The 56,275-nt window shown below is 64.7% G+C and carries 51 protein-coding genes (1 of these 51 cut by a window edge); 29 read left to right on the top strand and 22 right to left on the bottom strand.

Annotated features, from left to right (window positions below):
• The 5 genes from AC1Y2B_RS16600 to AC1Y2B_RS16580 all read right to left on the bottom strand — a co-directional run.
• Positions 1–507, bottom strand: the 5' portion of a protein-coding gene (locus tag AC1Y2B_RS16600) for a sigma-70 family RNA polymerase sigma factor (RefSeq protein WP_482254226.1). It extends 33 nt beyond the left edge of the window; 507 of the gene's 540 nt are visible here — the first part of the coding sequence; the start codon lies at positions 505–507; its stop codon lies off the left edge, out of view.
• 236 nt (positions 508–743) lie between these two features.
• Positions 744–2,798 (bottom strand): ASKHA domain-containing protein, encoded by a 2,055-nt coding sequence (locus AC1Y2B_RS16595; protein ID WP_482254225.1) that lies wholly within the window; start codon positions 2,796–2,798, stop codon positions 744–746.
• A gap of 141 nt (positions 2,799–2,939) precedes the next feature.
• Positions 2,940–3,587 carry a hypothetical protein gene (locus AC1Y2B_RS16590; RefSeq protein ID WP_482254224.1) on the bottom strand — a complete coding sequence of 216 codons (648 nt, stop codon included), beginning with the start codon at positions 3,585–3,587 and terminating at the stop codon, positions 2,940–2,942.
• Positions 3,587–4,966 (bottom strand): pyridoxal phosphate-dependent decarboxylase family protein, encoded by a 1,380-nt coding sequence (locus AC1Y2B_RS16585; protein WP_482254223.1) that lies wholly within the window; start codon positions 4,964–4,966, stop codon positions 3,587–3,589. The genes AC1Y2B_RS16590 and AC1Y2B_RS16585 overlap by 1 nt, the downstream gene beginning before the upstream one ends.
• A 59-nt stretch (positions 4,967–5,025) precedes the next feature.
• Entirely contained in the window at positions 5,026–5,385 is a 360-nt protein-coding gene (locus AC1Y2B_RS16580) for an MmcQ/YjbR family DNA-binding protein (protein ID WP_482254222.1), read from the bottom strand.
• Between the two features lie 160 nt (positions 5,386–5,545).
• On the opposite strand from AC1Y2B_RS16580, the gene AC1Y2B_RS16575 reads away from it, so the two are divergent.
• The 5 genes from AC1Y2B_RS16575 (at position 5,546) to AC1Y2B_RS16555 (ending at position 10,643) form a co-directional block, all read left to right on the top strand.
• The gene (locus AC1Y2B_RS16575; RefSeq protein ID WP_482254221.1) at positions 5,546–6,163 is read left to right on the top strand and encodes a DUF6778 family protein; all 618 of its coding nucleotides are present in this window, start codon (positions 5,546–5,548) and stop codon (positions 6,161–6,163) included.
• Positions 6,164–6,369: 206 nt separating this feature from the next.
• A complete protein-coding gene (gene cysS / locus AC1Y2B_RS16570) occupies positions 6,370–7,761 on the top strand; it encodes a cysteine--tRNA ligase (protein ID WP_482254220.1) in 1,392 nt (463 codons plus the stop codon).
• Between the two features lie 97 nt (positions 7,762–7,858).
• The gene (gene cimA / locus AC1Y2B_RS16565; protein ID WP_482254219.1) at positions 7,859–9,478 is read left to right on the top strand and encodes a citramalate synthase; all 1,620 of its coding nucleotides are present in this window, start codon (positions 7,859–7,861) and stop codon (positions 9,476–9,478) included.
• Positions 9,475–9,885, top strand: coding sequence for a hypothetical protein (locus AC1Y2B_RS16560; RefSeq protein ID WP_482254218.1), 411 nt, complete (start codon positions 9,475–9,477; stop codon positions 9,883–9,885). The genes cimA and AC1Y2B_RS16560 overlap by 4 nt, the downstream gene beginning before the upstream one ends.
• A complete protein-coding gene (locus AC1Y2B_RS16555; RefSeq protein ID WP_482254217.1) occupies positions 9,882–10,643 on the top strand; it encodes a squalene/phytoene synthase family protein in 762 nt (253 codons plus the stop codon). The genes AC1Y2B_RS16560 and AC1Y2B_RS16555 overlap by 4 nt, the downstream gene beginning before the upstream one ends.
• 11 nt (positions 10,644–10,654) lie before the next feature.
• On the opposite strand, the gene AC1Y2B_RS16550 is transcribed toward AC1Y2B_RS16555, so the two are convergent.
• Together AC1Y2B_RS16550 and AC1Y2B_RS16545 are read right to left on the bottom strand one after the other, a co-directional pair.
• Positions 10,655–11,113 carry a GNAT family N-acetyltransferase gene (locus AC1Y2B_RS16550; RefSeq protein ID WP_482254216.1) on the bottom strand — a complete coding sequence of 153 codons (459 nt, stop codon included), beginning with the start codon at positions 11,111–11,113 and terminating at the stop codon, positions 10,655–10,657.
• A 132-nt stretch (positions 11,114–11,245) separates the two neighbouring features.
• Entirely contained in the window at positions 11,246–12,436 is a 1,191-nt protein-coding gene (locus AC1Y2B_RS16545; protein ID WP_482254215.1) for a phosphoglycerate kinase, read from the bottom strand.
• Positions 12,437–12,558: 122 nt separating this feature from the next.
• Between AC1Y2B_RS16545 and AC1Y2B_RS16540 the strand changes: the two genes are divergently transcribed.
• From AC1Y2B_RS16540 to AC1Y2B_RS16530, 3 genes are all read left to right on the top strand, one after another.
• Positions 12,559–13,068, top strand: coding sequence for a peptidylprolyl isomerase (locus tag AC1Y2B_RS16540; RefSeq protein WP_482254214.1), 510 nt, complete (start codon positions 12,559–12,561; stop codon positions 13,066–13,068).
• Positions 13,058–13,630, top strand: a complete 573-nt coding sequence (locus tag AC1Y2B_RS16535) for a peptidylprolyl isomerase (protein WP_482254213.1) — start codon at positions 13,058–13,060, stop codon at positions 13,628–13,630. The genes AC1Y2B_RS16540 and AC1Y2B_RS16535 overlap by 11 nt, the downstream gene beginning before the upstream one ends.
• A 90-nt stretch (positions 13,631–13,720) precedes the next feature.
• Positions 13,721–14,743 carry an aldo/keto reductase gene (locus AC1Y2B_RS16530; RefSeq protein WP_482254212.1) on the top strand — a complete coding sequence of 341 codons (1,023 nt, stop codon included), beginning with the start codon at positions 13,721–13,723 and terminating at the stop codon, positions 14,741–14,743.
• Between the two features lie 89 nt (positions 14,744–14,832).
• Here the strand turns inward: AC1Y2B_RS16530 and tyrS are convergent, their stop codons facing one another.
• On the bottom strand, positions 14,833–16,083 hold the full coding sequence (gene tyrS / locus AC1Y2B_RS16525) for a tyrosine--tRNA ligase (protein ID WP_482254211.1): 1,251 nt from the start codon (positions 16,081–16,083) through the stop codon (positions 14,833–14,835).
• A gap of 69 nt (positions 16,084–16,152) precedes the next feature.
• On the opposite strand from tyrS, the gene AC1Y2B_RS16520 reads away from it, so the two are divergent.
• Together AC1Y2B_RS16520 and AC1Y2B_RS16515 are read left to right on the top strand one after the other, a co-directional pair.
• On the top strand, positions 16,153–17,235 hold the full coding sequence (locus AC1Y2B_RS16520) for an anhydro-N-acetylmuramic acid kinase (RefSeq protein WP_482254210.1): 1,083 nt from the start codon (positions 16,153–16,155) through the stop codon (positions 17,233–17,235).
• A gap of 189 nt (positions 17,236–17,424) precedes the next feature.
• A complete protein-coding gene (locus AC1Y2B_RS16515) occupies positions 17,425–18,642 on the top strand; it encodes a hypothetical protein (protein ID WP_482254209.1) in 1,218 nt (405 codons plus the stop codon).
• Between the two features lie 135 nt (positions 18,643–18,777).
• On the opposite strand, the gene AC1Y2B_RS16510 is transcribed toward AC1Y2B_RS16515, so the two are convergent.
• From AC1Y2B_RS16510 to AC1Y2B_RS16475, 8 genes are all read right to left on the bottom strand, one after another.
• Positions 18,778–20,217, bottom strand: a complete 1,440-nt coding sequence (locus tag AC1Y2B_RS16510; protein WP_482254208.1) for a mannitol dehydrogenase family protein — start codon at positions 20,215–20,217, stop codon at positions 18,778–18,780.
• On the bottom strand, positions 20,214–20,984 hold the full coding sequence (locus tag AC1Y2B_RS16505) for an L-iditol 2-dehydrogenase (RefSeq protein WP_482254207.1): 771 nt from the start codon (positions 20,982–20,984) through the stop codon (positions 20,214–20,216). Before AC1Y2B_RS16505 ends, AC1Y2B_RS16510 begins: the two co-directional genes overlap by 4 nt.
• The gene (locus tag AC1Y2B_RS16500) at positions 20,981–21,979 is read right to left on the bottom strand and encodes an ABC transporter ATP-binding protein (protein ID WP_482254206.1); all 999 of its coding nucleotides are present in this window, start codon (positions 21,977–21,979) and stop codon (positions 20,981–20,983) included. Before AC1Y2B_RS16500 ends, AC1Y2B_RS16505 begins: the two co-directional genes overlap by 4 nt.
• 7 nt (positions 21,980–21,986) lie before the next feature.
• Complete coding sequence (locus AC1Y2B_RS16495; RefSeq protein WP_482254205.1) at positions 21,987–22,817, bottom strand: carbohydrate ABC transporter permease; 831 nt, start codon at positions 22,815–22,817, stop codon at positions 21,987–21,989.
• Between the two features lie 9 nt (positions 22,818–22,826).
• On the bottom strand, positions 22,827–23,699 hold the full coding sequence (locus AC1Y2B_RS16490) for a carbohydrate ABC transporter permease (protein ID WP_482254204.1): 873 nt from the start codon (positions 23,697–23,699) through the stop codon (positions 22,827–22,829).
• Between the two features lie 83 nt (positions 23,700–23,782).
• Positions 23,783–25,096, bottom strand: coding sequence for an ABC transporter substrate-binding protein (locus tag AC1Y2B_RS16485; RefSeq protein WP_482254203.1), 1,314 nt, complete (start codon positions 25,094–25,096; stop codon positions 23,783–23,785).
• Positions 25,097–25,202: 106 nt separating this feature from the next.
• Positions 25,203–26,159: a sugar-binding transcriptional regulator gene (locus AC1Y2B_RS16480; protein ID WP_482254236.1), complete on the bottom strand. Its 957-nt coding sequence runs from the start codon at positions 26,157–26,159 to the stop codon at positions 25,203–25,205.
• Positions 26,160–26,167: 8 nt separating this feature from the next.
• Positions 26,168–26,836, bottom strand: a complete 669-nt coding sequence (locus tag AC1Y2B_RS16475; RefSeq protein WP_482254202.1) for an HAD family hydrolase — start codon at positions 26,834–26,836, stop codon at positions 26,168–26,170.
• 93 nt (positions 26,837–26,929) lie between these two features.
• On the opposite strand from AC1Y2B_RS16475, the gene AC1Y2B_RS16470 reads away from it, so the two are divergent.
• The 4 genes from AC1Y2B_RS16470 to AC1Y2B_RS16455 all read left to right on the top strand — a co-directional run bounded on the left by AC1Y2B_RS16470 (position 26,930) and on the right by AC1Y2B_RS16455 (position 31,043).
• On the top strand, positions 26,930–27,886 hold the full coding sequence (locus AC1Y2B_RS16470; RefSeq protein ID WP_482254201.1) for a magnesium transporter CorA family protein: 957 nt from the start codon (positions 26,930–26,932) through the stop codon (positions 27,884–27,886).
• 12 nt (positions 27,887–27,898) lie between these two features.
• Entirely contained in the window at positions 27,899–28,999 is a 1,101-nt protein-coding gene (locus tag AC1Y2B_RS16465) for a mandelate racemase/muconate lactonizing enzyme family protein (RefSeq protein WP_482254200.1), read from the top strand.
• Positions 28,996–29,733, top strand: coding sequence for an SDR family oxidoreductase (locus tag AC1Y2B_RS16460; protein ID WP_482254199.1), 738 nt, complete (start codon positions 28,996–28,998; stop codon positions 29,731–29,733). Before AC1Y2B_RS16465 ends, AC1Y2B_RS16460 begins: the two co-directional genes overlap by 4 nt.
• A 359-nt stretch (positions 29,734–30,092) precedes the next feature.
• On the top strand, positions 30,093–31,043 hold the full coding sequence (locus tag AC1Y2B_RS16455) for a PHP domain-containing protein (protein WP_482254235.1): 951 nt from the start codon (positions 30,093–30,095) through the stop codon (positions 31,041–31,043).
• Positions 31,044–31,201: 158 nt separating this feature from the next.
• Here AC1Y2B_RS16455 and AC1Y2B_RS16450 read toward each other — a convergent pair whose 3' ends face one another.
• The 3 genes from AC1Y2B_RS16450 to AC1Y2B_RS16440 all read right to left on the bottom strand — a co-directional run bounded on the left by AC1Y2B_RS16450 (position 31,202) and on the right by AC1Y2B_RS16440 (position 33,943).
• The gene (locus AC1Y2B_RS16450) at positions 31,202–31,855 is read right to left on the bottom strand and encodes a flavin reductase family protein (RefSeq protein ID WP_482254198.1); all 654 of its coding nucleotides are present in this window, start codon (positions 31,853–31,855) and stop codon (positions 31,202–31,204) included.
• Between the two features lie 67 nt (positions 31,856–31,922).
• On the bottom strand, positions 31,923–32,603 hold the full coding sequence (locus AC1Y2B_RS16445) for a GntR family transcriptional regulator (protein WP_482254197.1): 681 nt from the start codon (positions 32,601–32,603) through the stop codon (positions 31,923–31,925).
• Complete coding sequence (locus AC1Y2B_RS16440) at positions 32,603–33,943, bottom strand: formimidoylglutamate deiminase (RefSeq protein ID WP_482254196.1); 1,341 nt, start codon at positions 33,941–33,943, stop codon at positions 32,603–32,605. Before AC1Y2B_RS16440 ends, AC1Y2B_RS16445 begins: the two co-directional genes overlap by 1 nt.
• Positions 33,944–34,010: 67 nt before the next feature.
• Here AC1Y2B_RS16440 and hutI point away from each other — a divergent pair, with 67 nt between their 5' ends.
• From hutI to hutU, 5 genes are read left to right on the top strand one after another with little or no spacing between them, the layout of a single operon-like run.
• Positions 34,011–35,210 carry an imidazolonepropionase gene (gene hutI / locus AC1Y2B_RS16435; RefSeq protein ID WP_482254195.1) on the top strand — a complete coding sequence of 400 codons (1,200 nt, stop codon included), beginning with the start codon at positions 34,011–34,013 and terminating at the stop codon, positions 35,208–35,210.
• A complete protein-coding gene (hutH, locus tag AC1Y2B_RS16430) occupies positions 35,200–36,729 on the top strand; it encodes a histidine ammonia-lyase (RefSeq protein ID WP_482254194.1) in 1,530 nt (509 codons plus the stop codon). Before hutI ends, hutH begins: the two co-directional genes overlap by 11 nt.
• A complete protein-coding gene (locus AC1Y2B_RS16425) occupies positions 36,726–37,844 on the top strand; it encodes a CaiB/BaiF CoA transferase family protein (protein ID WP_482254193.1) in 1,119 nt (372 codons plus the stop codon). The genes hutH and AC1Y2B_RS16425 overlap by 4 nt, the downstream gene beginning before the upstream one ends.
• Positions 37,841–38,956, top strand: coding sequence for an acyl-CoA dehydrogenase family protein (locus AC1Y2B_RS16420; RefSeq protein ID WP_482254192.1), 1,116 nt, complete (start codon positions 37,841–37,843; stop codon positions 38,954–38,956). Before AC1Y2B_RS16425 ends, AC1Y2B_RS16420 begins: the two co-directional genes overlap by 4 nt.
• A gap of 7 nt (positions 38,957–38,963) precedes the next feature.
• The gene (gene hutU, locus AC1Y2B_RS16415) at positions 38,964–40,643 is read left to right on the top strand and encodes a urocanate hydratase (RefSeq protein WP_482254191.1); all 1,680 of its coding nucleotides are present in this window, start codon (positions 38,964–38,966) and stop codon (positions 40,641–40,643) included.
• An 84-nt stretch (positions 40,644–40,727) separates the two neighbouring features.
• Here hutU and AC1Y2B_RS16410 read toward each other — a convergent pair whose 3' ends face one another.
• A complete protein-coding gene (locus AC1Y2B_RS16410) occupies positions 40,728–41,579 on the bottom strand; it encodes a LysR family transcriptional regulator (protein WP_482254190.1) in 852 nt (283 codons plus the stop codon).
• 102 nt (positions 41,580–41,681) lie between these two features.
• On the opposite strand from AC1Y2B_RS16410, the gene AC1Y2B_RS16405 reads away from it, so the two are divergent.
• From AC1Y2B_RS16405 to AC1Y2B_RS16360, 10 genes are all read left to right on the top strand, one after another.
• Entirely contained in the window at positions 41,682–44,123 is a 2,442-nt protein-coding gene (locus tag AC1Y2B_RS16405) for a GcvT family protein (protein WP_482254189.1), read from the top strand.
• Between the two features lie 72 nt (positions 44,124–44,195).
• A complete protein-coding gene (locus AC1Y2B_RS16400) occupies positions 44,196–46,637 on the top strand; it encodes a GcvT family protein (protein WP_482254188.1) in 2,442 nt (813 codons plus the stop codon).
• Positions 46,638–46,711: 74 nt separating this feature from the next.
• The gene (locus AC1Y2B_RS16395; protein ID WP_482254187.1) at positions 46,712–47,533 is read left to right on the top strand and encodes an isocitrate lyase/PEP mutase family protein; all 822 of its coding nucleotides are present in this window, start codon (positions 46,712–46,714) and stop codon (positions 47,531–47,533) included.
• 22 nt (positions 47,534–47,555) lie between these two features.
• The gene (locus AC1Y2B_RS16390; protein WP_482254186.1) at positions 47,556–49,151 is read left to right on the top strand and encodes a trimethylamine methyltransferase family protein; all 1,596 of its coding nucleotides are present in this window, start codon (positions 47,556–47,558) and stop codon (positions 49,149–49,151) included.
• A gap of 7 nt (positions 49,152–49,158) precedes the next feature.
• Complete coding sequence (locus AC1Y2B_RS16385) at positions 49,159–50,589, top strand: aldehyde dehydrogenase family protein (protein WP_482254185.1); 1,431 nt, start codon at positions 49,159–49,161, stop codon at positions 50,587–50,589.
• Positions 50,586–51,485, top strand: a complete 900-nt coding sequence (locus tag AC1Y2B_RS16380; RefSeq protein ID WP_482254184.1) for an NAD(P)-dependent oxidoreductase — start codon at positions 50,586–50,588, stop codon at positions 51,483–51,485. The genes AC1Y2B_RS16385 and AC1Y2B_RS16380 overlap by 4 nt, the downstream gene beginning before the upstream one ends.
• Positions 51,486–51,566: 81 nt before the next feature.
• Positions 51,567–52,667 (top strand): cystathionine gamma-lyase, encoded by a 1,101-nt coding sequence (locus AC1Y2B_RS16375; protein ID WP_482254183.1) that lies wholly within the window; start codon positions 51,567–51,569, stop codon positions 52,665–52,667.
• Positions 52,668–52,882: 215 nt separating this feature from the next.
• Positions 52,883–53,257 (top strand): NADH:ubiquinone oxidoreductase subunit NDUFA12, encoded by a 375-nt coding sequence (locus AC1Y2B_RS16370; protein WP_482254182.1) that lies wholly within the window; start codon positions 52,883–52,885, stop codon positions 53,255–53,257.
• Between the two features lie 12 nt (positions 53,258–53,269).
• Positions 53,270–53,734: an outer membrane lipid asymmetry maintenance protein MlaD gene (gene mlaD / locus AC1Y2B_RS16365; RefSeq protein ID WP_482254181.1), complete on the top strand. Its 465-nt coding sequence runs from the start codon at positions 53,270–53,272 to the stop codon at positions 53,732–53,734.
• Positions 53,731–54,141, top strand: coding sequence for a DUF2155 domain-containing protein (locus AC1Y2B_RS16360; RefSeq protein WP_482254180.1), 411 nt, complete (start codon positions 53,731–53,733; stop codon positions 54,139–54,141). The genes mlaD and AC1Y2B_RS16360 overlap by 4 nt, the downstream gene beginning before the upstream one ends.
• Here the strand turns inward: AC1Y2B_RS16360 and aat are convergent.
• Together aat and accC are read right to left on the bottom strand one after the other, a co-directional pair.
• On the bottom strand, positions 54,048–54,725 hold the full coding sequence (aat, locus tag AC1Y2B_RS16355) for a leucyl/phenylalanyl-tRNA--protein transferase (RefSeq protein WP_482254179.1): 678 nt from the start codon (positions 54,723–54,725) through the stop codon (positions 54,048–54,050). The genes AC1Y2B_RS16360 and aat overlap by 94 nt on opposite strands.
• A 130-nt stretch (positions 54,726–54,855) precedes the next feature.
• Positions 54,856–56,208 (bottom strand): acetyl-CoA carboxylase biotin carboxylase subunit, encoded by a 1,353-nt coding sequence (accC, locus tag AC1Y2B_RS16350; protein WP_482254234.1) that lies wholly within the window; start codon positions 56,206–56,208, stop codon positions 54,856–54,858.
• Between the last annotated feature and the right edge of the window lie 67 nt (positions 56,209–56,275).

The raw sequence follows: 56,275 nt of genomic DNA, 5'->3' as shown, positions 1-56,275 counted from the left end.
GCTGCGCCGCAGCCAGGTCCGCAGGGTGTTCAAAGGCACGTCAAAGCGGGCGGCAAGATCCAGATAGGACTGGCCGTCCAGATAGGCACCGCGCAGCATGGCCGCGCGGTCCGGCTCCAGCGTCCCAAAGCAATCGCCGATCCGACGCGCCTCGCCCAGCGCCACCATGCGGGTTTCGGCGCGCGGGGCCGTGTCGGGTGCCTGCTCCATCGCCAGATCATCCGAGACATGGTCATGCCGGGCCCGGATCCGGTCGATGGCATGGTTGCGCGCAAGGGCGATCAGCCAGGTCATGCCACGGCCCTTGGCGGCATCGAACCGCCCCGCCCTGAGCCATACCCGTGTGAAAACCTCTTGCAACGCATCCTCCGCCTCGGCCCTTGTGCCAAGCATACGGATCAGCACACCCATAAGTTTCGCGCCCGCGTCAGAGTAAAGCTGACGGAAGGCCACACGATCCTGTGCGGCCACAGCCAGAAGAAGCTCCGCTATCGGATCATCGCTCATGGGGTCACTATCGGGCAAGTGTCGGTCCAAAGGAAGCCAGAAGCAGAGTTAGGCCGCAGATTCTCGCGGGCAAGGCCCAAGGGGCGGAGGCGGTGTGCCGTCAGAATGCCAGCCCGCATCCAATCCCGCCGCCGCACCCGTGGTAGGCCGCTGGAGGGTTTCACACCCTCCAGACCACCCGTGGGATATTTGCCAACAGATGAATTGGGACGAGGCGCGCCTTGGGGTGGTGATCTTTACCCGCGCCGCCGCCTGCGGCCGCCGTCACCGCCCTGACTTGCCGTGTTGAAGCTGACGTCCGGCAGGGCGTCCAGATGCGGGAACAGGTCCACCGCATTCGGAATGGCCGAGGCATTGACGAAATGCTCCTGAAAGCGAGGCTCGATGGCGGTTTCGACCTTGTGGATGTCGTGCACCACCGACTCGATGGTGTTGCGGGCGGTGCGGTTGCACAGGGCAATTCTTGCGCCCGTGCCCGCCGCATTGCCCGCCGAGATCACCTTGTCTAGCGCCGCGTCCGGGATCATCCCCAGCGTCATCGCATGTTTGGGCGAGATATGGGCGCCAAAGGCCCCGGCCAGAACCACGCGGTCGACCGAGGTCACGCCCATCTCGTCCATCAGCAGCTTTGCCCCGGCGTAAAGTGCGGCCTTGGCCAGTTGGATGGCGCGGATATCGCCTTGCGTGACCAGAATCCGCGGCCCGCCTTCGGACGTGCCATCGTGCAGCACATAGGAATGCGTGCGGCCCTCGGCCACGCAGCGTTCGGTCCCGGTCTGATCCGGTCCGCCGATCAAGCCGCCTTGATCGACAAGGCCCGCCATCCGCATCTCTGCCACCGCTTCGATGATGCCCGAACCGCAGATGCCGGTGACACCCGAGCCCGCAACGGCCGCCGCAAAGCCCGGATCGGTTGACCAAAGGTCCGACCCGATCACCTTGAAGCGCGGCGCCTTGGTGACCGGATCAATCTCGACCCGTTCGATGGCGCCGGGTGCCGCACGTTGGCCGCTGGAAATCTGGGCGCCCTCAAAGGCCGGACCCGTGGGGCTGGAGCAGGCCAGCACCCGGTGTTCGTTGCCCAAGAGAAGTTCGGCGTTGGTGCCCACATCAACAATCAGCACCATATCCTTGGATTTGTTCGGCTCTTCGGCCAAAGCCACGGCGGCGCAATCGGCCCCCACATGGCCCGCGATGCACGGCAGCACATAGACCCGTGCCGTGCGGTTGACGGCCGTCAGATCCAATTCCTTGGCGTCAAAGCTGAGCGAGCCGGATGTGGCGAGCGCGAAAGGCGCTTGGCCCAGTTCGACCGGGTCGATCCCCAAAAGCAGATGGTGCATGACCGGGTTGCAGACGAAGACCAGTTCGTAGATCGCAGACGCTTCCATCTGAGCCTCGGCCGCGATTTCCTTGACCAGCGTGTTGATCGAGGCACGCACCGCCGCCGTCATTTCCACGTCACCGCCCGGGTTCATCATCGCATAGGACACCCGGCTCATCAGGTCTTCGCCAAAGCGGATCTGCGGGTTCATCACGCCAGCCGAGGCGAGGACCTTGCCATCGGTCAGGTCGCACAGATGCGCCGCGATGGTGGTGGACCCAAGGTCAATCGCCAGCCCCAACAGCGGACCCTCGTGGAATCCCGGCCAGATGTCGAGCATGTGGTAGAGGGAATCGTGGTTGCCCTTGTTCAGCGCGACGGTGATCTTCCACTGGCCCTTGCGCAAAGCGGGCTGCAAACGGCGCAGCAGCGAAAGTTCGGCCTCGACCCCCTCGATCTGCCATTGCGCGGTCAGGGCGCGCTTGACGCGTTCGAAGTCGCCGGTTGGCTCGTGCATGTCGGGTTCGTCGACGTCGATGTAGTAAAGCCGGGTGGCCGGGTCCATCGCGATGACGCGGTCAGAGGCGGACTTGCGGATCACCTGCTTGTGGACCTGCGATTCCGGCGGGACGTCGACGATGATGTCGCCCATCACCTTGGCCTGACAGCCCAGCCGTCGCCCGTCGATCATGCCGCGGATGCGCTTGTAGCGCGCCTCGACCTCGTTCCACTCGGTCAGGGCATCGGAGGCCACCGTCACGCCATGCTTGGGGAATTCACCATAGCCGGGCGTGATCTGGCACTTGGAGCAGATGCCGCGCCCGCCACAGACCGAATCCAGATCGACGCCCAATTGCCGGGCGGCGGTGAGGATCGGCGTGCCATGGGCAAAGCGCCCGCGCTTGCCAGAGGGCGTGAAAATCACCAGCGCATCTTCGGCGGCAGCCCCAATCGTGTCGGCGGTCATGGTCTTCTCCTGCAGGATGAAGGCTTTTTAGGCCGGATGGCGCCAGCGGCAAGGGCTGAATGCGGCAGGGAAGGGTCAAGCTGCGGCATTTGGGCGCAAGGTGACCCGGGGCGGCGCTCTGCGGACCCGGCTGGGAGGGTTTCACACCCTCCCAGACCCTCCCGTGGGATATTTGGACCTGGATGAAATGGGAAGAGAAGGGTGGAGCAGGGGCTGGTAGCCGGCGCGCAAGGTAGCGAGGGTGGGGGCGGGGGTCATGACCTGCACCGGGCCTGTCGGGCGGGGGACGGGCGCGAGATAGCCTTCCGGGCGATAGGGATAGGCGTTGGGGCCCAGCAGAAGGTGAGGGGTATCCAATGCGATGAAGGTGCCATCGGGCAAGGGATCGGCTTGGGCTTGGTGCAGCCGCTGGTCGCGCTGCGGCGTCAGGCGGTGGGCATGCAGGTGGGCGTCGATCTCGGCGGCTTTGGTGCCGGGCAGGGCGGCTGCCGCCCATGCGGCGCGAAAGGCGCGATAGGCGGCCCGGCGGCAGGTCGCGCAGGGCCGGTGGCCTGAGGCAAGGGCGGTTGCCTCGTCGAGGAAGAACAGTTCGGTCCAGGACCGGCCCGTCATCGGGGTACGGCGCAGGCCCTTATACTCCAGCGTGCAGCAGATCCACGCCTTGCACGTCCAGCGGTGGCGCAGGGTCTGGTCTGTGTTATGCAGGATGCCGCGGTTACCGGTCAGCGTGCCGCGGGCCGCGATGGCCACGATGCGCTGATCGGGCAGGACGCGGTTCTGAAGCGGCATCACACGAACGCGCGCACGACCTGTTCCACCATGCTGACATCGGCCTGCGTGCAATCAAACTGACCGACCTGTACCCGAATCACGTAGCGACCCTGATGGCGGGTCTGGGTCAGATAGACCCGGCCATCGTCGTTGATGCGCATCAAAAGCGCCTCGGTGGCGGCATCATCGGACAGGGCGAAGGTGAAGAGCGACAGGGAAGGATGCGTGACGATGTCCACCCCCGGCAAGTGCTGCAGGGCCGCTGCCAGTTCGCGCGCCCAGGTCACATGGTTGCGGATTCGGGCGCGCAGCCCCTCCAGCCCATAGGCGCGCAGGGTGAACCACAGTTTCAACGCCCGGAAGCGACGACCCAGCGGCACGGTCCACTCGTTGAAGTTCACCACCTCTTCGCGTCCAGCCGTTTCCAGATAGGACGGACGCAGGCCCAGCGTCTTGACCTGCGGGGTGGGGTCGCGCAGGAACTGCACCGCGCAATCGAATTGCGCGCCCAGCCATTTGTGCGGGTTGAAGACGATGGAATCGGCCCCCTCGACCCCGGCCCAGAGGTCCCGAAATTCCGGGCAGATCATCGCGGACCCGGCCCAGGCCGCATCGACATGCACCGGCAGGCCGTGGGATTTGGCCACTGCGATACAGTCGGCCATCCGGTCGAAGGCGCCCACCGCCGTGCCGCCCGCGCAAAGGACGACTCCGATGGGCGTGTAACCCGCGGCACGGTCGGCGCAGATGGCAGCGTCCAGCGCCTGCGGCCGCATCGACAGGCTGGTGTCGGTGGCAACCTTGACAAGGTTGGCCTGTCCGATCCCGGCGATCCGCACCGCCTTGTCGACCGAGGAATGCGTCTCGGCGCTGGCATAAAGCCGCAGCCGGGGGTGTGCGGACAGACCCTCGGTCAGGCCGGCCCAGTCAAGCGCCTGTTCGCGCATGGTCAGGATGGCGGAAAGGGTTGCCGTGGTGGCGCTGTCGTGGATCGTGCCGGTGAAGTCTTGGGGCAGGCCAAGCGATTGGCGCAGCCAGTCAATCATCACCTGTTCAATCTCGGTCACCGCCGGAGAGGTTTGCCATAGCATCCCCTGTGCCGCAATCGCATTGGCCAGCTGTTCGGCCAGCATCGAGGCGGGCGAGGCATTGGCCGGGAAATAGGCAAAGAAGCGCGGGTGCTGCCAATGGGTCAGGCCCGGTGGCACGATGCGTTCGAAATCGGCGAAGATCGTCTCGATCGCCTCGGGCGCTTCTGGCGGTGCGGTGGGCAACTGGCTTGCGATGGCCTTGGGCACCAAGGGCGCGCGGACGGGGCGGTCGCGCAGGCCGGCATGGTAATCATGTGCCCAATCGGCGGCCCGTTTGGACCAGATGCGCAGCTCGTCGTGGTTCATGGCAGGACTCCCGTTTGCACCCGATCAAGGCAGAGGGGGGCGCGAATGGCAAGGGGGCCTCAGCCGGGTGGCGACCAGGCCCCCAATGTGGCCTGCAGCCTTTTCGGCAAGCTGCCCCGGATCACGCCGTAAGAGATGCGAATGCGGAAGGCCAATTCGTCCTCTTCCGCCAGATCGAAGGGGATGCGGACCCAGCTTGCGTGCAGGTAGGGTGCGCGCACCGCGCGGCCCAGATCGATCAGCAGGGCTGCCGTCTCGGTGTCGGGGCATTTGACGCTGAGGCCGTTCCCCTCACTCGCCCCCACCACCGCAAACAGTTTGCCCCCGACCTTCCACGCATCATGCCCCCCGCCCCAAGGGTCGGACCAAACGGCCCCGGGCAATGCGTCGCAGGTTTTGTTGACAAGGGCGCGGCTCATTTGGCGCAAGCTTCGGTGGGCGGCGCGGGCAATTCAAGGCAATCGGGAAACAATCGGCGAAAATTGGCGAGGGGCTTGCCGAAATCGTGCCATAATCCTGCGCCATCAAGCGGGACTGATCCAAGACCGCCCTGCCGGTCTGCCCTTACAGGAGTTTGCCATGCCCGTTTCCCGCCGTCTGTTCCTTCTGTCCGCGCTGGCCCTGCCGCTGGCTGCCTGCGGCAGCACCTATGCGACCGATTACACGGCGGGCCCCGCGGCGGATGTGGCCCGGACCTGGCATGTCACGGCGGTGCAGGTCGATGTGCCCAAAAGCCTGACCGTCTCGGAAGAAGCGGCGCTGGTGCCACACGCCGATATCGTCTGGCGCGAGGATGATCCGCAAGGCGACCGGCGGGCGCAGGTGGGCGTGATCCTGCACGATGCCATTGCCCGGGCGGCCATGGGGCTGCATGGGGCGCATCCGGTGATCTTGCAGGTCAAGGTCACCCGTTTTCATGCGCTGACCTTCGAGGCCGAGACGATGCTGTCAGACGCCGGCGTGCACAACATCCAATTCGACATCGCGGTGTTGGATGCCAGGACGGGCACTGTGATCGTGGGCCCTCAGCACATCCAGGCCGATCTGCCCGCCCTGTCAGGTCAGGCCATGAAAGACGCCCGTGCGCGCGGCGAGACGCAGAAGTCGCAGATCTCGGCCCATGTCACGGCGACCATAGCGGGCTGGCTGGGCCTTGGCCCCGATGTGCGGGGCAGCTTCGTGCGTCTGGGGGATTGAGGGCTGCACGATTAAGCCGGACGGGTCCCGCACTTTCCCCTTGGTTTGGCCGCCTTCTTTCGCTAGAAGGCGGCGCATGACGGACAAGCGCATCATCATCGCGTGCTGCATTACCGGCTGACTTTGTCAGGCGGGCCCGTCCTTTCGTCCTCATCCAACGAAACCGGTTCCGCCCGCAGGGGGGACTTTTGGGATTTGGAGGAATGATGGTCACGATCCGTCTGCACAACACGGCCACCCGCGCGAAAGAGGATTTCGCGCCGATCGATCCCTTGAATGTCCGCATGTATGTCTGCGGGCCGACCGTCTATGACCGCGCCCATATTGGCAACGCCCGGCCCGTGGTGGTGTTCGACACGCTGTTCCGCCTGCTGCGCCATGTCTATGGCGCGGACCATGTGACCTATGTCCGCAACTTCACCGATGTCGATGACAAGATCAACGCCACGGCGCAGGCGCGGAAGGCGGCGGGCGATCCGCGCAGCCTGGAAGCCCTGATCCACGAACGCACGGATGAGACCATCGGCTGGTATCACGCCGACATGGACGCCCTGGGTGCCCTGCGCCCCACGCATGAGCCGCGCGCCACCGACTACATCGCCCAGATGATCGCGATGATCGCGGGACTGGTGACCTCGGGGCACGCCTATGCCAAGGATGGTCATGTGCTGTTCCGCGTGCGCTCCTACAAGGACTATGGCGCTTTGTCGGGGCGGTCGGTCGATGACATGATCGCCGGGGCGCGGGTCGAGGTGGCGCCGTTCAAGGAAGCTCCGATGGACTTCGTGCTGTGGAAGCCGTCGGACGCCGATCTGCCGGGTTGGGACAGCCCCTGGGGACGCGGGCGGCCGGGCTGGCACATCGAATGCTCGGCCATGAGCCACGAATTGCTGGGCGCGGCGTTTGACATTCACGGTGGCGGGCTGGACCTGCAATTCCCGCACCACGAAAATGAAATCGCCCAAAGCCACTGCGCCCACCCGGAGGAGGGCTTCGCCAAGGTCTGGATGCACAACGAGATGCTGCAGGTCGAGGGCAAGAAGATGTCCAAGAGCCTCGGCAACTTCTTCACGGTGCGCGACCTGCTGGATCAGGGCATCCCGGGCGAGGTGATCCGGCTGGTGTTTCTGGGCACCCACTACGGCAAACCGATGGACTGGACCTCGGAGAAGGCGGCGCAGGCGGAGGCGACCTTGCGCAAGTGGCGGGGGCTTGTCGCAGGCATCGAGCCTGCGCCAAACCCGCTGCCGGGGGTGATTTCTGCGCTGGCCGATGACCTGAACACGGCAGGTGCGCTGGCCGAACTGCATGCGGCGGCGGGACGGGGCGATTTTGCCGGGCTTGCGGCCTCGGCCCGGGTGATGGGGCTGTTGACGCCGGACCTGGGCGACTGGTTGACCACGGTGGACCTTGCCCCCTATGCGGCGCGCCTGGCGACGCTGCGCGGCCAAGCCATGGCGACGAAGGATTTTTCCGCCGTCGATGCGATGAAGGCCGCGCTGATGGCGGCGGGTGTGGAAGTGCGGATGTCAAAGGCCGGGGTGGACCTGCTGCCCGGCCCGGGCTTTGACGCGGCAAAACTGGAGGCGCTGCAGTGACCAAGTTTTCGACGACCCAGCAGGAGGGCTTTCTGCCCTCCTCGGCCTGCGGCCTCACCTCCCGAGGATATTTGGGCAAATGCGAAGGGGTAAAGGCATGAAAGAGCGGCTTTACCTGTTCGACACCACCCTGCGCGATGGGCAACAGACCCAGGGCGTGCAATTCTCTACCGCCGAAAAGCGCCAGATCGCCGTGGCTTTGGATGCCTTGGGCCTGGATTATATCGAGGGCGGCTGGCCGGGGGCCAACCCGACCGACTCGGAGTTCTTCGCCAATCCGCCGGCGACCCGCGCCACCATGACCGCCTTTGGGATGACCAAGCGGGTCGGGCGCTCGGCCGAGAATGACGATGTGCTGGCGGCGGTGCTGAATGCCGGAACGCCGGCGGTCTGTCTGGTGGGCAAATGCCATGAGTTCCACGTCTCCACTGCCCTGGGCGTGACGCTGGAGGAGAACCGGCAGGCCATCGCCGACAGTTTCGCCCATGTCACCGCCAAGGGCCGCGAGGCGTTGTTTGACGCCGAGCATTTCTTCGACGGCTACAAGGCCAATCCGGCCTATGCCCTGTCGTGCCTGCGCACGGCGCTGGCGGCGGGGGCGCGCTGGCTGGTCTTATGTGACACCAACGGCGGCACCTTGCCGTCAGAGGTCGGGCGCATCGTGGCAGCCGTGATCGCCTCGGGAATTCCGGGTGAAAGACTGGGCATTCATTGCCATGATGACACCGGCAATGCGGTCGCCAATTCGCTGGCGGCGGTCGAAGCGGGCGTGCGCCAGATCCAGGGCACGCTGAACGGCCTGGGCGAGCGCTGCGGCAATGCCAACCTGACGACGCTGATCCCGACGCTGTTGCTGAAAGAGCCTTTTGCCAGCCAGTTCGACACCGGCGTAACCCGCGAGGGGCTGACCGGCCTGCTGCGCGACAGCCGGATGCTGGACGATATCCTGAACCGCGTGCCGCTCAGGCAGGCGCCCTATGTTGGCGCCAGCGCTTTCGCCCACAAGGCGGGGCTGCATGCCAGCGCCATCCTGAAGAACCCCTCGACCTACGAACATGTCGAGCCTTCGGTCGTGGGCAATGCCCGCGTCATCCCGATGAGCAATCAGGCCGGGCAATCGAACCTGCGCGCCCGGTTGTCCGCCATCGGCATCTCGATTGCCGCCGGGGATGAGCGCCTGTCGCGCATTCTGGATGCGGTGAAAGAGCGCGAGGATCAGGGCTATGCCTATGACGGCGCGCAAGCCTCGTTCGAACTGCTGGCGCGGCGCGAACTGGGCCTGTGCCCCAGCTTCTTTCAGGTCAACCGCTACCGGGTGACCGTGGAGCGCCGCCGCGCCTCGACCGGGGCCAATGTCACGCTGTCGGAGGCCGTGGTGGTGGTGAAGATCGGTGATCAGGTGATGATGTCGGTCAGTGACTCGGTCGATGAGACGGGGTCGGACCGGGGCCCGGTCAATGCGCTGTCCAAGGCCCTGGCCAAGGACCTCGGCCCCTATCAGGCGGTGATCGACGATCTGCATCTGGTGGATTTCAAGGTCCGCATCACCAATGGCGGCACCGAGGCGGTAACCCGGGTGATCATCGACAGCGAGGATTCCAACGGCAACCGCTGGAGCACGGTGGGCGTTTCGGCCAATATCGTGGACGCCAGTTTCGAAGCGCTGCTGGACGCCATCACCTGGAAGCTGATCCGCGATGTGGGGCAGGAGGGATGATCCGCACTCTGGGTCTTGGCCTGTTCCTTGGCGCGGCCCATGCGGCCAGCGCCGAGACCGCCATGATCGAGATGACGACCGACGGGGTGTCCGGCACGAGCCTGACGCAGATCTTTGCCGATGGCACGATCCTTCAGGATCAGACGCTGCCGGGCAAGTCCCCGACCCATTTGGTTCGCCACGCGCCCCCGGCCGTCTTCAGCGCCGCCGCAGCCCTGCTGGCCGCAGAGGGCTTGCCGACCAAAGCGGCGCTACCCGATGCCCGTACGGAATGCCTCGTGGCCTTTGCCGAAAGCCTGCGCGCATTGCCGCCGATCGCCGGGTTTGATCAGGCCTCGGCCAGTTGTCCCAATCCGGTGCTTGACAGGCTGATGCTGAAGATCACCCAAATTCTGGCCACACCATGACGCTTGATGCTTGTGCCACCCTTGTCCAGCGCGGCGATCCGGACCGCTTTGCCGCCGTCATGGCGGCGCCCGTGGCGGCGCGGGCCAAACTGCTGCCGCTCTACGCCTTCAACCTTGAGGTCGCTCGCGCGCCTTGGATGACCGAACAGCCGCTGATCGCCGAGATGCGCCTGCAGTTCTGGCGTGACATGCTGACCGCCCGGACGCCCCGCGCCCATGAGGTGGCCGGCCCGCTGCATGGCCTGCTGCAGGCGACCCCCGGCCTTGCCGCCCTGCTGGACAGCGTGATCGAGGCCCGCCGCCATGATATCACGCGAGAACCTTTCGCCTCGGACAGCGCCTTTGACGCCTATATCGAGGGCACCTCGGCCACACTTCTGTGGGCTGCAGCCCGAACGCTTGGCGCTGCCGCAGAGGCCGAAACCGGGTTTCGCGCGCTTGGCTGGGCCTCGGGTCTGGCGAATTACCTGCGCGCCGTGCCCGTGCTTGCCGCCCGCAACCTGCAGCCGCTGGTCGATACGGATCCCAAGGCGCTGCGCATTCTGGCAGCCGAGGGCATAAACCACCTGACCATCGCCCGCCATCACCGCCGCAGCTTCGGCAGCTCGGCCCCGGCAGCCTTGGCCGCATGGTCGGCAGCCCCGCTTCTGCGTCAGGCCCATGACAACCCGACCCGCGTGGCCGAGGGCACGCTGGCCCTGTCGGAATTCGCGCGGCGCGGTGGTCTGGTCTGGATGGCTTTGACAGGGCGGTTCTAGCCGCGCTCTGCCTACTCCAGCCGCCGGGTGAACCGGACCGAGGTGTTGCCCATGGGCTGATAGCCCAGCCGCTGGTAATATTCCTGCGCCGCCCAGTTGCCGGGATGGGTGCCGATGATCAGATAGCGGCAACCCAGATCGCGCCCCATGGCTTCCGCCGCCCGCACAAGGGCCGTGCCGATCCCCAGACGCCGCACGGGCTCGGCCACGAACAGGTGGTGCAAGTCCAGCCCGCGCTCACCGTAGCCCAGCCGCGCCAAAGGCAGCAGGGCCGCATAGCCCACCAATGCCCCGCCCAGTTCCGCCACCCGCGTGCGAAACCACGGCGGATCACCTAGGAAATCGCGCTGCACCGTCGCGGGTGTCACTCGGGGCACATCCCTGTGATAGCGCGTCAGCGCCTCCACCATGGCCAGCAGCCCCGGCGCATCGGCCGCCACGGGCGTGCGGATCACCAATTCCTCTACCATGCCAAGGCTCCTTCCACCGCCATCTTGCCCCAGGTTTACAGGAAAGCAAAAGGGGCCGGGTTTCCCCCCCGGCCCCCCCATTCATCCAGGCGCAAATATCCCCGCCGGAGGCTTCCCCGGCGTCAGGATCCGTCACCCCATCAACGCCGCGACACCGGGCAGGTCCTTGCCCTCCATCCACTCCAGAAAGGCGCCGCCCGCGGTCGAGATGAAGGTGAAATCCGCCGCCGCCCCGGCATGGTTCAGGGCTGAAACCGTATCGCCGCCGCCCGCGACCGAGACGAGTTTGCCAGCCTTGGTCAGCGCCGCTGCCACCCGCGCCGCGGCCGTGGTCGCCGCATCGAAGGGGGCGATTTCGAAGGCCCCCAGCGGGCCGTTCCAGATCAGCGTCCGGCAGGCTTCGAACACCTTGGTCAGTTCGGCCACCGTTGCCGGGCCCGCGTCGAGAATCATCTGATCGGTCGGGCAATCCGTGACGGCCACGACCGTGTTGGCCGCGCCGGCCCTGAACTCGCCCGCAACCACCACATCCACCGGCAAGTGGATGGTGCAGCCCGCAGCCTTGGCCTTGGCGACAATCTCAAGGGCTGTCGGCGCCATGTCGCGCTCGGCCAAAGATTTGCCGACCTCGAAACCCTGCGCGACCAGGAAGGTGTTGGCCATGCCGCCGCCGATCACCAGATGATCGACCTTGGTCACAAGGTTGCCCAGCAGTTCCAGCTTGGTTGAAACCTTGGCCCCGCCGACCACGGCCACCACAGGACGCACGGGCGTGCCCAGCGCCGCTTCCAGCGCCTTCAGTTCCGCTTCCATCAGGCGGCCCGCAGCGGCGGGCAGCAGACGGGCCAAAGCCTCGGTCGAGGCATGGGCGCGGTGGGCGGCCGAAAAGGCGTCATTGACGAAAATATCACCCAAAGCTGCCAGTTGGGCGGCAAAGGCCGGGTCATTCTTCTCTTCGCCCGCGTGAAAGCGGGTGTTTTCCAAAAGAACCACGTCGCCCTGCGCCGCACTGGCAATCGCCGCGACAGCCAAGGGCCCCACGCAATCGGCCCCGAAGATCACCTTGCGCCCCAACGAGGCTTCGACGGCGCCGCGAATGCGACCGAGGCTCATCTCGGGCACGACCTTGCCTTTCGGGCGGTCGAAGTGGGCCAGCAGCACCACCTTGCCGCCGCGCGCGATGATATCCTCCACGGTCGGGCGGATCTTGTCGATGCGGGTGGTGTCGGTGACGGCATCGCCCTCCATCGGCACGTTGATGTCCACGCGGGTCAAAACGGTCTTGCCCGCCAGCGCCACGTCGTCAATCGTCTTCCAGGCCATCTTTGCCTCCTGTCTGATTTACCCCTCTTTCCGCGCAATGCGGCCAAAGGTCAACTGTCGGCCCTTTCCCTTGCCCCCCGCTTTCGGCTAGTTTCCGCGCCAAACGCAGGAAAGGACCAGCCATGCCCGAAATCAAGGATCCCGAGAACACCATCATCCTCACCCTCAAAGGTGGCGACGTGGTGATTGCATTGCTTCCCGATGTAGCCCCCAAGCATGTCGAACGCATGAAACAACTTGCCCGCGATGGCGCTTATGACAATGTGGCCTTCCACCGCGTGATCGAAGGCTTCATGGCGCAGACCGGCGACGTGGAAAATGGCAACATGGAGAAAGACTTCAACCTGCGCCGCGCTGGCACGGGCGGGTCGCAGTACCCGGACGTTCCGGCCGAATTCTCGAACCTGCCGCATGACCGGGGCACGATTGGTGCGGCCCGCTCGTCGAACCCGAATTCGGCCAACAGCCAGTTCTTCATCAACTTCTCTGACAACCACTTCCTGAACAAGCAATACACGGTCTATGGCCGGGTGGTTTCGGGCATGGAACATGTCGACGCCATCGTCCGCGGCGAGCCGCCGGCCAAGCCCGACCGCATGATCTCTGTCAAGGTGGCCGCCGATGTTGCGTAACCTTCTGTCCGCCACGGCGCTGATCCTGCTGTCGGCTCCGGTCTTTGCCGATGTGGTCGACGGTCCCGGCCCCAACCTTGTGATCGAGGTGGATGGCGTGGCCAAGGGCGAGGTCGTCATCGACCTCTCGTCGGATCTGGCCCCGAAAGCCGTTGCGCAAATCGTGGCGCTGGCCAAATCGGGCGCCTATGACAACGTGGTGTTTCACCGCGTGATCGACGGTTTCATGGCGCAGACCGGCGATGTGAAATACGGCAAGAAGGGCAGCGACACCTCTATGGCCGGCATGGGCGGATCGGACATGCCCGACCTGCCGTCCGAATTTTCGGCAGCGCCCTTTGATCGGGGTGCCGTGGGCATGGCGCGGGCCAATGACCCGAACTCGGCCAACAGCCAGTTCTTCATCATGTTCGCCCCCGGTGACTTCCTGAACGGCCAGTACACGGTCGTCGGCCATGTCATCAAAGGCATGGAGGTCGTCGATGCCATCAAGCGCGGCGACGGCGCCAATGGCGAGGTCAAGGACCCCGACGTGATGACGAAAGTCACCGTGCAGGAATAAGCCTCAAGGCCCGCCGCATCCCGGCGGGCCTTCTTGCCTGACGAAGGCCTGCGTTCTCTTGCAGAAGCAACCCATCCCCCGGAGACTGACATGGAACACCGCCGCCTCGGCCGATCAGGCCTGATGGTTCCCGTTTTGACGCTTGGCACCGGCACTTTCGGCGGCAAGGGCGATTTCTTCAAGGCCTGGGGCGCCACCGACGCCACCGAGGCGACGCGGCTGGTCGACATCTGCCTTGACGCGGGCCTGACCATGTTTGACAGCGCCGATGTCTATTCCGCCGGGACTGCCGAGGAAATCCTGGGGGCCGCCATCAAGGGCCGCCGCGACAAGGTGCTGATTTCCACCAAGGCCACCTTCCAGTTTGAACCCGGCCCCAACTCTGTCGGCTCCTCGCGGTTTCACCTTGTGAAGGCGGTGGACGCGGCGCTGAAGCGGCTTGGGACCGACCATATCGACCTGTTCCAGTTGCACGGCTTTGATGCCCTGACCCCGCAGGAAGAGGTGCTGGGTACGCTCGATGACCTCGTGAGTGCTGGCAAGTTGCGTTATATCGGCTGCTCGAATTTCTCGGGCTGGCACCTGATGAAATCGCTGGCGGTGTCCGACCGCTATGGCCTGACCCGGCATGTCGCGCATCAGGCCTATTACTCGCTTCTGGGCCGCGATTATGAATGGGAACTGATGCCGCTTGGCCTTGATCAGGGCGTCGGCGCCGTGGTGTGGAGCCCCTTGGGATGGGGCCGCCTGGGCGGCAAGTACCGTCGCAGCAACCCGATCGGCGCGTCGTCCCGCGCCGCGCAGAATGGCAATTCCGCCCCGCCGGTGGCGGATGAGGTGTTCTACAACGTGATGGATGTGCTGGATGCGATTGCTGCAGAGAGCGGCAAGACCGTCGCGCAGATCGCCCTGAACTGGGTCCTGTCGCGCCCCACCGTGTCCAGCGTGATCATCGGCGCCCGCACCGAGGCCCAACTGCGCGAGAACCTGGGCGCGGTGGGCTGGCACCTGACCGCCGATCAGCTGGAGCGTCTGGACCAGGTCAGCCGCCCGGCCTTGCCTTATCCCTACTGGCACCAGAACGGCTTCAGCCGGAACCCTGCGCCGGTCTGACGGGAAGGCGCTCTGCGGACCCGGCTGGGGGGCTTCGCGCCCCCCAGACCCCCCGCGGGATATTTGGAGAAGGCGAAGGGAAACAGGGCTCAGCCGAGGATCACCAAGGCATGCCGCTTCTTGCCCGCGGTCAGTTTCAGGGGTTCGGCCAGTTCGCCGGCACCGATGCGTTGGCCGGCGTCAAGGACGACCTCATCATTCATCTTGGCGCCGCCTTCGGTTATCAGGCGCTTGGCATCCTTGCCGGTGGCGGCAAGGCCGGAACGGACGAAAAGCTGCGCCACGGTGATGCCGTCCGCGATTTCGGTGGGCGACAGGGTCAGGGTGGGCAGGTCGTCGCCGACGCCGCCTTTTTCAAAGACCTCTTTCGCGGTGGCCTCGGCGGTCGCAGCCGCCTCGGCCCCATGCAGCAGGGTGGTCACGGCATTGGCGAGGGCGATTTTTCCCAGATTGATCTCGGACCCCAGCAACGCGCCGAGGCGATTGCACTCCTCCAGGGGCAGGTCGGTGTAGAGCTTCAGGAACCGGCCCACGTCGGCATCGGTGGTGTTGCGCCAGAATTGCCAGAATTCGTAGGGGGAAAGCAGGTCGGCGTTCAGCCAGACGGCGCCGTTCTGGCTTTTGCCCATCTTCTTTCCATCGCTGGTGGTCAGCAAGGGTGAGGTCAGGCCGTAGACCTCATGCTCCACCACGCGGCGGGTCAGGTCGACGCCGTTGACGATATTGCCCCACTGATCGCTGCCGCCCATCTGGATCAGGCAGCCATAGCGGCGGTTCAGTTCCAGAAAGTCATAGGCCTGCAGGATCATGTAGTTGAATTCGAGGAAGGACAGCGACTGCTCGCGGTCGAGCCGGGATTTGACCGACTCGAAGGACAGCATCCGGTTGACCGAGAAATGCTTGCCGATGTCGCGCAGGAAGCCGATGTAATTCAGCCCGTCCAGCCATTCGGCATTGTTGACCATGACGGCATCGTTCGCCCCATCGCCGAAGGTGATGTAGGGCGTGAAGGCGCGCTTGATGCCGGCGATGTTGTCGTCGATCTGGGCATTGGTCAGCAGGGGCCGCTCGTCGGCCCGGAAGGACGGATCACCGATCTTCGTGGTCCCGCCGCCCATCAGCACGATCGGCTTGCCGCCACATTTCTGCAGCCAGCGCAGCATCATGATCTGGATCAGAGAGCCGACATGCAGGCTTTTGGCGGTGGCATCAAAGCCGATGTAGCCCGGCACCACGCCTTTGAGGAAGGCCTCATCCAGCGCCTGATAATCGGTGCAGTCGGCCAGATAGCCGCGCTCCATCATCACGCGCATGAAATCGGATTTCGGATGGTAGGTCATGGTGCCCTCATTTACTAAGCTAGGCAGTAAGGTAGCAGGTCTATAACGGGGGCGGACATGAAGGGAAAGATGCAAGCGCCGCTTTGGGTCTTGGGAACCATGTCAGGCACCTCGTTGGACGGTGTGGACGCGGCGATGGTGCTGACCGATGGCATCCGGGTGCTGGACTTCGGGCCCGACGCCTACCGTCCCTATTCGCAGACCGAGCGGTCGATGATCCGCAAGGCGTTCGGCCAATGGCCCGGCGATCCCGATGTGGCGGCCGCGGCAGAGGTGGTGGAAACCGCCCATGCCGAACTGATCTCGCGCTTTTCGCATGTGGCGCTGGTGGGCTTTCACGGCCAGACGCTGGCCCATGACCCGGGCGGACGTGGCACCCATCAGGCCGGCAACGGGGCGCTTTTGGCCGAGGCCCTGGGCCTTCCCGTGATCTGGGATTTTCGCAGCGCCGATGTGGAACTGGGCGGGCAGGGCGCGCCGCTTGTCCCCTTCTTTCACCATGCGCTGGCCCGCCGCATCGGGGTCAGCGCACCGCTGGCCATTCTCAACCTTGGCGGTGTTGGCAATGTCACGTGGATCGACCCGCGCCGTGCGGAACCCGAGGTGCCCGGCGCGCTCTTGGCCTTCGACACCGGCCCTGCCAATGCGCCGCTCAACGACCTGATGCTGGCGCGGCAGGGCAGGGCGCTGGACGAGGGCGGCACTTTGGCCCTGTCCGGCACGCCCGACGCACAGGTGATCGCGCATTTTCTCGAACATCACTTCTTCTACCGGATGCCGCCGAAGTCATTGGACCGCAACGCCTTCGACCTGCTGGACGCGGTGGCGCATCTGGGTGACGCCGATGCGCTGGCCACCCTGACCCATTGCGTCGCGGCCGCCGTGGCCAAGGCGGCCGAGCATTTTCCGGCCCCCATCTCCCAACTTCTTGTGGCCGGCGGCGGGCGCCACAATCAGGCCCTGATGCAGGCGCTTGCGGCCCGCATGCCCAACGTCGCCACGGTGGAGACCCAAGGCCTGAACGGCGACATGCTGGAGGCGCAGGCCTTCGCCTACCTTGCTGCCCGCGTCACAGCCGGCCTGCCGACCTCGTGCCCCTCGACCACCGGCGTTCCCGCTGCGGTGGGCGGTGGCAAGATCAGCCAGCCCTAGGTGCCGCCGGGCCTTGCCCCCTGCTGTTGCAGGATGGCCTAGGCCTTTGGGATAGGCCCGCTCCCGCATGGGCAAAGCGCCTGTCCCTTTGCAGGGCAGCATCGCGGCGGCGCAGACCTTAGTCCTGTCGGACATTGAGTGACCCGGAAACCGCCGTGGTCACGCAACACCACGACAGGAGACCGACCGATGAAACACCCCCTTCTCACTCTCGCCGCCATTGCCTTGGGAAGCCAACTGGCGATGACCACGGCGCTGATGGCCGAGTCCAATTCCGGCAAGCCGGACCAGAGCGCCAGCGAAGCGCAAACCGCCCATGGCGAAGACGACAAGTCGAAGTCCGGGTCTGACGGCTGCAGCTGTGATCAGCTCGCCGCTGACAAGGCCGCGGCCGACAAGGCGGCAGTGGAGGCGGCCAAGGCCGATGCCGATGCCAAGGCCAAGGCCGTCGCAGACGCGCGCGCCAAGGCGCAGGCTGATGCCGACAAGGCCAAGGCGGACGCCGATGCCGCGGCCAAGGCCGTTGCCGAAGCACGCGCCAAGGCACAAGCCGATGCTGATGCCGCCAAGGCGGTTGCCGATGCCAAGGCCAAGGCCGTCGCGGACGCGCGCGCCAAGGCGCAGGCCGATGCCGATGCGGCCAAGGCTGTTGCGGACGCCAAGGCCAAGGCCGTCGCAGAGGCTCGCGCCAAGGCGCAGGCCGACGCCGATGCCGCCAAGGCGGTTGCCGATGCCAAGGCCAAGGCCGTCGCAGACGCCCGCGCTCAGGAACAGGCCGCTGCCGCCGCCAAGGATGCCGCGCAAGCCAAGGCCCTCGCTGAGGCGCAGGCCAAGGCTCAGGCCGATATCGACGCGGCCAAGGCTGCCGCCGATGCCAAGGCCAAAGCCGTTGCCGAAGCCCAGGCCAAGGCCAAGGCCGATGCCGATGCAGCCAAGGCAGAGGCCGACGCCAAGGCCAAAGCCGTCGCCGAGGCGCAAGCCAAGGCCAAGGCTGATGCTGACAAGGCTGCCCAAGACGCGGCTAAGGCCAGGGAAGTCGCAGCCGAGCTCAAGGCCCAGGCGGACGCCAAGGCCAAGCAGGCGGCCGACAAGGCAAAGCACGACGCCGAAGCCAAGGCTCAGGCCGAAGCGGCGAAGGCCAAGGCCGATGCCGCCGCCAAGCTGAAAGCCGCCGCGGACGCCAAGGCTGCCGCCGATGCCAAGGCCGCCGCCGCGGCAAAAGCCTGCGCCGACGCCAAAGTCAAAGCCGCAGCCGCGGCGCAAGCCAAGGCCAAGGCAGATGCTGAGGCCAAGGTGAAGTCAGAAGCCGAAGCCCACGCCAAAGAAAAGGCCGACGCCGAAGCCAAGGCGAAGGCCGAAGCCGATGCCAAAGCCAAGGAAAAGGCCCAAGGCGGCAAGGACAACTGAGCCGGCGCGCCGGCGCCCCTGCGCCGCCGTCGACCCGACCCGCAGTGTCAAAAGACTGTGCCTTGACCCAGCAAAGGCCCGACCCGGTGTGAACCGGACCGGGCCTTTGCCTTGCAAGCTTGCCCCGCCCTGTCGTCAGGCTCTGGCGATATAGCGCCGCATCGCGGCATCGACGCCAGACGCCCAGATGAAATCCAAAGCCTCGGCAAAGCGCGCCACGAAAGCGTCGTTCTTGACCAGATCGCCATAGACCGCATCCATCCCGATCCATGCCGCCGGGTTGCTGCGCGCCTCAACCGCACGGGCCTGCAGCAGGTCCCAGTTCGGGTCATTGGGCTCGATAACCGCGCCCGCTTCGGTCGTGCCAAAGCAATAGCGGCACCACATGGCCGACAGCAGCGTCAGCCCCTCGGCACTGCCCCCTGCGGCCAGCACGTCGCGGATCGAGGGCACGATGAACTTGGGCTGCCGGTTCGACCCGTCCAGACACAGCCGCCGTTCAGTATCTGCCACCTCGGGGTTCGAGAAGCGGTCGATGATCAGCGTCTTGTACGCGTTCAGATCCTGCCCGGGCACCGGAGGGACGATCGGCAGGATTTCCCGACTTTCGATGGCATCAAGGAAGGCCGGGATCAGTGGATCGGCCATCGCCTCATGCACGAAATGGATCCCCTTGAGCCCGCCGGGATAAGCGATGATCGCATGTCCGCCGTTCAGGATGCGGATCTTCATCGTCTCAAATGCATGGACGGCATCGGTGAAGGTCACGCCGACCTTCTCCAGCGCCGGACGGCCAGCGGGGAAGTTGTCCTCCAGCACCCATTGCCGGAAGGGTTCGCAGGTCACCGGCACCGGATCGTCGCCCAGACCGAATTCGGCCGCCATCGCCCGTTCGCGCGGACCGGTGGCCGGGGTGATGCGGTCCACCATGCCGTTGGGGAAGGCAACGTGGGTCTTGATCCAATCGGCCAGATCGGGGTCCGACAGCCGTGCCGTGCCCACGACGGCCGCTTGCGCGACATGGCCATTGCCGGGCAGGTTGTCGCACGACATCACGGTGAACGGTACGATCCCCGCCGCCCGCCGCGCGTTCAGCGCCGCGACGATGGCACCGAAGGCGGTGGCCGGATGCGCCGGATTGGCGCCATCCGCGGCTATCTCGGGTGCGGTCGGGTCGAACTGACCGGTGGAATCGACGAAATAGCCGCCCTCTGTCACCGTCAAGGACACGATGCGGATTTCCGGCCGGGCCATCGCAGCGATCAGGCTGGCATTGTCCGCCTCCACCGGCAGAAAGTCGATCATCGATCCGATCCGCCGCGCCGATTTGGCCTTGGGGTCCAGCTCGATCACCGTGGACAGGCAATCCTGCCCGCGCAGGGCATCGCGCATCCGGGCATCGGGTGCCCGCACGCCGGCACCCAGAATGGCCCAGTCCTGATCCAGCCCAAGGGCGAACAGGTCGTCAAGATAGACGGCCATATGCGCCCGGTGAAAGTTGCCCAGACCGATGTGGACGATCCCCGGCTTCAAGGCCTTGCGGTCATAGCTTGGCAAAGTGGCTTTCATGATCATGCCATCCAGTTGCCGCCGTCCACGCCGAAGCATTGGGCGACGATGTAATCGGCTTCCGATGTGGCAAGGAAGATCGCCATGCCGGTCAGGTCTTGTGCCACACCCATGCGGCCAAAGGGCACCGCAGCGCCCACCTCGTGCTTCTTCTGGCCGGGGGCCTTGCCTTCATATTTGGCAAAGAAGGCATCGACGCCGTCCCAATGTTCGCCATCCACCACGCCCGGAGCGATGGCGTTCACGTTGATCTTGTGCTTGATCAGATCAAGACCGGCGCTTTGCGTCAGGCTGATGACAGCGGCTTTGGACGCGCAGTAGACGCCCACCAGCCCCTCACCCCGACGTCCGGCCTGACTGGCCATGTTGATGATCTTGCCGCCGTCGCCGCGGGCCATCATGTGATGGGCGGCAGCTTGCAGGCAGAATAAAGTGCCCGACACGTTCACACTGAACAGACGTTCGTAATCGGCCCGGGTGATCTCTGCGATGGGGGCCGCAGAGAACAGGGCGGCGTTGTTGACCAGAATGTCCAGCTTGCCCATCGTGCCTATGGCTTGGGCAAAGCCCGCTTCGATGCTGTCGGCGCGGGTCACATCCATCTGCACCGGCACCGCCATCGGGCCCAGTGCCGCAGCGGCTTTGGCCACGGCCTCGGCATTGATGTCGGCCAACGCCACGGTGGCGCCTTCCGCGATATAGGCCCGGGCGAATTCAAAGCCGATGCCACGCGCGGCGCCGGTGATCAGGGCGGTCTTGCCTTGCAGTCTCATGCCAGTGTCTTTCCATCGGGGCCAAAGCGGTGCGTCTTGCCAGCCTGCGGGGCCAGCCGGATCTGATCGCCATGGCGCAGTTTGATTTCGCCTCCGGCCCGCACGTTGATCGTGCCAACCGCGTCGGTGGAGACCTTGAGGAAGGTGTCCGAGCCGAGATGCTCGGACAGGCCGACAACCCCCGCCCAACCGCCCTCGGCCACAATATCCAGATGTTCAGGTCGGATGCCGATGGTGGTGGCCCCCAGCTTGGCCGCCTCGGCCCCGGTGATCAGGTTCATCTTGGGCGACCCGATGAAGCCTGCCACGAAGGTGTTCGCCGGGTGTTCATAAAGGGTCAGCGGAGAGCCCACCTGTTCGATCCGCCCCGCATTCAGCACGACGATCTTGTCAGCCATGGTCATGGCTTCGACCTGATCATGGGTCACATAGATCATCGTGGTTTTCAGCTGCTGGTGCAGTTCGGTGATTTCCTGCCGCATGTTCACCCGCAAGGCGGCGTCGAGGTTCGACAAAGGCTCGTCAAACAGGAACGCCTTGGGTTCGCGAACAATCGCCCGGCCAATCGCCACGCGCTGGCGCTGCCCGCCGGAGAGCTGCCCCGGACGACGGTCAAGGTAGTTGGTCAGGTTCAGCACCTTGGCGGCGGACTGCACCTTGGCCTCCTGCTGTTCTGCCGTCATGCCGGCCATCTTCAGCGGGAAGGCAATGTTCTTCCTGACCGACATGTGCGGATAAAGCGCATAGGACTGGAACACCATCGCCAGCCCGCGCTTGGCGGGGGGCAGGTCGGTGGCATCTGCGCCGTCGATCTGGATGCCGCCCGAGGTGACATCCTCCAGCCCGGCAATCAGCCGCAGCAGGGTGGACTTGCCGCAGCCCGAAGGCCCCACGAAGACGACGAACTCGCCATCCTCGATCCGCAGGTCGATCGAGGGGATGACATCCACCTCGCCAAAGGATTTCCGCACGGCGTTGAGCGTGATTTGTCCCATTTTGTCCTCACTTCACCGCGCCAAAGGTCAGGCCACGGACGAGTTGTTTCTGGCTGAACCAGCCCAAGATCAGGATTGGCGCGATGGCCATGGTCGAGGCCGCCGAGAGTTTTGCGTAAAACAGCCCCTCGGGAGAGGAATAGCTGGCGATGAACTGCGTCAAGGGAGCCGCATCATGCGTGGTCAGTTGCAGGGTCCAGAACGCCTCGTTCCACGCCAGGATGACGTTGAGCAGCATGGTCGAGGCGATGCCGGGCACGGCCATCGGCGTCAGAACGTACAGGATTTCTGACCGCAGCGATGCGCCGTCCATCCGGGCCGCCTCAAGGATTTCGCCGGGGATTTCCTTGAAGTAGGTGTACAGCATCCAGACCACAATCGGCAGGTTGATCAGGGTCATCACAGCCACCAGCCCGGTGCGGGTGTCCAGAAGGCCAAGGTCCTTGAAGCCCAGATACATCGGGATCAAGACGCCCACGGCCGGCATCATCTTGGTCGACAGCATCCACATCAACAGGTCTTTGGTCCGCTTGCCCGGCACAAAGGCCATAGCCCATGCCGCAGGAATGGCGATGATCAGGGCCAGAATGGTCGAGCCGACCGAAATCACCACCGAGTTGAAGAAGTGCAGCGAGTAGTTCGACCGCGTCTGCACCTCGGCATAGCTGTCAAAGCTCCACGGCGACAGCAGCATGTCGAGCGGCGATTTGATCGCATCCCCTTCGGCATGGAAGCTCATCAGGATCGTCCACAGGATCGGGAAGAAGATCAGAAATCCCACGGCCCAGGCGGCGACAGTGGTCAGACCTTTGCGGGTGTTGGTGACTTTGCGTGCCATGATGTCCCCTCAGGCGTCCAGATTCTTGCCGATCATGCGCATCACGAAGAACGCAACGATATTGGCCAGGATCACCGCGACGATACCGCCCGCCGATCCGCCACCTACGTCGTAGTTCAACAGCGACTGCACATAAACGAGGTAGGTGATGGTGGTGGAAGCCGTACCCGGGCCGCCATTGGTGGTGACGAAAATCTCGGCAAAGACCGACAGAAGGAAGATGGTCTGGATCAGGATGACCACCGTGATGGCGCGGGTCAGATGCGGCACGGTCAGGTAAATGAAGCGCGACAGCCAAGACGCGCCGTCCATCTCAGCCGCCTCTTGCTGCTCGGAATCAAGGCTTTGCAAAGAGGTGAGCAGGATCAGCGTCGAAAACGGCAGCCATTGCCAGGCCACGATGACGATGATCGACAGCAGGGGGGCCTGGCTCAGGAAATCATAAGGCGCCAGTCCCAGACCGCGGGCGATATGGGCAAACATGCCATTCACCGGGTTCATGAACATGTTCTTCCAGACCAGCGCCGACACGGTGGGCATCACGAAGAACGGCGCAATGACCAGAACCCGCACCACGCCCTGACCCCAGAACGGCATGTCCATCAGCAGGGCCAGAAGCACGCCGCCCATCACCGTGATCAGCAGCACGCCCACCACAATCGCGACCGTGTTCCACAGGGCCTGCAGGAAAGCATGGTCGGTGACGAAGTAGTAGTAATTCGAGAACCCGGCAAAGCCGGTCTGCATCGGGTTCAGCAGATTGTAGTGAATGAAGCTGAAGTAGATCGTCGTGGCCAAGGGCACGATCATCCAGCAAAACAACAAGATGACCGAGGGCGCCACCATGAACCGGGCGGCAAGGCGCGAATGCTGGGTGGCCATGGCAACCTCCAGAACGATTTCGGGGGAAGGGGAAAAAGAAACGGGGCCGCCCTTGGGAGACGCGGCCCCGTCCTGTCAGCTGATTACTTGATGTAACCGGCCTTGGTCATTTCCGTGGTCACAAGGTCCTGAGAGTTCTTCAGGGCATCCGCCGCAGAGGTCGTTCCAGCCAAGGCGGCCGAGAACTGCTGACCGACTTCCGTTGCAAACCCTTGGAATTCCGGGATCGCCACGAACTGCACGCCGGTATAGGGAACCGGGTCAACCGTCGGGTGGGTCGGGTCAGCCGCGTTGATGCTGTCCAGCGTCATCTTGGCGAAGGGCACTTTGGCGTATTCCGGGTTGGCATAGAGCGACGAGCGCGTGCCCGGGGGAACGTTGGCCCAGCCCTCTTTCGACGCCACAAGCGCCAGATAGTCGGGGTTGGTTGCCCAATCGACGAAGGCCTTGGCCGCTTCAACCTTGGCCGAACCCGCCGGGATCGCCAAAGACCAGGCCCACAGCCAGTTGCCGCGCTTGCCCAGACCATTGTCGGGGGCGAGTGCGAAGCCAACCTTGTCCGCCACGGTCGAGTCCTTGCCGGTCACGAAGGAAGCCGCAACGGTGGCGTCGATCCACATGCCGCAATGGCCTTGCTGGAACAGCGCCAGGTTTTCGTTGAAGCCGTTGTTGGATGCGCCCGGAGGACCGTCTTTCGTCATCAGGTCGAGGTAGAAGTTGAGCGTGTCAGCCCAGGGCTTCTGGTCGAACTGGGGGTGCCAGTCCTTGTCGAACCACTTGGCGCCGAACGAGTTCGACATGGCGGTCAGGAAGGCCATGTTCTCGCCCCAGCCGGCCTTGCCGCGCAGGCAGATGCCGTAGGTGCCGCTGGCCTTGTCGGTCATGGCGTCAGCGGCTTTCTTGATGTCCGCCCAGGTGGGCGCGTCGGGCATCTTCAGGCCAGCTTTGTCCATCAGGTCCTTGCGGTACATGACCATCGACGATTCGCCATAGAAGGGCGAGGCGTAGAGATGGCCATCCACCGTCAGGCCGCCAGCGATCGCGGGCAGCAGGTCGTCTTTCTTGTAGTCTGCCGGCAGATCGTCCAGCGAGACCAGCCAGCCTTGCTTGCCCCAGATCGGAACTTCATAGGTGCCGATGGTCAGAACGTCGAACTGGCCGCCCTTGGTGGCGATGTCCGTCGTCACTTTTTGACGCAGGACGTTTTCTTCCAGCGTCACCCAATTGACGTGAATGTCAGGGTGCTTGGCGTAGAAGTCATCCATCAGCCCCTGCATGCGGATCATGTCGCCGTTGTTCACGGTGGCCACAGTGATCTCAGTCGTAGCAGCCGCAGCCATACCCGCCAGGGTAAGCGCAGCCGTCGCGCCAAGAAGCGCGCGCAACGTCATATTCATTGGTATCCTCCCAGATCAGCGATTGAGCATTTCATCGCTTGATGGATAAATGCTCACACGACCCCGTGATCCGTCAAGAGGTTTCTTTCGCTGCAAATGCGAAGTGTCACAGGTTCAGGATGCCACTTGCAGTGGATTCGTCGGTGACTAACCCATTGAGAATGCGCGATTGCAGCGCCGCAGCAATCGCATGGACCTTGCTGGGCCCCGCCGCGATCCCGATGGCGGTGCGCGGCAGTCCCGGCTCGACCCGAACGCCGCCGGTCCGGCGATTGGTCCCGACCTCCAGGTAATTTCCCCGCGAATCATAGACCCAACCGGCCACTTCCCCGACCGCCCCGGCGGCCTGCATCTCGTCCAGTTCGGCGCGGGACACGAAGCCATCGGCCAGCAGCGGCGCGTCATTCGACATCTGGCCGACGCCCACGAAGATCACATCCGCCGCCCGCGCCAGATCAACCACCTTGCGCACCGGCCCCAAGGCATGAAACGCCGCGTTCTCCTCGGGCGTGGGCGAGATCACCGGCACCGGCATCGGGTAGTGCGGCGCGCGCACCTTGTCGGCAATCCGCATCACCACGTCGAAGAAACTGGCCGAGCCATCCGGCGCGATGTTGCCGATCAACGACACCAGCCGGTGCTGCGAGGCGTCGACCTCCTCCATCGCATCGACCATCCCGCGCATGCTGCGCCCGGTGCCAAGCGCGATCACCTTCGGCTCGGGCATCCGCAAGACCCGCTCCAGTTCCGCCGCCGCCGCCGGCGAGGTCGCCCGGACCAGATCCCCCCCCGCCCCGGGCGAGGGGGCAACCCGGCAGCGCGTCATGCCGTAACGGTCGGTCAATTCCGCCTCCAGCGTCAGGCAGGCGCCGATCCGGTGCGACAGGCGCACCTGAATAAGCCCCTCGGCCACCGCGCGCGAGACCAGTCGCTGCGCGCGCTGCCGTGACACGCCCAGTTCCGTGGCAATCTGATCCTGCGTCAGCCCGCCAAGGTAATATAGCCATCCTGCCCGCGCGGCCTCGTCATGCAAGCTGGGTTCGGAAGGGGCAGGGGTAATGATGCGGGCCATCAGGGCCTCCGGGGCAGGGCAGGGTGAAGATCAAAGAAGTCTGCGAAGCTATTGAAATGCAAGGCGGCCTTGGCATCCTGCGGCGCATCGAGGCTCAGCCCCGCCAGATGGCTGCCGCCGGTGAAGCGCCAGACCACCATGCCCGCCGCAAGCCCGGCGCGCACGCCGTTCAGACTGTCCTCGATCACCAGACACCGTGCGGGATCCACGGCCCGATCCGCCGCCACATGCAGGAACAGGTCCGGCGCAGGCTTGCCCCGCGCCACCATGGTCGCGGTGTAAAGCCCATCCCCCACCAGCCCGGCCAGCCCCGCAATCTCCAGGGACCGCGCGGCCCGCTTGGGGCTGGACGAGGTTGCAACACACCACGGCAGGTCCAGCCTCTGCAGCGCCGCCTTCACCCCGGGCATCACGCGCAAACCCACCTCGAAGGCGGCCATCAGGCGACTGCGGTACTGGTCCTCGAATTCCGGCGCCAGATCCAGCCCGAACTCCTTGCGGATCTGTGCCATCACGGTTGGATAGCTGCGGCCCAGAAAATGCTGTGCGACATAGGGCAGGTCGATCGTCACGCCCAGACCTTTCAGCTCGTCCACCAGCATCTGCGCGCTGATGATCTCGCTGTCGATCAGCACGCCGTCGCAATCGAATATGACCAGATCGAACATGAAGGCCTCCCTCGCATCGGTTTCCTCTCAAACAGGGGCTTTTGTCCAGCCCCTGCCCGTGGCAAGCAATCATCACCGATCGAGGAGAGCGCCATGCTGTTCGCCTACCGCACCGAAAACGGCAAGCTGGTGAGCGCGTCGCCGCAAGACGCGCTGTGGCTGGACCTGTGCAAACCCGATCCGGCCGAGGTGGCGCTGGCCGCCCCCCTGGTTCCCGAAGTGCCCACGCTGGAGGATCTGGAGGAAATCGAAATCTCCTCGCGGCTGTACCGCGAAGACGGGTTTGACTACCTGACCGTTCTGGTCCCCGGCCTGTCGCGCGAAGATGGCGTCACGCCGATCAACGGCCCGGTCGCCTTCATCCTGGGCAAGGGCCGTCTGGTCAGCGTGCGCTATCATTCCCCCCGCCCGTTCGAGACCTATGCCCCGCGCGCCGACAAGGTGGGCCTTGGTTGCGTCGGACCGGAGCGGGTCTTTCTGGGCCTGTGCGAGGAAATCATCGGCCGCATCGCCGACCTGATGGAAGGTGCGGGACGCGAGCTGGACAAGATCACCCGCCAGATCTTCACCACCGAGGGCATGGGGCCCGAAGCCGCCGTCCTGCAAAAGGCGCTGGAAACCTCGGGCCGGCAATCGGACATGGTCGGCAACTGCCGCCTGTCCCTGCTGACGCTGGAACGTGCGCTTGGCTTCTTCCGGCTTGGGCTGGAGGAACACGGCACGGTCGATCCCCTGAAGGCCACGATCATCGGCCTGTCGAAAGACATCCAGTCGCTGGAGGTGCATGGCGACTATCTGTCCTCGCGCGTTGCCCAAGCCACCGACGCGACCCTTGGCATGATCAATCTGGCGCAGAACACCACCGTGCGGATCGTTTCGGTCGTGGCGGTGCTGTTCCTGCCGCCGACGCTGATCGCCTCGATCTACGGCATGAACTTCCGCCTGATGCCAGAGCTGGACTTTGCCTTCGGCTACCCGATGGCTTTGGGCCTGATGGTGGCTTCGGCGCTGGTGACGTGGTTCGTGTTCAAATGGAAGAAATGGTTGTAAGGGACTGACCTGATGAAGATAATTAAGCTAGAGACCATCGGCAACGAATTCGTCACTTTCACCCGGCTGACCGCCGAAGACGGCAGTCAGGGCTGGGGCCAGCTGTCCACCTACAACGCCGACATCACCGCCGAAATCTTCCACCGTCAGGTCGCCCGCCACGCCATAGGCACCCGGATCGCCGATATGGAGGACACACTCCGCCTGATCTCCGAACGTGAGCACAAATATCCCGGCTCTTACCTGCGGCGGGCGCAGACCGGTCTTGATACCGCCGTCTGGGACTGGCGCGGCAAGACGGCCGACAAGCCTGTGGTCAGCCTGATCGGCGGACAGCCCGGCAAGTTGCGCGCCTATGCCAGTTCGATGAAGCGCGACATCAAGCCGGCAGATGAGGCCAAACGTTTCCTCAAACTGCGCGACGAACAGGGCTTCACCGCCTTCAAATGGCGCGTCGGGGCCGAGTGCGGGCGTGGGCGCGACGAATGGCCGGGCCGGACTGAGGCCGTAATTCCCACGGTTTCCAAGGCCTTGGGCGACGGCATTGACAAACTGGTCGATGGCAACTCTTGCTATGGCCCCAAAGCCGCCATCGAAGTCGGCCGCCTGCTGCAAGACAACGGCATCAACCATTTCGAGGAGCCCTGTCCCTATTGGGAGGTTGACCAGACCGCAGAAGTCCGCGCCGCCCTGACGATCGACGTGGCCGGAGGCGAGCAGGACTGCGAGTTCACCGCCTGGAAGCTGGCCATCGAACACAAGGCCGTCGACATCCTGCAACCCGATGTCATGTATCTGGGTGGCCTGTCACGCACACTGGAGGTTTGCCAGATGGGCGAAAATGCCGGTCTGCCGATCACCCCGCACGCCGCCAACCTGTCCTTGGTGACGATGTGCACCATGCATCTGCTGAAGGCGATCCCGAACCCCGGCAAGTACCTGGAATTCTCGATCGAAGGCCAGGATTACTACCCTTGGCAAGAAGGGCTGTTCCTCAATGACCCCTACCGGATCGAGGACGGCCATGCCATTGTCAGCGAAGCGCCGGGGTGGGGCGTCGAGATCCATCCCGATTTCCTTGCCCATGCCACCTACCGGGAGACAAGCCTATGAGCCAATCCATCCTGATCACCGGAGCGGGCTCCGGCATTGGGCGCGCCACCGCCTGGGCCTTCCTGCGGGCGGGCTGGAACGTCGGGCTGATCGGTCGCCGTGCCGATGCACTGGAAGAGACGGCCGCGGATGCCCCGAACGCCTTGATCCTGCCCTGTGACGTGACGGTGCCGGCACAGGTCGATGCGAGCTTTGCCCGCGCCCTGGAAACCTTCGGTCGCATTGACGCGCTGTTCAACAACGCCGGCATGTCCGCCAAGGCCGCCCCGATTGACGAGATCAGTGTCGACGACTGGCTTGCGGTGTCGAACGTCAACATCACCGGCATGTTCCTGTGCGCCCGTGCCGCCTTCCGCGCCATGCGCAACCAGACCCCGCAAGGCGGGCGCATCATCAACAACGGCTCGATTTCGGCCCATGTGCCGCGTCCGGGGTCGGTGCCCTACACGATGTCGAAACACGCGGTGACCGGGTTGACCCGCACCTTGGGCCTTGATGGCCGCGCCTTCAACATCGCTTGCGGCCAGATCGACATCGGCAACGCCCTGACCCAGATGGCCGCGCGCTTCCAGACCGGCGTGCCGCAAGCCGATGGCCAGATCAAGATCGAGCCGGTGATCGATGTGGATCATGTGGCGACAGCGGTCCTGCAGATGGCCAACCTGCCTTTGGAGGTCAACGTGCCCTTCATGACGATCATGGCCCGCGACATGCCCTACATCGGACGCGGCTAGGGCCTGCGGCCCCGCCCGATCTGCACGCCCGATCTGCACGTCCGATCTGGGGCAAATCCCCCAAGGACCGTCAGCGCCGGTTGGCCCGGCGTTGACGCAGAACGTCGATGGCGGCGTGCACGATCAGGTAAAAGCTCAGGCTGCCGGTCGCCAGCAGCGTCATGGTCATGGTATGGGTAACCGTCATGATAACGTCCTCCCTGTCCCATATTGCGCGCCCGGAATACGGCGATTGTGTGACAAAAGGAAACAATTGCTGGGGCAAGACCGGCGGCCGCACCGCTGTTTTCCGCCTTTTCAGCGCCCAAGCCACGCGCTACCACATCCCGGACCCTTTCATTGCAGGCCGCATCATGACCTTGACCCTTCCCGCCTTCACCGAACCCGGCCGTTTCTGGCGCGGCAATCTGCACACCCACTCGACCCGCTCGGATGGCGTGCTGGACCCGGCCGAGGTGCTGCGCCGCTACCGGGCCGAGGGATATGATTTCCTGGCCCTGACGGACCATTTCGTCGGTCACTACGGCTATCCCATTGTCGATACCACGGCGTTCCGCGATGCCAGCTTCACCACGATCCTCGGGGCAGAGCTGCATTCCGGCGCCATGGCGAATGGCGAGCTGTGGCACATCCTTGCCGTCGGCCTGCCGCCGGATTTCGCGCCGCCGAACGCGCCGTCGTTCCTGCCGGTCAAGGATCAGGAAACCGGCCCGCAGATCGCCGCCCGGGCCGTGGCGGCCGGGGCCTTCGTGGCGATTGCCCACCCACAATGGTCCGGCCTGACGGTCGAGGACGCCCGCAGCCTCACCGCTGCCCATGCGGTGGAGATTTACAACCACGGCTGCGCCATGGGCTGCGACCGTCCGGACGGCTTTGCAATCGCCGACCAGCTGTTGACGGAAGGGCGCAAGCTGACCCTGATCGCCACCGACGATGCGCATTTCTCGGAGCCTGACCATTTCGGCGGCTGGACCATGGTCAAGGCGCTGGAAAACACCCCCGAGGCGCTGTTGACTGCCCTGAAGGCCGGGGCGTTCTATTCCACCCAAGGCCCCGAACTGCACGATGTCAGGGTCGAGGACGACAAGCTGGTGGTGGAATGTTCTGCCGTGTCCTCCATCGTGGCCATCGGCTGGGGTACGGGGGCGAAAGCGGTACACGGCCACAGCCTGACCCGGGGTGAGGTGCCCTTGGCGCGGCTGAACAACTCGCCTTGGGTCCGTGCCGCGGTGATCGATGCGGCGGGCAAGCGGGCCTGGTCGAACCCGATCTGGACCGGCGCCACCGACAAGAACCCGCGCATCGTGTAACAGGGGTTCAGCGCCCACCCGCCCCATGGCTTGGCGCGCGCCCTGGGCAGGCCCTGGAGGGTTTCAGACCCTCCAGACCTCCCGTGGGATATTTGGGCAAATGCGAAAGGGGAAAGGGCGGATGAGCCATCAGCCCTTGTTCCTCTGCCCCACCGCTGTCAGGCCTTGCCTTCCAGCCCCTTGGCCGCCGCGTCCGAGGCGCCGGGAATCCGCATTTCGAACACGTCGGTCACCGAGGTGTAATCGTAATACCCCATGCGGGCGAGGGGTCTGATCCGCAGGATATCCAGCTTGCCATCCGGCAGAATCACCTCGTCCTTGACATGGATGCGCATCACCTCGCCGAACACGACGTCCACCCAGCCGTGCGCCGAATGGCCCTTCAGCCGCGTGGTCTGCATGTAGCGGCATTCAAACTGCGCCGGGCTTTCGGCGACCCGTGGCCCCGGAGCCTCCAGACAGGCGGCCTTGGTCACGCCGGCCTTGTCAAATTCATCCACCCCATCCGGCCATTCCATCGCCGAGATATTGACCGCCTCGCGCAGATCATAGGTGGCCATGTTCCAGACGAACCAGCCGGTGTCTTCGGCATTCACGACCGAGTGTTTCCGGCGGCCATCGGAATAGGGATTGGCCGCGAACATCACCATGGGCGGATCGAAGGACAGGTTCTGCCATTGGCTATAGGGCGCAAGGTTGGCGCGCCCGGTGCCATCAACGGTGGAAATCCAGCCGATCGGCCGCGGCACGGTGCAGGATTTGAAGGGCGAATAGGGCAGCGGGCAGGCCTCGCGGCCCGGGGCATAGTGCATCGGTTTTCTCCAGAAGGCCAAGGACTTGGCGCGTGATCTTCAAGCTAGCGCAGGGCAGGGGCCTTGGCTAGAGCACGGTCGACAGCCGATAGCCCGGCGCATGAACCAGCCGGACCCAGGTGATTGGCGCGTCCGGCGCCCAAGTGCAGCGTTCCGTCACAAAAACCGCCGTGCCTTCGGTCAGACCCAGGGCCTCGGCCTCCCACCCCAGGGCAGGTTCCGCCGCAAAGCCGATGTCGCCGCTGGCGAAAGCGACATGCGCCACCAGCCATTCGTTGGCGCTGACCACCGCGAAATCCGGCAGCGGATCGGGCAGGCTGGCCCGGTTCAACCAGCGGTCCTCGACGGCAAAGCCACGGCCAGAGGCCAGATGCAGGCTTTGCACGTGCAGCATCTGCCCCAGATCCAGCCCCAGACGCGAGATCACCGGCACCGGCGGCGGTGCCATGTCCAACCGCAACAGCCGCAGGCCATAGGCCTCGCCCCGCGCCTCGACCTCGGCACGGATCACCGGGATGTCCAGCGTCGCCTTGCGCACCGGCAGGGCCGCCACCCGCGTGCCCGCCTTGCGCTTGCGTTCCAGAACCCCGGCCCGAGCCAGTTCCGACAGCGCCCGGTTCACCGTGGCCCGCGCGACACCAAATTCCAGCGCCAGCGCCTCTTCGCCGGGGATCAGCGTGCCCAGAGGCCAGGCGCGCGTGCGGATGCGCGCCAGAACCTCGGCCCGGATGTCCTCCCAACCGGCCATCACAGCGCCTCGGCCAGCCGCGCCATGACTTTGGCAAACCGCCCGCGCACCGCGTCGCGGGCGATGTGGCGGCCGCCCTGGACGATGTGGCGCCCGGCGGACCACAGGTCCGTGACCATCCGGTCATCCCCGGCGAAGGCAAAACTGTCCAGCAACCGGTCGCCCTGCCGCCCGGCCATGTCCGGGCCCGACCTGTCCAAGGCCACCAGATCGGCCCATCTGCCCACCGCAATCGCCCCCGCATCGCGCCCCGCTGCCTGTGCGCCGCCCTTCGCCATACCCTCGAAAATCACCCGACCGACCGAGCGGCTGTCAGCCAGAACCGCCCGCGCCTTCAGCCCAAGCCGTTGAGAGTATTCAAGCATCCGGATTTCCTCGCTTAGGGAAATCCGCACGTTGCTGTCCGACCCGATTCCGAAGCGGCCCCCCGCCTGCAGATAGCGCGCCCCGTCAAAGATGCCGTCGCCGAGGTTGGCTTCGGTGATCGGGCAAAGGCCAGCCACCGCACCGGATGCCGCCAGCGCCAAGGTTTCGGTCGCGTCCATCTGGGTGGCGTGGATCAGACACCAGCGTGGGTCAACAGCGGCATGGGACAAGAGCCAATGGACGGGGCGCTGGCCGGTGAAGGCCAAGACCTCTTCCACTTCCGCCACTTGTTCGGCGACGTGAATGTGAATTGGTCCCGGCATCGCCTGCGCCGCTGCAAGACTGGCCGGCGACACCGCCCGCAACGAATGCGGCGCAAGGCCCAGAACGGCATCCTGCGGCAAGGCGGCCAGATGGGCCGCCGCCGCCTCATGCAGGTGCATGAAGCCTTCCAGATCATTGCCAAAGCGCAACTGGCCCCCCGCCAAAGCCCGTCCGTCGCAACCGCCCCGCTCATACAGCACCGGCAGCAGCGTCAGGCCCAGACCCGTCGTTTGCGCGGCTGCGCAAATCCGCCCCGCCATCTCGGCCCGATCACTGTAGGTTGCCCCGCCAAGCCCATGATGCAGATAGTGAAACTCCGCCACCGCCGCATAGCCCGCCTCGGCCATTTCCACCATCACCTGGGCGGCGATCGCTTGAACGTCATCGGGGGTCAACTGCTCCAGAAAGCGGTACATCAGGCTGCGCCAGGTCCAGAAACTGTCCTGCCCAGCCGTGCGAAACTCGGTCAGCCCCGCCATCGCCCGCTGAAAGGCATGGGAGTGCAGGTTGACCGGCGCCGGCAACAGGCAGCCGACCCTGTGTCCCCCGCGGGAGGGTTCGACCGCGACGATCCGCCCCGCCTCGACCTCAACCGAGACATCCTTCGCCCAGCCCTCCGGCAAAAGCGCGTGATCGGCGTGCAGCAGCATGGCAACTCCTTGACAGGTTAATATGTATAGACATAATAAGCATAAACCCAGACATAAGGCAAGGCTGATGCCGATTCTTCTGACCAATGCGACGCTGGCGACGATGGTGGGCGGCTATGGCCTGATCGAAGGGGCTGCGGTCGTGCTTGACGGTGACACCATCGCCTTCGCCGGGGTGCCGGCTGATCTGCCGGAAGCCTATAAATCCCTGTCGCCGCAAGACCTTGGCGGCCGTCTTCTGACCCCTGGATTGATCGATTGCCACACCCATATCGTCTTTGCCGGCGACCGCGCGGCCGAGTTCGAGATGCGGTTGAACGGGGCCAGCTATGAAGAGGTTGCCCGCGCCGGCGGTGGCATCCTGTCCACCGTCCGCGCCACCCGCGCCGCGTCCGAGGCTGACCTGCTGGCGCTGGCGCTTGCCCGTGCCGACCAGATCATCGCCTCCGGTGCCACGGTGATCGAGGTCAAATCGGGTTATGGCCTTACGGTTGAGGACGAACTGAAAATGCTCCGCGTGGCCCGCCAGATCGCATCGCACCGTCAGGTGCGGGTCAGGGTCGCCCATCTGGCCGCCCATGCCATTCCGCCGGACTACAAGGGCCGCTCAGGGGCTTATATCGAGGAGGTCGCCATCCCCTCGCTGCGTCAGGCCGTTGCCGAAGGCCTGATCGACGCGGTCGACGCCTTCTGCGAGGGCATTGCCTTTTCGCCAGTGGAAGTGGACCGCCTTTTCACTGCCGCTCGCAGCCTTGGCCTGCCGGTCAAGCTCCATGCCGAGCAACTCTCCGACCTCAAAGGCGCCGTTCTCGCCGCCAAACACGGCGCATTGTCGGTGGATCATCTGGAATACCTCGCCCAAGACGGCATCGACGCGATGGCTGCCGCCGGTTCCGTCGCTGTAATCCTGCCGGGTGCCTTCTACACCCTGCGCGAGACGCGTCTGCCCCCCATCGCCGCCCTGCGCGTCGCAGGTGTGCCGATGGCGGTGGCAACTGACGCCAACCCCGGCTCATCGCCGATGACCTCGCTGACGCTGGCGATGAACATGGCCTGCACCCTGTTCCGCATGACCCCATTGGAGGCGCTGCAAGGGGTGACGGTGAACGCCGCCCGCGCGCTTGGGTTGGCGGATTGCGGGCAGGTCAGGCCCGGAAAACGGGCTGACCTGTGCATCTGGGATGCCCGCCATCCCGCTGAATTGTCTTACAGAATCGGGGCCACGCCCCTGCATTCCCGCATCTTCGGAGGCCGCCTTGACGCCTGAAACTCTTACCCCCGGCTCCACCACCCTCGCCCAATTGGAGCGGATTTATCGCACCCAAGCACCTGCCTTGCTTGACCGCTCCGCCCGTCCGGGGGTGGAGTGGGCGGCGGCGCAGATCGCCAAGGCTGCCGAAGGGTCAGTGGCCGTTTACGGGGTGAACACGGGGTTCGGCAAGTTGGCCAGCTTGAAGATCGCCCCGCAAGATACTGCAACGCTTCAAAGAAACCTGATCCGGTCACATTGCTGCGGCGTTGGTGATCCGATGCCCCGCCCGGTGGTGCGGCTGATGATGGTGCTGAAGCTGCTGTCGTTGGGCCGTGGCGCCTCGGGCGTGCGGTGGGATATTGTCGACCTTCTGGAGGGGATGCTGGCGCAAGGCGTCACTCCGGTGATCCCGGCGCAAGGCTCGGTGGGTGCCAGCGGCGACCTTGCCCCCTTGGCCCATATGGCTGCCGTCATGATCGGCGAGTCCGAGGCGGAGCATCAGGGTCAGGTGAAGACCGGTGCGCAAGCGCTTGCCGATGCAGGGCTTTCTCCGGTGATGCTTGGCCCGAAGGAAGGGTTGGCGCTGATCAACGGCACGCAGTTTTCCACCGCCTACGCCTTGGTGGGCCTGTTCGGTGCCTGGCGCGGGGCGCAGTCTGCGCTGGTGACTTCGGCGCTGTCGACCGACGCCATCATGGGCTCCACCGCGCCGCTGGAGCCGGAGATCCACGCGTTGCGCGGCCAGCCCGGTCAGATTGCTGCCGCCGCGACGCTGCGCGCCTTGCTGGACGGTTCGGTGATCCGCGAAAGCCACCGCGAGGGCGACAGCCGCGTGCAGGACCCCTACTGCATCCGCTGCCAGCCGCAGGTTACGGGTGCCGCGATGGATATCCTGCGCCAAGCGGCGCGAACGCTGGAGATCGAGGCCAATGCGGCGACCGACAACCCCTTGGTGCTGTCGGACGGCCAGATCGTCTCTGGTGGGAACTTTCACGCGGAACCTGTTGGTTTTGCAGCAGATATGATTGCCCTGGCCATCAGCGAGATCGGTGCGATCGCGCAACGCCGGGTGGCCCTGATGGTCGATCCGGTGCTAAGCTTCGATCTGCCCGCCTTCCTGACCCCACGCCCCGGTCTGAATTCGGGCCTGATGATCGCCGAGGTGACGACGGCTGCGCTGATGAGCGAAAACAAGCACTTGGCGCACCCGACGGTGATCGATTCCACGCCCACCTCTGCCAATCAGGAGGATCACGTGTCGATGGCCGCCCATGGCGCCCGCCGGTTGAGCCGGATGATCGACAACCTCAACGTCATTTTGGGGGTTGAGGCGATCACCGCCGCGCAAGGTATTGATTTCCGTGCACCTTTGTGCACCTCCAAGCCGCTTGCGCAAGCTGTTGCAAGGCTGCGGCAGGATGTGGCGACGCTGGGGGATGACCGCTACATGGCACCGGACCTTGCCGCAGCCGCGCGCCTGATCGCCGCAGGTGATCTGCTGGTGGCAACGGGAGTGGAGCTTCCCACGCTATGATGTTGAAAGGGCTTCGTATTCTTGACTTGACGCGGGTCATGGCAGGTCCGTTCTGCACCGCGCTTTTGGCGGACCTTGGCGCTGAGGTGATCAAGCTGGAACCGCCACAAGGCGATGATTACCGTCATATTGGGCCATTTGTAGCGGGCGAATCCGCACTCTTCACGCTGATGAACCGCGGCAAAGAGTCGATTGTGCTTGACCTCAAGGACCCTGCCGCGCAGGCCACCGCCAAGGCGATTTCCCTGCAGTGCGATGTTATCGTGGAGAATTTTCGCCCAGGTGTCGCCGCTCGCCTTGGTTTGGGGCCAGAGTTGCGCAAGGAGAAGCCCGGGCTGATCTATGCCTCCATCTCGGGATTTGGCCAGACCGGGCCGGATGCGCATCTGCCCGCCTATGATCTGGTGGCGCAAGCCATGTCCGGGCTGATGGCCAGCACCGGAGAAGAGGGCGGCAAACCCTTGAAAGTGGGGGAAAGTTACGGCGATCTGATGGCGGGGCTTTATGCCTCATGGGCCATTCTGGCTGCGCTGTTCCGCCGCAATGCCACGGGGGAAGGTGCCACCATCGACGTGGCAATGTTCGATGCCCTGTTCAGCCTGCTTCCAACCTCGCACGCGCTGCAATTCTATGCGGGCAAGGCACCGCGCCCTGTTGGCAACCGGCACCCGCTGTCGACGCCCTTTGGCTGCTTTGCCTGTGCCGACGGCCAAGCGGTGATTGCAGTTCTGGGCGACCGGCAGTGGCAGGCGCTGTGCGGGCTGATTGGCAGCGAGATGGGCTTTGACCCCGCGCTGGCGACGGATGAGGGGCGCACGGCGCAGGAGCCGCGCATCAAGGCTGCGATTGAAGCCTGGACCGGGATGCGTCCGGTGTCTGATGTTCTGGCCGCCTTGTCGGCGGCGGGTATTCCCACGGCGCAGGTCCAGTCGCTGGCGGACGCGGCGGCTTCGCCCCATGCCGTGGCACGAGGGCTGGTGGCGGAAGTCGGGAACTCGAAGATCGTTGGGCAACCAGTTCACTTCGATGGAGAAAAGCCGATGTCTTCAACGCCCGCGCCGAAGCTTGGCGCCGACGGCGCAGCCATCCTTCGCCGTCTGGGGGTCGCGTCGTGAGCCCGGAAGAACTCAGCTTCCTCGACACCTTGCGCCGGATTGTGGCCGAGAAGATTGCCACCTTGGCCGCCGCGACGGATGAGGCGGCGACCTTCGTCCACCGTCAGTTGGCCACCCTGGCCGAAGCGGGTGTGATGGGGGCCAACCTGCCGGAGCCTTACGGATCAGGTATCTCTGCCGCCTGCCTTTACGCGCTGGTAGAGGTCATCGCCGGCGCATGCGGTTCTACCGCCTCGGCGCTGACGGCGCATTATCTGGCGACGGATTCCGTGCTGCTGGGCGGCACGCAGGATTTGCAGGACCGCTTCCTGCCCTTGGCCGCGGAAGGCCGCGCCTTGGGGGCCTTTGCGTTGACCGAGCGGAACGCAGGTTCTGACCCGGCCGACATGAAGACCCGCGCGACGCGCGAGGGCGATCATTACCGGATCAAGGGCGCGAAATGCTTCATCTCCAACGGCGGAGTGGCTGATTTCCTTGTGGTTTTCGCCGTGACCGATGCGACAGCAGGGCATCGCGGGATCTCGACTTTCGTGGTCGAAAAGGGCACGCCGGGTCTGACCATTGGCCGGGTCGAACGCACGATGGGCCTGCGCGGCGGTCATGTTTGGGAGCTGGATTTCGACTGTCTGGTGCCCGAGGCCAATCGCGTTGGCGCTGAAGGCACCGGCTTCAAGACCGCGATGAAGGTGCTCGACAATGGCCGGCTGGAGGTGGCCGCAATGGCGACCGGGATTGCCGACACCGCTTTGACCCTCGCCAAGGACTGGTGCAAGACCCGCATCATCGGCGGCGAACCCCTCGCCAACCGGCAGGGCATCCGCTGGCAACTGGCGGATATGGCAACGGATTTGGCCGCCGCCCGGGCTTTGGCTGCGCAAGCCGTGGCGCTGCGGGAGAGCGGTACGCGCTTCACCCAGCAATCCTCGATGGCCAAGCTATTCGCCTCCGAAATGGTGGCCCGTGTCACCGACGCCGCCCTGCAACTGCATGGCGGTTATGGCTTTACCCGCGACTTTCCCCTTGAACGCCTCGCCCGCGACTGCCGGATTTTCCGCATCTACGAAGGTAGCTCGGAAATACAGCGCATGATCATCGCCGGCCATATCCTGTGAGAGCACCATGACCCGTCACAATACCCGCGACATCTACCCCGCCACCGGTACCGAACTCAGCGCGAAATCCTGGCTGACCGAGGCGCCGCTGCGTATGCTGATGAACAATCTCCACCCGGATGTGGCCGAGAACCCTCATGAATTGGTGGTTTACGGCGGGATCGGTCGCGCCGCCCGGACGTGGGAGGATTTTGACCGCATCTGTGCAGGCCTGCGCGACCTGGAGGCGGATGAGACGCTGATCGTACAATCCGGCAAGGCCATCGCCATCATCAAGACCCATACCGATGCGCCCCGGGTGCTGATCGCCAACTCCAACCTTGTGCCGCATTGGGCGACGTGGGAGCATTTCAACGAGCTCGATAAGAAGGGCCTGATGATGTACGGCCAGATGACCGCCGGGTCCTGGATTTACATTGGAACTCAAGGCATTGTGCAGGGAACTTACGAGACTTTTGCCGAAGCGGGCCGCCAGCATTACGACGGCAACCTCAAGGGCCGCTGGATCCTGACCGGCGGCCTCGGCGGTATGGGCGGCGCCCAACCCCTCGCGGCGGTCTTCGCCGGTGCCTGCTGTCTGGCGGTGGAGGTCGACGAGACCCGCATCGACTTCCGCATCCGCACCCGCTACGTCGATGCCAAGGCGAAGACCCTCGACGAAGCCCTTGCGATGATTGACGAATGGACTGCGAAGGGCGAGGCGAAGTCGGTCGGCCTTCTTGGCAACGCCGCTGAGGTTTTCCCCGAAATTTACCGCCGCATGCAGGCCGGTGGCCATCGCCCGGATATCGTCACCGACCAGACCTCGGCCCACGACCCGCTGCACGGCTATTGCCCCGCCGGCTGGACCCCCGCCGAATGGCGCGCCAAGCAGGAGACTGACCCGAAAGCCGTCCAAACCGCCGCCCGCGCCTCGATGCGGGCCCATGTCGAAGCCATGGTGAATTTCTGGAACGCCGGGGTTCCCACGCTCGACTACGGCAACAACATCCGTCAGGTCGCCAAGGAAGAGGGCTTCGAGAACGCCTTCGCCTTTCCCGGCTTCGTCCCCGCCTATATCCGCCCGCTGTTCTGCAAGGGCATTGGCCCGTTCCGTTGGGTGGCGCTGTCGGGTGACCCCGAGGATATCCGCAAGACCGACGCCGCGATGAAGAAGCTGTTCCCCGAAAACCACCACCTGCACCGCTGGCTCGACATGGCCTCCGAACGTATCGCCTTTCAGGGCCTGCCCGCCCGCATCTGCTGGATCGGCCTCGGCGACCGCCACCGTGCCGGCCTGATGTTCAACGAGATGGTGGCATCGGGCGAACTGAAAGCCCCCATCGTCATCGGCCGCGACCATCTCGACGCAGGCTCTGTCGCCAGCCCCAACCGGGAAACCGAGTCCATGAAAGACGGCTCCGACGCCGTCTCCGACTGGCCCCTCCTCAACGCGCTGGTCAACACCGCCAGCGGCGCCACCTGGGTCAGCCTGCACCACGGCGGCGGCGTCGGGATGGGCTTCTCGCAGCACGCCGGTGTCGTCATCGTCGCCGACGGCACGCCCGAGGCCGCCAAACGCCTGGAACGCGTCCTGTGGAACGACCCGGCCTCGGGCGTCTGGCGCCATGCCGACGCGGGCTACGACACCGCGATCCAATGCGCCAAGGACCATGGGCTCAGACTGCCAAGTATCCTCGGAAACTGACGTCTTCGCCTTCTCCAAATATCCCACAGGGGGGGCTGGGGGGACGTGAAGTCCCCCCAGACGGGTCCGCAGAGCGCTTTTGCCTCAGGACCTTCCTGCAATCTCGCGCGCCACGATCCGCGTCAACCGGCGGTGCATCCGGCTGGTGCGGTGCCTTTGGTGCATGACGGCAAAGATTGGCTGGCGGATCGGATCGATATCCGCCACGGCGTGAAACCCTGACGCCACCATGCGAAGGGCTGTCTCCTCGAGCACAAAACCTGATCCGCCCATCGTTGCCAGAAGCCCCGCCACCGCCGCGTTCTGGCCCGAGGCGAGCAGTGCAGAGCCGAATTCCGCCATCACCTGTCGGTGCGTTTCGTCAAACGCTGCCGAATAGGCGCCACGGATATAGCGCTGTGCCGTGATATCCGCCCGGCGCGGGCCTTCGGAACTGATCAGCCGGTACTTCACCTCGCCCACGCTTTCGATGTGCAGATCGGGCAGGGCTTGCGGCGAATACAGCACCGCGAAGTCCAGCGCGCCCCGGTCAAGGTCCTTGCACATCTGGGCCGAGTAATCCGGCTCGATATAGAACGAACATTCCGGCAACGAGCGGCGGAAGTTCTGCACCCAGTCGCCGATATTGCCCGCCGCAAGGTCGTTCTGGATACCGATCCGCAAGACAACGGCCGCCGTGCCCGAGGGTTGCACCGCCCGTTGCGCCTCGGCCCAGGCGTGGCGCAGGCCGCGGGCGTGGGTTTCGAACTTCAGCCCCTCGGTGGTCAGATCGGTGCCTGCGCGCGACCGCACCAGAAGCCGTGCGCCGACAGCCGCCTCAAGCGCCTGAACCCGGGCCGAGACGGTGGATTGCGTGACGTGCATCCGCTCGGCCGTGCGGTGAAAGCTGCGCGTTTCGATCAGGTCAAGGAAGGTGTCGACAAGTTCGATCTGCATCAGGCCCTCTGATCGGATTTGTCGATCAATAGCGCCTTTCCGGGCGAATTGAAAGCGCAGGCCGGGGGGGCGATACTCGGGCCCAAGACAAGGGAGCGTGACATGGCTGATTTTCCAACAACTGCCCGCGTGGTGATCATTGGCGGGGGGGCGGTGGGCGTGTCATCGCTGTATCATCTGGCCAAGGCGGGCTGGACGGATTGCGTTCTGTTGGAAAAGAACGAGCTGACGGCGGGGTCGACCTGGCATGCGGCGGGCAATGTGCCGACTTTCTCGTCAAGCTGGTCGATCATGAACATGCAGCGCTATTCCGCCGGGCTTTACCGGGGCTTGGGCGCGGAAGTTGATTACCCGATGAACTACCATGTCACGGGTTCGGTGCGCCTCGGCCACACCAAGGAGCGCCTGCAGGAGTTCCAGCGCGTTGTCGGCATGGGGCGCTATCAGGGGATGAACCTGAACATCCTGTCTCCTGATGAGGTGAAGTCGGTCTACCCCTTCCTTGAAACCCACGACCTCTCGGGCGCTTTGCACGACCCCTACGATGGCGACATCGACCCTGCGCAACTGACTCAGGCGCTTGCGAAGGGTGCCCGCCAGATGGGCGCGCGGATTGAACGTTTTTGCCCGGCCACCGGGGTGCGGCGCGAGAATGACGAATGGGTGATCTCGACCCCCAAGGGCGAGATTCGCTGCGAATATGTGGTGAATGCGGCGGGCTACTATGCCCGTGAGGTCGCCAAGTGGTTTGGTCGCGATCTGCCGATGATGGTGATGAGCCACCAGTACATGCTGTTCGACACCATTCCGGAACTGGCGGACTGGTCCGCATCGGTCGGCCACAAGCTGCCACTGCTGCGCGATGTCGACTCGAGCTACTACCTGCGGCAGGAGAAGAACGGCTTCAACCTTGGCCCCTATGAGGGCAACTGCAAGGCGCATTGGTTCACCAAGGACGATCCCTTCCCCAAGGACTTCTCTTTCCAGCTGTTCCCGGATGATCTGGAGCGGCTGGAGTGGCACATCGCCGATGCCATGGCCCGCGTGCCCTTGCTGGAGAAGGCCGCGCTGACCAAGGTGATCAACGGGCCAATCCCCTACACGCCGGATGGCAACCCGCTGATCGGCCCGATGCCCGGCGTGCCGAATGCGTTTGAGGCCTGCGTGTTCACCTTCGGCATTTGTCAGGCCGGCGGCGCTGGCAAGGTGCTGGCCGAATGGGTGACGGAAGGTGCGACCGAATGGGACATGTGGTCCTGCGACCCGCGCCGCTTCACCGGTTTCGAAGACCCGGCCTATTGCGTGACCAAGGGGATGGAGGTCTATGGCCACGAATACGCCATCCAGTTCCCGCACCACGCCTGGCCCGAGGGTCGCGACAAGAAGCTGTCCACCGTCCACGACCGCACCAAGGCCCTTGGCGCCGTCTATGCGCCCTATAATGGGTGGGAGCGGGCGGTCTGGTATGCCCGCCCCGGCGATGACGTGTCCGAGGAGGCGCAGAAGACTTGGGACCGGCAAGGTCCGTGGTTTGGCGCGGTGAAGGCCGAGTGCGAGGCAGTGCGGGACGCGGCCGGGATTCTCGACCTGCCGGGCTTCAGCCGCTACATGATCTCCGGCCCCGGCACCTCGGAATGGCTGTCGCGTCAGATCACTGGCAAGCTGCCCTCTGTCGGTCGCCTCGGGCTGGCCTATTTCGCCGATGACAAGGGCCGGATCGTCACCGAGATGTCGGTGGCGCGGATGGCCGAGGATCAGGTGCTGCTGATCACCGCCGCCACGGCGCAGGCCCATGACAAGGAATGGCTGCTGAAGCACCTCGCCCCCGGTCTGTCGCTGTTCGATGCGACGGACCTGTGGTCCTGCCAGATCCTGACCGGGCCGAAAAGCCGCGAGATCCTTGCGGGGGTTTGCGATGCAGACCTGTCCAAGGGCTGGCTGACCTTCCAGAAGGCGACGATTGCCGGGGCGGAGGTTTATCTGTTCCGGGTGTCCTTTGCCGGGGAACTGGGCTGGGAAATTCACACTCCGGTGGGCGAGACGGCCAAGGTCTGGGATAAGGTCTTGGCCTTCGGCGGGGGCCTCGGGCTGAAGCCCTTCGGCATGTATGCGCTGAACTCCTTGCGGGTGGAAAAGGGCTACCGGGTGTGGAAGGGTGATTTGTCGACCGATTACACGGTGTTGCAGGGCGGTCTTGACAGGTTTGTGGATTGGGCCAAGCCCGATTTCCGGGGCAAGGCGGCTTTGGAGGCAGAAAAGCAGCGCGGGGTGACCAAGCGGTTCTGCACGCTGGTGATTGAAGCCGGAGAGCAGGACCCGCCCTATATGTCGACGATCTGGCATGAGGGAAAGGTCGTGGGAGAGCTGACCTCGGGCTATTATGGGCACCGGGTTGGGGCTTGCATAGGCCTCGGGATGCTGAAGACCGAGGTCAATGTGCCGGGCACGGCGGTCGAGGTGGAAATCTTCGGGACGCGCTATCCGGCGGTGGTGCAGGCGGATCAGCCGCTGTGGGATGCCAAGAACGAGCGCATCCGCGCGTGACGGGCGGCGGACCGGGGGGTTCACACCCCCGGACCCCCGTTGGATATTTGGACAAGTATGAAAGAGGCTGACGTGAGCAAGATACCGGCACAGGCGCGGGCGGTGGTGATTGGCGGGGGCGTCTCGGGCTGCTCGGTGGCGTATCATCTGGCGAAGATGGGCTGGACGGATATTGTTTTGCTGGAGCGCAAGCAGCTGACCAGTGGGACGACGTGGCACGCGGCGGGGTTGATCGGGCAATTGCGCGGCTCGGCCAATATGACGCGCTTGGCGAAGTATTCGGCGGATCTGTATGTGAAGCTGGCGGCGGAGACGGGTGTTGAGACGGGGATGCGGCAGGTCGGGTCGATCTCGGTGGCGCTGACCGAGGCACGGCGCGAGGAGTTGCTGCGGCAGGCCACGGTGGCGCGGATTTTCGACGTGGATGTGACGGAGATTTCGCCGAGTGAGGTCAAGGCGATGTATCCGCATCTGAATGTGAGTGATGTGGTGGGGGCGGTGCATCTGCCGTTGGATGGCCAGTGCGATCCGGGGAATATCGCCTTGGCCTTGGCCAAGGGGGCGCGGATGCGCGGCGCGCAGATATTTGAGCATACCAAGGTTGTGGGCGTCACCAAGGCAGGTGGCCGGGCGACCGGGGTAGATTATGTTGATGCCGATGGGGTGCCGGGGCATATCGCCTCGGATGTCGTGGTGAACTGCGGCGGCATGTGGGGGCGGGACCTTGCGGCGCAGTCGGGCGTGACGTTGCCGCTGCATGCGTGTGAGCATTTCTATCTGATCACCGAGCCGGTGCCGGGTCTGGGCCATATGCCGGTGCTGCGGGTGCCAGACGAATGCGCTTACTATAAGTCCGACGCGGGCAAGATGATGATCGGGGCCTTTGAGCCCAAGGCCAAGCCCTGGGGCATGGGCGGCATCCGCGACGACTTCATGTTCGACACGCTGCCAGAGGACTGGGACCATTTCCAGCCGATCCTGGAACACGCGATGGAGCGGATGCCTTTGTTCCAGACGGCGGGGATTCACACCTTCTTCAACGGGCCGGAAAGCTTCACGCCCGATGACCGCTATTATCTGGGCGAAGCGCCGGAACTGGGCGGGTATTGGGTGGCTGCCGGGTATAACTCGGTTGGCATTGCCGGGTCGGGTGGCGCGGGGATGGCCTTGGCACATTGGATCGTGGAGGGGGAAGCTCCGTTCGATTTGTGGGAGGTCGATATCCGCCGGGCGCAACCCTTTCAGAGGAACAAGGCTTATCTGAAAGAGCGGGTCAGCGAGACCTTGGGGCTGCTTTATGCCGATCACTTCCCCTATCGGCAGGTTGTCACGTCTCGGGGTGTTCGCAGGTCGCCCATTCATGAGCATCTGAAGGCGCGCGGCGCGGTGTTTGGCGAGGTTGCGGGCTGGGAGCGGGCGAACTGGTTTGCGAATGAGGGGCAGGCGCGGGAGTACCAGTATTCGTGGAAACGGCAGAACTGGTTCGAGAACCAGAAGGCGGAGCATCTGGCCGTTCGGGGTTCCGTGGGGCTGTTCGACATGACGTCTTTCGGGAAGATCCGGGTCGAGGGGCGGGATGCGGCGCGGTTCCTCAATCGGGTGTGCTCGGCGGAGGTGGATGTTCCGGTGGGCAAGATCGTTTACACGATGTTCCTGAATGCCAAGGGCGGGATTGAGGCGGACGTGACGGTGACCCGTTTGTCGGAAACCGCTTATCTGATCGTGGTGCCGGGGGCGACATTGCAGCGGGATCTGGCTTGGCTGCGGCGGCATCTGGGCGAGGATTTCGCGGTGGTCACCGACATGACGGCGGCGGAGTCGGTGCTGTGCGTCATGGGGCCGAAGGCGCGTGAGGTTCTGTCGCGGATCACGCCGGATGATCTGTCAAACGCGGCGCATCCGTTCGGGACGGCGCGGGAGATCGAGGTGGGCATGGGGTTGGCCCGGGCGCATCGGGTGACATATGTGGGCGAACTGGGGTGGGAACTTTATGTCTCGGCCGACCAGACGGCGCATGTCTTTGAGGCGCTGATGGAGGCCGCGCCGGAGATCAAGCTTTGCGGGCTGCATACGCTCGATTCGTGCCGGATCGAGAAGGCCTATAGGCATTGGGGGCATGATATCACGGATGAGGATCATGTGCTGGAAGCCGGGCTGGGCTTTGCGGTGAGCAAGAAGAAAGCGTCGTTCCTTGGGCGTGAGGCGGTTTTGCGCAAGGCCGAGGCGGGGTTGGATCGGCGCTTGGTGCAGTTCAGGCTGGTGGACCCGGAGCCCTTGTTGTTCCACAACGAGGCCGTGGTTCGGGATGGCAGGATTGTAGGACCCGTGACGAGCGGTGCCTATGGGCACTTCCTCGGCGGGGCTGTCGGCATGGGCTATGTGCCGTGCAAAGGGCAGACCGAGGCGGAGGTGCTGGGGTCGGATTACGAGATCGAGGTGGCGGGGGTGCGGCACAAGGCTGTGGCCTCGCTGCTGCCGATGTATGATGCCAAATCCGAGCGGGTGCGCCTGTAGCCGGCCGCCGGGGGCCAGCCCCCGGACCCCCGGGATATTTATGAACAAATGAAAAGGGTTGCGGGAGGATCTTGATGAGTTTGGCAGAGCGCCATCAGCGGTTCTGGGATCTGCATCAGGCGGGGTGTTTTGTCATTCCGAACCCATGGGACGTGGGCTCGGCCCGGATCATGGCGGGTTTGGGGGCCAAGGCGCTGGCGACGTCTTCGGCGGCGCACGCGTTTACCTTGGGACGGCCGGATATGGGGGTGAGCCGGGACGAGGCTTTGGCCCATGCGGCAGCGATTGTGGCTGCAACCGGGTTGCCGGTGAGCGGCGATTTCGAGGGTGGGTTTGGCGACGCCCCTGAGGTCGTGGCCGAGACAGTGCGCTTGGGGGCGGAGGTTGGGCTTTCGGGACTGTCGATCGAGGATACGGCGGCGGACAAGTCGTCTTACGGGTTTGACATGGCCGTCGAGCGGGTGATGGCCGGGGTTGCCGCAGCGCGGGGTTTGGGGCGGCCGTTCGTGTTCTGTGCGCGGGCCGATGGCGTGATGAACGGGACCTATGGGCTGGCGGAGGGGATCCGGCGTTTGCAGGCCTTTGAGGCGGCGGGGGCGGATCTGCTGTATTTGCCGGTGCCTCCGGGGCGGGCGGAACTGCGCCAAGTGTTGGCCGCGGTGACGGCGCCGGTCAATGCGCTGGCAGCGGGGACGTTGCGAGATCTGACAGTGGCGGAGTTGGCGGCGATGGGGGTGCGGCGGATTTCCACGGGCAGCCAGATTGCGCGGGTGACCCATGCGGCGATGAAGGATGCGGTAAGTGCCATGCTGGCGGGGTCGTTTGCGCCGTTGAAGGCTGCGGCTTCGGGTGATGAGATGGATGCGCTTCTGGCGCGGGGAATGGGCCTGTCCTGAGGACGGGCGGAAAGGACTGAAGATGAGCGATCTGGCAACGGAGACTGTCGAGGGCGTTGGCGAGGTGTGCGAACCGGCCAAGGCGCGGAACGAGGCGCGGAGCGGACGTTCCGGCGGGCGCTCGGCGCGGGTGGCGCTGCGGGCGGCACCTTTGGCGGATGACGTGAAGCCGGTGCGGGGCGGGATGCCGGGCGGCACCTACAAGCCGTTGACCGAGGCGGGGATGGCGAAGATTCATCAGTCGGCGCTAGAGGCGCTGGAGGTGATCGGTCTTTCCAATGCTCCGGCTTCGGGGGTGGAGATTCTGACCGGGGCGGGGGCCATTCTGGGCGATGACGGGCGCATCCGGTTCCCGCGCGCCTTGGTGGAGGATATGCTGGCTGTGGCGGGGCGCAACATCACGCTGCATGCCCGCGATCCCAAGCATGACCTGCATCTGTCGGGCACCAATGTGCATTTCGGCACGGCGGGCGCGGCGGTGCATATCGTCGATCCGATCACGCTGGAGTATCGGGATTCCACCGCGCAGGATCTGTATGATGCGGCGCGGTTGGTCGATAATCTGGACAACATCCACTTCTATCAGCGCACCATGGTGTGCCGGGACGTGATCGACAACGTCGATATGGACCTGAACACGCTTTATGCCTGCCTTGCGGGGACCAAGAAGCACGTCGGCACCAGCTTCTTTGATCCGGCGGCGGTGGCTCCGGCGTTTGACATCCTGCATCAGGTGGCGGGGGGCGAGGACAAGTGGCTGGAGCGGCCTTTTGTCAGCAATTCCAACTGCTTCGTGGTTCCTCCGATGAAGTTCGCGGAAGAAAGCTGCCGGGTGATGGAGGATTGCATCCGGCGCGGCATGCCGATGCTGTTGCTGTCAGCGGGGCAGGCGGGGGCGACCGCGCCGGCGCCGATTGCCTTGGCGATCGTGCAGGCGATGGCGGAGTGTCTGGCGGGGGTCGTCTATACCAACGCGATCCGCAAGGGTGCTCCGGCGATTTTCGGGACTTGGCCTTTCGTGTCGGACCTGCGGACGGGGGCCATGTCGGGGGGCAGCGCCGAGCAGGCCCTGCTGACGGCGGGCTGTGCGCAGATGCATCGGTTCTATGACCTTCCCGGCGGGGCGGCTAGCGGCATTTCGGACAGCAAGCTGCCCGACATGCAGGCGGGATGGGAGCAGGGGATCACCAACACTTTGGCCGGGCTTGCGGGCCTGAACATGTGCTATGAGGCGGTGGGGATGCATGCGTCCCTCCTCGGCTTCTGCATGGAAAGCCTGATCCTGGGCGATGACCTTCTGGGGCAGGCGATGCGCTGTGTGCGCGGGATCGAGGTGACGGAAGACAACACCTCGATTGACGCGATGAAGCAGGTCTGTCTGGGCGGACCGGGGCACTATCTGGGGTCGGACCAGACGCTGAAGCTGATGCAGACGGAATACATTTACCCCAACGTTGCCAACCGGATGAGCCCGAAGGAATGGAACGAGGCGGGCAAACCCCTGTTGCTGGACAAGGCGATCCAGCGCAAGAATGACATTCTGGCGCGTTCGGGCAACGTGATTGATCCTGCGATCGATGCCGCCATCCGCGCCAAGTACAACATCCACTTCAAGTGAGGCTCCCATGGTCCCGGCACATATGGAAAAATTCTACATCGGCGGCGCTTGGGTCGAACCCCATTCCAAGGCGCGGATGGGTGTAGAGAACCCGGCCACCGAAGAGATCGTCGCGCAAGTCGCCTTGGGCGACCAGACCGACATTGACGCGGCGATTGCCGCGGCCAAGGCGGCGTTTCCGGCTTGGACGGTGACGCCGGTGGCGGAGCGGATTGCCCTGCTCAAGCGCGTTCTCGACGTCTATAACGAGATGTACGAGGAATTCGCGCAGGTGATGAGCACCGAGATGGGCGCCCCCATCGAATGGGCGCGGGGCGCGCAGGCCTGGGCCGGTCAGGTCCATATCGAAAGCACGATCAAGGCCGCCGAAGAGATGGCGTGGGAATACATGCGCGGCACCACGCGGATCGTGCATGAGGGGATCGGGGTTTGCGCCCTGATCACGCCGTGGAACTGGCCGATGAACCAGATCGCCTGCAAGGTGGCCCCCGCGCTGGTGGCGGGCTGCACGATGGTGCTGAAGCCGTCCGAGATTGCACCGCTGTCGGGCGTGCTGTTCGCCCATGTCTGCCACAAGGCCGGGGTTCCGGCGGGCGTGTTCAACCTTGTAAATGGCACCGGACCGGAAGTGGGCGCGCGGATGTCCTCGCATCCGGATGTGGATATGGTCTCGTTCACCGGCTCGACCCGGGCTGGCACGGCGGTGGCTGCTGCAGCGGCACCGACGGTGAAGCGGGTCGCGCAGGAACTGGGCGGCAAAAGCCCCAACATCATCCTGCCGACCGCAGACCTTGCCGCAGCGGTCAAGGCGGGGGTGGAGGGCTGCTTTGGCAACACCGGGCAAAGCTGTGACGCGCCGACCCGGATGTTCGTGCCGCGCGCCACGCATGACGCGGCATTGACCTTTGCGGCTGAGGCCGCCGAGGCGGTGGTCGTCGGTGATCCGACCGATACCGGCACGACGATGGGGCCGCTGATCTCCAAGGCGCAGTTCGACAAGGTCCAGCGCCTGATTCAGGCAGGCATCGACGAGGGCGCAACCCTTGTCACCGGCGGCATCGGGCGGCCTGCGGGCCTCAACCACGGCTGGTTTGTGAAGCCGACGATCTTCGGTGGGGTGACCAACGACATGACCATCTCGCGCGAGGAGATCTTCGGGCCGGTCCTCTCGATCCTGCCCTATGACGACATTGACCACGCTGTGCAGATGGCCAATGACACGCCCTATGGTCTGGCCGCCTATATCGCCGGCCCGGTCGAGGACGCCAAGCCGGTGGCGCGCCGTCTGCGCGCCGGCACCGTCAACCTGAACTACCCGGCATGGGACACCTTTGCGCCTTTCGGCGGTTACAAACAGTCCGGCAACGGGCGCGAATATGCCGATTGGGGCATCCATGACTTCTGCGAAGTGAAAGGCATCGTCGGGTGGGGGGAATGAATTACGGCTATATCGGTCTTGGCAATCTGGGCGGTCATCTGGCCGCCAGCCTGATCCGGGCGGGGCATCAGGTCACGGTCTATGACCGCAACCCCGTGCTGGCCGAGCGGCATCGCGCAATGGGGGCCCAGGTGGCGACCTCGCCGTCCGAATTGGCGGCGGCGGTGGACCATGTCTTCACATGCCTGCCGTCCCCGGCCGTGTCCGAGGCGGTCTTGGCCCAGATCCTGCCGGTGATGAAACCCGGAGCCACCTGGATCGAGAATTCCACGCTCGGCCGCGAGGATGTGCTGCGGCTGGCCGCGTTGGCCCGCTTCGCCGAGGTGCGCATGCTGGAATCGCCGGTCACGGGGGGCGTCCATTTGGCGGCACGTGGGGAAATCACCGTGCTGGTCGGCGGCGATCAAGACCTGTTCGACCTGCACCGCCCCGCGCTGGAGGCGATCGGCGGCAAGATCTTCCACATGGGGCCGCTCGGGTCGGCTGCGGTGATCAAGGTGATCACCAACATGCTGGCCTTCATCCACCTTGTGGCGGACGGCGAGGCGCTGATGCTGGCCAAGCGCGGCGGCCTCGATCTGAAGACGGCGTGGGAGGCGATCACGGCGTCCTCGGGCACCTCTTTCGTGCATGAAACCGAAGGCCAGCTGATCCTGAACGGCAGCTACGACATCGCTTTCACGATGGACCTGGCGCTGAAGGACCTTGGCTTTGCCATGGGCTTTGGCAAGGAATACGGTGTGCCGCTGGACCTCGCGTCCCTGACCAACCAGACCTTCATGAAGGGCAAGGCGGTCTATGGGGGCCAGGCGCAATCGACCCAGATCGTCAAGCTGCTGGAAGACGCGCTCAATACCGACCTGCGCGCCGAGGGCTTCCCTTCCCGCCTTGAATAGCTTCATCTAGGACCAAATATCCCACGGGGGCGCGGGGGTGTGAAACCCCCGCTTCCAGCCCCGCAGAACAAGGCACCTCAGATGACCACCGACCGCCGCTTTGCCGACATGCTGCATCACCGGGGCGCCCGTCTGGGCCGCGGCGACCCGATCGCACCGCCGTTGATCTCGGCCACCACCTTCCACCTGCCGGGGCTGGAGAATGCCGCCTACAAATACGGTCGGATGGCGATGCCGACCTGGGAAGAGGTCGAGGAGCAGCTGGCCATTCTGGAAGGCGCCACGGTGGTGGGCTTCCCCTCTGGCATGGCGGCAATTGCGGCGGCGCTGATGTGCACGCTTGTCGCCGGGCAAGAGGTGATCCTGCCCGCCGATGGCTACTACACGACGCGCCTTCTGGCGGACCGGTTTCTGGCGCCGCTGGGTGTCAAGATCCGGCTGATCGACACGCGCGATGTCGATGCAGCGGATTTCTCGGGGGCTGCGGTGGTATTTCTGGAAACGCCGTCCAACCCCGGCCTTGATTGCTGCGACATCTCGCTGGCCGCCCGCAAGGCGCATGCCGCGGGGGCGAAGCTGATCGTCGACAACACCACGATGACGGCGCTGCTGCAGCGGCCTTTGGACCTTGGTGCCGATCTGGTGGTGGCCGCCGACACCAAGGCGCCGGCTGGACACTCGGACGTGCTTTACGGCCACGTCTCGGGCCGGGACGCTGGCCTGATGGCGCGGGTGGCAGAGTGGCGCAAGCTGTCGGGCGCGGTGCCGGGCGCTTTCGAGGCCTGGCTTTTGCACCGGGGACTGGAGACGCTGGAGGTCCGCCTGTCGCGGATGTGCGCCAGCGCCCAGACGATTGCCGAGCGGCTGGCCGATCACCCCCGCATACAGCACCTGCGCTATCCCGGTCTGCCCCATGATCCAAGCCACGCCATCGCCAAACGGCAGATGTCGGGCTTTGGCTTCCTGATGAGCTTCGAGCTGGAAAGCGAGGAAAAGGCAGAAGACTTCCTGACCCGCTGCGCTTACGTCACCCAGACCACCTCGTTCGGCGGCACCCATTCGGCGGGCGAGCGGCGGGCGCGCTGGGGCGACGCGGTGGCGCCGGGCTTCATCCGTTTTTCCGTGGGGGTCGAGCCGGTGGAGCCCCTGTGGGCCGCGATCGTGGCGGCCTTGCGCGACTGACCGGGCCGCCAGATCCTGTGCGAAGATCTGGGGAGGCGCATTTTCTGCGAAAATCCAAGCTTGGACCTGACACCGGTCTGATCTTGCGCAGAAAGAGCGTGGGGCCGCATTTTCGCAGAAAACTCCTGCGCGGTCCGGGGCCGCCCTGCGCGCCACCTCTGGACCTTTGCGCCCTGTTCCGGCATAGAACGCATGAACAACCGGAGGCCCGCCCCATGTATTTCCTCAAGCGCCTGCTGACCTGGTGGAACAGCCAGACCCTTGGCACCCAGCTTTTCACCGCCCGCCGGGGCGTGAAGGTGGGCGAGGATGGGCAGGGCAATACCTATTACCAGACCGCCGACGGCAAAAAGCGCTGGGTGATCTACAATGGCGAAATGGAAGCCTCGCGCGTGACACCGGACTGGCATGGCTGGCTGCATTTCACCTGGGATCAACCGCCGACCAAGGCTCCGCTGGCGCACAAGCCCTGGGAAGAGCCGCACCTGGAAAACCTGACCGGCACTGCGGCTGCCTATGCGCCGCCCGGCTCGATCCGCCGCGCCGCGCCCGCGCCGCGCGCCGATTACGAAGCCTGGTCGCCGGAATAAGGGGCCGCGCCGATGGCTGACAACAAGCTTGAGATTCTGGCGGGCGCCCTTGTGGTGGCCGTGGCCTTGGGCTTTGTCGCCTATGCCGGCAAAAGCACGGGTGTCGGCACCAGTGGCGACCGCTATGACCTGAAGGCGTCGTTCCGCTCGATCGAGGGCGTGTCGCTGGGGTCGGATGTCAAGCTGGCAGGGGTCAAGGTGGGCGCGCTGACCAAGCTGACGCTTAATCCTGACACCTACATGGCCGATGCCGTGATCTCGATCGACAAGAGCATCAAGCTGCCGACCGACAGCGCTATCCTGATCTCGTCCGAGGGGCTTTTGGGCGGCAATTTCATCGAAATCCAACCCGGCGGCATGCCGGACACGCTCGCCCCCGGGGATGAGATCGAGGACACGCAGGGCGCGGTGTCGCTGATCTCGCTTCTGATGAAATTCGTCAGCTCGAAATCCGATCCAGCGGCCAAGACACCATGAAGGCGCTGGCGCTGGCCTTGGCGGTGCTGGTTGCCCCGGCTGTTCAGGCCGAGGTGGTGGTGGCGACGGGCGGTGCCGTGCGCGTGCTGGACCGGATGACCGGAGCGGTGACCGATTACGACCTTGGCCCCGGACAGGTGCAGGCGGTGGGCAAGCTGCAGGTGCGGCTGGACGAATGCCGCTACCCCTCTGATCAGCCCGAGGCCGAGGCCTATGCCCATCTGACGATTACCGACGAAAGCCAGTTGGATCCGGTGTTCAAGGGCTGGATGGTGGCGTCAAGCCCGGGCCTGTCGGCGCTGGATCATCCGCGCTATGACGTCTGGGTGTTGCACTGCGATGTGCCCGCAACGGCCGCCCCGGCACCCGCCAAAAGCACCACCTCGGGCTCGGGCTCGGGCGGGTAATCGGGCGGGGTGAAGGCTGCGCCGGTGCCCAGTGCTGCGGCCAAGCGCCGCCTGTAGTCGGCGCGCGAGATTTCCTGTGCGCCAAGGCTGGCCAGATGCGGGGTCAGGAACTGCACGTCGAACAGGGTGAAACCCCCGGCGCGCAGGCGGTGCATCAAATAGGTCAGGGCCATCTTGGAGCCATTGAGCTGGCGCGAGAACATGCTTTCGCCAAAGAAGGCAGAGCCCAGAACCACGCCATAGACGCCACCGATCAGGCGGTCCTGATCCCAGACCTCAAGGCTATGGGCGTGGCCCTCGGCCTGCAGGGCGGCATAGGCCGCGAAAATCTCGGCATTGATCCAGGTTTCGGCGCGGTCGGCGCAGGCTGTGACAACCCCGGCGAAGTCGCGGTCGACGGTGACCCGTGGCCGCAGACGGCGGATATGGCGGGCCAGACTGCGCGAGACGTGGAACCCGTCCAACGGGAAGATCGCCCGGCGCTTGGGGTCAACCCAGTGGATTTCGGACGTCTGGCGGCTTTCGGCCATGGGAAAGACCCCGGCAGCATAGGCGCGCAACAAAAGGTCAGGGGTGAGGATCATGCCAGGTCCTCTCTTAAAGCGGCTGGGCCGGGGGGGCGCGGGTCAGGCGGGTAGTTTGGGCAAAGTGTCGATGCTGCCAAGGATGACCGAGGGACAAGGGAGGATGGGCAATTTGCCCATCCTTGCGGTGTCAGGCGTTGCCGAACTTCTTTTCCAGCCACTTTTCCAGCCAATGGATGTTGTATTCGCCGTTCTGGATGTCCGGTTCCGACAGCAGGGCATCGAACAGCGGCATCGTGGTTTCGATGCCGTCGATGATCAACTCGCCCAAGGCGCGGCGCAGACGCGCGAGTGCCTCGGGGCGGTCGCGGCCGTGGACGATCAGCTTGCCGATCAGCGAGTCGTAATAGGGTGGGATCGAGTAGCCGCCGTAGAGGGCCGAGTCCATGCGGACGCCGAGGCCGCCGGGGGCGTGGAACACCTTCACCTTGCCAGGACGGGGGGCGAAGTCGGGCAGGCGTTCGGCGTTGATCCGGACCTCGATGGCGTGGCCGTTGATCTCAAGTTCGTCCTGCGTGAACGAGAGAGGCAGGCCGGAAGCGACGCGGATCTGTTCGCGCACGAGGTCGACGCCGAAGATGGCTTCGGTGACCGGGTGTTCGACCTGCAGACGGGTGTTCATCTCGATGAAGAAGAACTCGCCGTCTTCATAGAGGAACTCGATCGTGCCGGCGCCGATGTACTTGATCTTCGACATCGCGTCGGCGCAGACCTTGCCGATCTTGGCGCGGAGGGCCGGGGTTATGACGGGGCCGGGCGCCTCCTCGAAGACCTTCTGATGGCGGCGCTGCAAGGAACAGTCGCGCTCACCCAGATGGACCGCGTTGCCCTTGCCGTCGCCGAAGACCTGAATTTCGATGTGGCGGGGTTTTTGCAGGTATTTTTCGATATAGACTTCGTCGTTGCCAAAAGCCGCCTTCGATTCCGCCCGCGCGGTGCGGAAGGCGATTTCCAACTCCTCGGGGGTCTTGGCGACCTTCATGCCGCGCCCGCCGCCGCCGGCGGTGGCCTTGATGATGACCGGGAAGCCGATTTTCGCGGCCACGCCGATGGCGGTTTCAAAATCCGGCACGCCGCCGTCAGACCCCGGCACGACCGGGATTCCCAGCGCCTTGGCGGTTTCCTTGGCGGTGATCTTGTCGCCCATGATGCGAATGTGTTCGGCATTAGGGCCAATGAAGGTGATGCCGTGATCCTGCAGGGCCTGCGCAAAGGAGGCATTTTCCGACAGGAAGCCGTAGCCGGGGTGCACCGCCTGCGCGCCGGTGATCTCACACGCAGAGATGATCGCGGCTTTCGACAGGTAGGACAGGGTCGAGGAGGCCGGGCCGATGCAGACAGATTCGTCGGCCATGCGGACGTGCATCGCATCGGCGTCGGCGGTGGAATGCACCGCGACCGATTTGATGCCCATTTCCTGGCAGGCGCGGATCACGCGCAGGGCAATTTCACCCCGGTTGGCGATCAGGATTTTATCGAAGATGGGCAAAGTTGAGGGTGCTGTCAAAATGCCGACCTCACTCGACGATCATCAGGGGCGCGCCGTATTC

It is taken from the genome of Stagnihabitans sp. (assembly GCF_964946895.1).
The sequence above is the reverse complement of the archived record's forward strand: the minus strand, read 5'-3'. Positions and strand labels throughout refer to the sequence as shown.

What these genes read in the sequence shown, in the direction of transcription:
- cysS (WP_482254220.1), top strand. Translation starts at nt 6,370, where the DNA reads ATGGTCACGATCCGTCTGCACAACACGGCCACCCGCGCGAAAGAGGAT.
- AC1Y2B_RS16535 (WP_482254213.1), top strand. Translation starts at nt 13,058, where the DNA reads ATGTTGCGTAACCTTCTGTCCGCCACGGCGCTGATCCTGCTGTCGGCT.
- AC1Y2B_RS16560 (WP_482254218.1), top strand. Translation starts at nt 9,475, where the DNA reads ATGATCCGCACTCTGGGTCTTGGCCTGTTCCTTGGCGCGGCCCATGCG.
- AC1Y2B_RS16375 (WP_482254183.1), top strand. Translation starts at nt 51,567, where the DNA reads ATGACCACCGACCGCCGCTTTGCCGACATGCTGCATCACCGGGGCGCC.
- AC1Y2B_RS16595 (WP_482254225.1), bottom strand. Translation starts at nt 2,798, where the DNA reads ATGACCGCCGACACGATTGGGGCTGCCGCCGAAGATGCGCTGGTGATT.
- AC1Y2B_RS16490 (WP_482254204.1), bottom strand. Translation starts at nt 23,699, where the DNA reads ATGGCCACCCAGCATTCGCGCCTTGCCGCCCGGTTCATGGTGGCGCCC.
- AC1Y2B_RS16475 (WP_482254202.1), bottom strand. Translation starts at nt 26,836, where the DNA reads ATGTTCGATCTGGTCATATTCGATTGCGACGGCGTGCTGATCGACAGC.
- AC1Y2B_RS16495 (WP_482254205.1), bottom strand. Translation starts at nt 22,817, where the DNA reads ATGGCACGCAAAGTCACCAACACCCGCAAAGGTCTGACCACTGTCGCC.
- AC1Y2B_RS16485 (WP_482254203.1), bottom strand. Translation starts at nt 25,096, where the DNA reads ATGAATATGACGTTGCGCGCGCTTCTTGGCGCGACGGCTGCGCTTACC.
- AC1Y2B_RS16385 (WP_482254185.1), top strand. Translation starts at nt 49,159, where the DNA reads ATGGTCCCGGCACATATGGAAAAATTCTACATCGGCGGCGCTTGGGTC.
- AC1Y2B_RS16465 (WP_482254200.1), top strand. Translation starts at nt 27,899, where the DNA reads ATGAAGATAATTAAGCTAGAGACCATCGGCAACGAATTCGTCACTTTC.
- AC1Y2B_RS16585 (WP_482254223.1), bottom strand. Translation starts at nt 4,966, where the DNA reads ATGAACCACGACGAGCTGCGCATCTGGTCCAAACGGGCCGCCGATTGG.
- cimA (WP_482254219.1), top strand. Translation starts at nt 7,859, where the DNA reads ATGAAAGAGCGGCTTTACCTGTTCGACACCACCCTGCGCGATGGGCAA.
- AC1Y2B_RS16395 (WP_482254187.1), top strand. Translation starts at nt 46,712, where the DNA reads ATGAGTTTGGCAGAGCGCCATCAGCGGTTCTGGGATCTGCATCAGGCG.
- AC1Y2B_RS16405 (WP_482254189.1), top strand. Translation starts at nt 41,682, where the DNA reads ATGGCTGATTTTCCAACAACTGCCCGCGTGGTGATCATTGGCGGGGGG.
- AC1Y2B_RS16450 (WP_482254198.1), bottom strand. Translation starts at nt 31,855, where the DNA reads ATGCACTATGCCCCGGGCCGCGAGGCCTGCCCGCTGCCCTATTCGCCC.
- AC1Y2B_RS16510 (WP_482254208.1), bottom strand. Translation starts at nt 20,217, where the DNA reads ATGATCATGAAAGCCACTTTGCCAAGCTATGACCGCAAGGCCTTGAAG.
- AC1Y2B_RS16380 (WP_482254184.1), top strand. Translation starts at nt 50,586, where the DNA reads ATGAATTACGGCTATATCGGTCTTGGCAATCTGGGCGGTCATCTGGCC.
- AC1Y2B_RS16445 (WP_482254197.1), bottom strand. Translation starts at nt 32,603, where the DNA reads ATGGCCGGTTGGGAGGACATCCGGGCCGAGGTTCTGGCGCGCATCCGC.
- AC1Y2B_RS16500 (WP_482254206.1), bottom strand. Translation starts at nt 21,979, where the DNA reads ATGGGACAAATCACGCTCAACGCCGTGCGGAAATCCTTTGGCGAGGTG.
- aat (WP_482254179.1), bottom strand. Translation starts at nt 54,725, where the DNA reads ATGATCCTCACCCCTGACCTTTTGTTGCGCGCCTATGCTGCCGGGGTC.
- AC1Y2B_RS16540 (WP_482254214.1), top strand. Translation starts at nt 12,559, where the DNA reads ATGCCCGAAATCAAGGATCCCGAGAACACCATCATCCTCACCCTCAAA.
- AC1Y2B_RS16410 (WP_482254190.1), bottom strand. Translation starts at nt 41,579, where the DNA reads ATGCAGATCGAACTTGTCGACACCTTCCTTGACCTGATCGAAACGCGC.
- AC1Y2B_RS16520 (WP_482254210.1), top strand. Translation starts at nt 16,153, where the DNA reads ATGCAAGCGCCGCTTTGGGTCTTGGGAACCATGTCAGGCACCTCGTTG.
- AC1Y2B_RS16370 (WP_482254182.1), top strand. Translation starts at nt 52,883, where the DNA reads ATGTATTTCCTCAAGCGCCTGCTGACCTGGTGGAACAGCCAGACCCTT.
- mlaD (WP_482254181.1), top strand. Translation starts at nt 53,270, where the DNA reads ATGGCTGACAACAAGCTTGAGATTCTGGCGGGCGCCCTTGTGGTGGCC.
- hutI (WP_482254195.1), top strand. Translation starts at nt 34,011, where the DNA reads ATGCCGATTCTTCTGACCAATGCGACGCTGGCGACGATGGTGGGCGGC.
- AC1Y2B_RS16555 (WP_482254217.1), top strand. Translation starts at nt 9,882, where the DNA reads ATGACGCTTGATGCTTGTGCCACCCTTGTCCAGCGCGGCGATCCGGAC.
- AC1Y2B_RS16390 (WP_482254186.1), top strand. Translation starts at nt 47,556, where the DNA reads ATGAGCGATCTGGCAACGGAGACTGTCGAGGGCGTTGGCGAGGTGTGC.
- AC1Y2B_RS16460 (WP_482254199.1), top strand. Translation starts at nt 28,996, where the DNA reads ATGAGCCAATCCATCCTGATCACCGGAGCGGGCTCCGGCATTGGGCGC.
- AC1Y2B_RS16590 (WP_482254224.1), bottom strand. Translation starts at nt 3,587, where the DNA reads ATGCCGCTTCAGAACCGCGTCCTGCCCGATCAGCGCATCGTGGCCATC.
- AC1Y2B_RS16440 (WP_482254196.1), bottom strand. Translation starts at nt 33,943, where the DNA reads ATGCTGCTGCACGCCGATCACGCGCTTTTGCCGGAGGGCTGGGCGAAG.
- tyrS (WP_482254211.1), bottom strand. Translation starts at nt 16,083, where the DNA reads ATGACCTACCATCCGAAATCCGATTTCATGCGCGTGATGATGGAGCGC.
- AC1Y2B_RS16425 (WP_482254193.1), top strand. Translation starts at nt 36,726, where the DNA reads ATGATGTTGAAAGGGCTTCGTATTCTTGACTTGACGCGGGTCATGGCA.
- AC1Y2B_RS16360 (WP_482254180.1), top strand. Translation starts at nt 53,731, where the DNA reads ATGAAGGCGCTGGCGCTGGCCTTGGCGGTGCTGGTTGCCCCGGCTGTT.
- AC1Y2B_RS16530 (WP_482254212.1), top strand. Translation starts at nt 13,721, where the DNA reads ATGGAACACCGCCGCCTCGGCCGATCAGGCCTGATGGTTCCCGTTTTG.
- AC1Y2B_RS16575 (WP_482254221.1), top strand. Translation starts at nt 5,546, where the DNA reads ATGCCCGTTTCCCGCCGTCTGTTCCTTCTGTCCGCGCTGGCCCTGCCG.
- AC1Y2B_RS16505 (WP_482254207.1), bottom strand. Translation starts at nt 20,984, where the DNA reads ATGAGACTGCAAGGCAAGACCGCCCTGATCACCGGCGCCGCGCGTGGC.
- hutU (WP_482254191.1), top strand. Translation starts at nt 38,964, where the DNA reads ATGACCCGTCACAATACCCGCGACATCTACCCCGCCACCGGTACCGAA.
- AC1Y2B_RS16550 (WP_482254216.1), bottom strand. Translation starts at nt 11,113, where the DNA reads ATGGTAGAGGAATTGGTGATCCGCACGCCCGTGGCGGCCGATGCGCCG.
- AC1Y2B_RS16470 (WP_482254201.1), top strand. Translation starts at nt 26,930, where the DNA reads ATGCTGTTCGCCTACCGCACCGAAAACGGCAAGCTGGTGAGCGCGTCG.
- AC1Y2B_RS16545 (WP_482254215.1), bottom strand. Translation starts at nt 12,436, where the DNA reads ATGGCCTGGAAGACGATTGACGACGTGGCGCTGGCGGGCAAGACCGTT.
- AC1Y2B_RS16515 (WP_482254209.1), top strand. Translation starts at nt 17,425, where the DNA reads ATGAAACACCCCCTTCTCACTCTCGCCGCCATTGCCTTGGGAAGCCAA.
- AC1Y2B_RS16580 (WP_482254222.1), bottom strand. Translation starts at nt 5,385, where the DNA reads ATGAGCCGCGCCCTTGTCAACAAAACCTGCGACGCATTGCCCGGGGCC.